The following is a 57,671-nucleotide window of genomic DNA, read 5'->3' as shown; positions in this document are numbered from 1 at the left end:
TCGCGGTCGCGCCGCCGGTCGAGGTCGCGGTCGCGCCGCCGGTCGAGGCCTTCCGCTCGCCCTTCGCCGCCTCCCGCAGGGCGCGGACGGCGTCCTCGATCACCCGCGTCGCGACCTTGTACCCCTCGCTCCGCGGCAGGCCGGCGATGCGCTGGCGCAGCTCCTCGACGGCGATGGGGCGGCCGATGCGCACCTCGAGCTCGGCGTTGCGCGGGACGCTCTTGCCCGGCGGCAGCGCCTCGAAGGTGCCGTCGAGGTGGAGCGGCAGCACGTCCACGTTGCACTGCAGCGCGAGGTAGCCCGCGGTCGGGAAGAACGGCCGCAGCGCGCCGTCGCGGGTGCGCGTCCCCTCGGGGAAGATGAGGAGGTGGTACCCGCGGCGGAGCGCCTCGGCCGCGGCCTTGAGGCTCGCCTTGAGCGAGCCCTCGCGCTCCATCGGGATGAGGTTCGTGAAGTTCTCGAAGTAGGCGCGCTTCACGCGGGTGTCGAAGAAGTAGTCCCGCGCGGCGAGCGCGGCGAGGCGCCGGCCCTCCTCGCCGAGCGCGATCTTGACGAGCCCCATGTCGAGGTGGCTCGCGTGGTTCGCGACGACGAGCACGTTGCGATCGTGCGGGATGTTCGCGGCGCCGACGACCTTCGCCTCGTAGAGCCCGTGGTAGAGGGCGCGCTGGCCGAGCCCGAGCAGGCGACGACCGAGCTTCGCCAGCGCCGCCGGCACCGCGATCTCCGCGTCGCCGGCGGGCGGCGGCGGGGCGGCGCGCTCCGGCTCCGGCGCGTGGCGGTGGACCGCCGCCGAGACGACGCGCGCGAGCTCGCCCGCGGTCTGGACGTCCTGCAGGTGCTCGGCGGCGGACGCGGGCACGCCCGCCTCCTCCAGCGCGGCGGTGAGCTCGGTGAGCATCAGGCTGTCGAAGCCGAGATCGGTCGCGAGGTGCGACTCGTGCGTCACCTCGGCCCGCGGGCGGCGCGAGACCTCGGCGAGGAGATCGAGGAGCCAGCCCTCGCCCGCGCCGCGGTCCTTCGCCGACTCCCGCGCGCGCCGCCCCTTCTGCGCGGCCGTCTCGAGCCGGAGCAGCTCCTCGCGCACGAGGCCGCGCTTCACCTTCCGCGTCGCCGTCTTCGGCAGCTCGCCGTCCACGACGTGCCAGACCTTCGCGCGCTTCGCGAACGGGAGGGACGCCGACACCGCGCGCACGTGGGCCTCGAGGCGGGCGCGCACCTCCTCGCGATCGTCCTCGCCGTACTCGGGCACGACGATGAGCGCGACCTTCTCGCCCGTGCCGTCGGGGAGCCCCACGACGCACAGCTCCTTCACGAGCTCCGGCTCGCGGTAGGCGTCCTCGACCTCGTCCGGGTAGACGTTCTTCCCGTTGGCGTCGATGATGACGTCCTTCTTGCGCCCGACGAGGGTGAGGTTGCCGTTCGCGTCGAGCTTGCCGAGGTCGCCGGTCCGCAGCCAGCCGCCCTCGAGCACCTGGCCGGTGAGCTCGGGATCGACGCCGGCGTGCTCGCCGCCGCGCCAGTAGCCGAGCATGACGTTCGGCCCGCGGGCGAGCACCTCGCCGACGCCGTCCGCGTCCGGCTCGGAGATCCTGAGCTCGACGCCGGGCAGCGCCGGACCGACGCTCCCCTTCGGCGCCTCCTCCTCGGGCTGCGACACCGCGAGGACCGGCGCCGCCTCCGTGAGCCCGTAGCCCTCGTACAGGTCGAAGCCGAGCTCGCGGAACGCCTTCTGGACCTCGGGATCGAGCGCGGAGCCGCCCGACACGAGCAGGCGCAGGCGGCCGCCGAAGCGGCGGTGCACCGGCCAGAAGAGGAGCTTGCCGAGGTTCACCCCGAGCTCGGAGTCGCGCAGCGCGGCGTTGCCCTTCATGAGCGCGCGGAACGCGGCCTCGACCACGCCGGGCTTCGCCGCGAGCTCCTGCGTGATGCGGCGGTGGAGGAGCGACCAGAGCGCCGGCACCCCGATCATCGCCGTCACGCGCCCGGCGGAGAGCGCCTCGGAGATGCGGTCCGAGGTGAGCTCGTCGAGGTACTCGATCTCCGCGCCGCGCGAGAGCGGCACGAGCAGCCCGCAGGTGAACTCGAAGGTGTGGTGCAGCGGGAGCACGGACAGCATGCCGTCGCCCGGGCCGAGCTCGAACGTGCCGACGAGCTTCGCGACGAGGCTCGCGAAGTTGCGGTGCGAGAGCATGACGCCCTTGGGCGTGCCGGTCGTCCCGCTCGTGAAGATGAGCGAGGCGAGGTCGTCCGGGCCGATCTTCACGGGCGGCGCGCCCGCGCCGGGGGGGCCGCCCGCGAGCGCCTCCCCGAGGAGCGCGGTGCGCGCGCCGGGCACCGCCGCGGCGGCGAGCGCCGCGAGGCCGGGGCTGCGCTCGGCGGCGTCGTCGGAGAGGAGCGCGAGGCGCGCTCCGGCGGTCCGCCAGAGGTTCGCGAGCTCGCGCTCGGTGAGCTGCGGATCCACCGGGACCGCCGCCGCGCCGGCGCGGAGGATCCCGAAGTAGGCGATCGCCCACTCGGGCCGGTTCTCGCTCGCGAGCAGCACGCGGTCGCCCTTCGCGACCCCGGCCGCGTGCAGGAACGCGGCGACCGCGCCGGCGCCCCGCCGCAGCTCGCCGTACGTGACCCGCGTCTTGGCGGCGCCCTGCATCCGCAGCGCGGCGCGGTCCTTCCAGCGCTCGCACCCGGCGTCGAGGAGCTCGAGCAGGTCGCGGTGGGCCTTGGGGGCGTGGACGCGCTTGCCGGACTCCTCCTCGAGGCCCGGGAACACCCACTCCTCCATGCCCTTCATGTGCACGTCGAGCCAGTAGCGCCGCCAGTCGAGCGCCTCCGGATCCCACGGCACGCGCGCGCGGTCCGCGTCGCCGAGCCGCGCGTACAGCGCGCGGATCGCGGCGCAGCGGAAGACGTAGCGGTTGTCCCAGACGAACGGCATGTAGAGGTCCCACATGGCCTTCGTCTTCTCGAGCCGGGCGCCGAGCTCGTCGAGGCTCTCGGCGGCCCCCTCGGCGAGCGCCGTGAGCCGCGGCGCGCCCCAGCGCGGCGACGCCTCCAGGAGGAGCCGCTTCGCCCCGCGGGCGAGCGCGGAGATCGCGGGCGCGCTCGCCGCCTCGTAGTGGGCGCGCGAGACGGAGTAGGGCTCGAGCCGGGAGAGGAGCCGGTTCCAGGTGCGGTTCCCCTCCTCGCGCTCGCGGAAGAAGCGGCGCCGGTAGAGCGCCGTGAGCTCGACCGCGCGCCGCGCCCAGAGGGGGTTCACGTCGCCCGAGGCGAGGTGGTAGACGCGGCCCTCCGGGAGCTCCCGGGCCCCGGACGCCCGCGAGGCGTCGCGGCGCTCCACGAGCTCGGCGGTCGCCGCGATCATCGCCGCCGCGACGAGATCGACCGGCACGACGTCCAGGATCGCCTTCTCCGCGGCGGGGAAGCTGCGGTGCCCCTTGAGCGCCATGAAGGCGAGCGGCGCGCTCGTCGTGAACCCCTCGTTCCAGCCGGGGAACGGGAAGCGGAGCGCGCTCTCGACGATCGACGGCCGGACGATCGACCAGACCACCCGCTCGCCCCGGGCGCCTCCGAGCGCGCTCGCGGCGATGACCTGCTCGCCGAGCGACTTCGTGTAGGTGTACGTGTTGGGCCAGCCCCAGTGGCGGGCGCGGGTCATGCCCGCCTCGACGAGCTGCCCGGACAGCCACAGCCGCCTCTCGCGGCCGACGGCGAGCCGCAGGGCCTTCTCGTCGCCCGCGCGCCCCTCGGCGCGGAGCCGCTCCAGCGCGCGATCGCGGAACTCGGACTGGAGCACGCGGTCGTCGGCGCGCGCGCGGAGCTCCTCGATGCGCCGCGTGGCGTCGGCGAGCTCGCCGTCCACGTCGAAGTCGGCGGCGGCGAGGGCGCCCGCCTTCGGCCGGCCCTCGACGCCCTCGCGGCGCGGGAAGTAGCCCGGGAGCTCCTCGTCCTCGTGGACGACGCCGTCGCGGTTCCCCGCGACGAAGCAGGTGGACACGTGCAGGAGCGCCGCGCCGGTGGTCCGGCAGAGCTCGACCGCGCTCCGCGGCCCGCGGACGTTCACGGCGAGCGCGAGCTCGAGCGAGGGGTCGAAGTCGACGAGGCCGGCGCTGTTCACGACCGCGTCGAGCCCCTCCAGGCGCGCGAGGTCCGCCTCGGAGAGGCCGAGGAGCGGATCGGTCACGTCGCCGGCGAGCGGCACGCACTTCTCGCGGAGGAAGGCCTCGAAGCCGGCCCCGTGGCGCGCGCGCAGCGTGTCGAACGGGCGGCTCGGGGCGACCTTGTCGAAGAAGCGGGCCTCGGCGGTGCCGCCGGTCCCGGGGCGGACGAGCACGAAGACCCGGCCGACGTCGGGGTACCGGTCGAGGAGCATCGAGAGCGCGACCTTGCCCACGAAGCCGGTCGCGCCGGTGACGAGGATCTTGCGCCCGGCGAGCGCGCGGCCGACGTCGAGGGGGTCGGCGGCGGTCGAGGCGGTGCGGCCGGCGCCCGGGCGCGGGCCCGGGTGCTGGTGCGCGGGGCGGGATCTGTCGCGGCGCTCGCTCATCCGAGGTTCTGCGTCATGACGATCGGCGGGTGGTGGAGGAGCGCGATGGACGCGCTGCGGCCGTGGATCGCGCGCGCCATGTCGATGGCCTCCGAGAGCGTCTCCGCGTGGTCCCAGCCCATCATGCGCGGCACGTGCGCGTTGTCCGCCCCCGCGGCGATCACCTTGCCGACGTGCTGGCGCCCGTTCTCGCCCCAGTACCACATGAAGAACGGGTGCGCCCCGTGGTACGCGTGGCCGGTCCGGTACATGTGGACGTAGGTCGGGTTCTCGGCGAGCTCGCGCTCGTAGCGCGCCTCGAGCACCTGCGCGTCGCGGGTCTCCGGCAGGAGCCGGTGGAAGAACTCGATGTAGCTCGGGTGGTGCTCGGGGTCGAACGAGTCCGAGCACGGGTGCGTGACGATGAGCGTGCCGCCCTTCTTCACGAGCGGCTTGCCCCGGTAGAAGTTGAAGAAGTACCCGCAGGCCATGACCTGGACGAGCAGCGGGTTCAGGATCGAGTTCACGTTGTACGGCGAGACGTACGGGATGCCGTAGATGAGCACGTCCGCCTGGAAGTCCACGTCCACGGCGTACTGCGCCCAGCTCTTCTCGAGGATCTTCGCGTGCGTGGGCTCGGTCAGGCCCGCGTGCACGGCGATCACGTCGTACGGCGCCGGCACGGCCTGGAAGATCTTGCGCTTCGCCACGGGCGGGAGCCGCTTCAGGGTCGCGCGCATACCCGCGAGCTTGAGCCGATCGAGCTCGGTGTAGTCCTCCTCCTTCTTCATGAGGAACTCGAGCGGCCCGTCGAACATCCGGTTGTTGATGGTCGTCTCGATGTGGAAGACCTGGAGGTGCTCGTCGACGTAGCGGCCGATCCGGTCCACGGAGCGGTGCATCTCGGAGCGCTCCGGGTCCATGTACGAGTGGCTCTTGCGGATGTGGTGCGGCGTGTGGTGCGCCTTCACGCCCTCGTAGTTCGTGAGCCCGGTCGAGACCGACTTGTGGCCGCCGTCCATGGGGACGAGGTTCAGGTTCACGTAGATGAGCAGGTCCGACTCCGCCGCGCGGCGGTTCACGATGACCTTCTCGCCGTGCGCGGTGGTGCCGAGGACGACGCAGCCGTCGGGGTCCTCGGCGTCGTGGTTGTAGTAGCGGTCGGGGTAGTAGGCGTCGAAGATCTGGTCGCCCACCATCCGCCGCATCTCCGCCTCGGTCATGCGGCGGTGGAGGGCGATCGCGATGACGAGGTGGACGTCGTCGACGCCGGACTCCGCGAGGAGCGGCAGGATCACCTCGAGCACCTGCTGGCGGACGTCGGGCGTCCGCATCGGGGGCAGGGGGAGCGAGATGTCATCGATGGCGATCGTCACCCGCATCCCGGGGCGCAGGAGCGCGTGCAGCGGATCGCAGCCCTCCGGCCGGTTGATCGCGCTCCGGATCGCCGCCTTCACGTTCGGCAGCCCCTCGAGCGGCGGCTTCGGGTAGATGACGCGGGTGCCGACGGGCAGGTCCTCGACGAGCAGGTCCTCGCCGGAGAAGAGGACGCGCGGGGGCGAGTCCTTGTCGATGGTGACGATCTGCTCGGTCGTCTCGTAGAACCGCGCGAGGCTCTTCGGGTCACGCATGCGTCACGCCTCCGTGGTCCTGAGGATGGGCCACTGGTAGGCCCGCGCGACGCGCGCGAGCCGCACGTCGGGGTTCACCGCGGCGGGGTGGCCCACGACGGCGAGCATCGGGTAGTCGGAGAAGGAGTCGGAGTACGCGAAGCTCTTCTCGAGCGCCAGCCCCTCGCGCACGCAGTAGTCGCGCATCGCGAGCGCCTTGTGCGCGCCCTCGATGATGGGCGGGATGACGCGGCCGGTGGCGACGCCCTGCACGAACCGCATCCGGTTCGCGATGAGGTCGTCGGCCCCGAGGTGCTCGGCGAGGCGCCGCACCGTGAAGTCGAGGGCGCCGGTCACGAGGACCACCCGGCAGCCGGCGCGGCGCGTCTCGTCGATGAGGCGCGGCGTGCCGGGGAAGATCGCCGGCCGGAGCACGTCCTCGAAGAGCTCCCCGGCGAGCGTCTCCAGGCGGTCCTCGCTCTGGCCGGAGTAGTACCGGTAGAAGACCTCGTTGAAGAGCTTCCGGTTCATCCGGTCCGCCGCCGCGAAGAGCGGCAGCGACAGCACCGTCCGGGCGGTCTGCCAGGCCGTGCCGAGGATGGAGCCCTGGTTCATCGCGTAGAACGCGAACGCGTGCACGATGTTCGTGCGCACGAGCGTCCCGTCCACGTCGAAGAAGGCGGCCCTCTCCGTTCCCGCCATAGGTGAGCCTCTGTAGACTGTCGTGGTGCGGCTTGGCAAGCGCGGCGAGGGGCCCCTCGGTGCGGTGCCGCGCCGTGATGCGTCAGAGCCACCCGCGGGCGCGGTACCAGGCGGCGGCGCGGGCGATCGAGTCGGAGAGCGGCGTCCTCGCCTCGAAGCCGAGCCGGGCGCGCGCCTTCCCAGGATCGCACACCCAGCCCGGCGCGAGGGCCTGCGCCGCGAGCTTGCGGTTCAGCGGGAGGCGGCGACCGGTCGTGCTCGTGACGAGCTCTGCGAGCGCCGCGGCGCCGCGCACCGCCGCGGGGGGCACCTTCACGGTCCGCGCGCGGACGCCGAGCGCGCGCGCGGCCTCGAGCTGGATCGAGAGCGCGTCGGTGGTGACCGGGGAGGCGAGGAAGAACGCCTCCCCGGCGGCCTCCGGCTTCTCGGCGAGCAGGATCATCCCGCGCGCGCAGTCGTCCACGTCGATCCAGGAGAGCGGCCGCTCCGGGCCGCGGAGACCGATCGCCAGCCCAGCACGCGCCAGCCGGAACAGGAAGAGGTTCTCGCGATCGCCCGGCCCCATGATCCGCGGCGGCCGGGCGACCGCCACCGGCAGGCGATCGGCGTAGGCGAAGGCGATCCGCTCCGCCTCCGCCTTCGACGCGCCGTAGGGCTCCACGGGCTCGAGCGGCTCGTCCTCGCCGCGGGGCGTCCGCGAGGGGCCCGCCGCGGCGATCGAGCCCGCGAGCACGAAGCGCGAGAGGCCCTGCGCCTCGGCGAGGCAGGCGTCGAGCGCCAGCCGGGTCGAGCCCGCGTTCACCCGCAGGAACTCGTCGGGAGCCGTCGCGCGGCGGACGCCCGCGAGGTGGAACACGACGTCGCAGCCGCGCACCGCGGCGCGCAGCGACGCCGGGCTCGTCGCGTCTCCGAAGAGGACGTCGACGCCGGGGAGGGCCTCGAGGGCGGGAGCCGTCGCGCGGACGAGGGCGCGCACGCGCTCGCCGCGCGCGGCGAGCCGGCGCACGAGCGCCGACCCGAGGAACCCGCCGGCACCGGTCACGAGCGCGCGCATCGCCGGCGGACGGAACCATGCGGCCGGGCGCCCGTCAATCCCTCCCGGCGCCGTGCGCCCCCGGTGCGTGCGTGCGTGCGCTGGGGTCCCTTGTCGCTCTCGGAGGGGCGTCCTTACAGTTTTTTACGAGGACGGGCCGGGGAGGCCCGGAAGGACGGGCCGGAGGGGCCCGGGGGAACGACAAAGGGGGGGAACGGATGAGGATTGCCAAGGCGCTGGTGGTGGCGGCGACGCTGCTCGGGTTCGGGGTGGCGCACGCCGACGAGGTGGTGCGAGTCGAGCGGCGGCACAGCACCGCGGGCATCGTCCTAAAGGACACGATCGCCGGCGGGCTCGTCGGCTCGGCCGTGTCGGGAGGCGTGATCCTCTACAACATGGGGATCCAGGGTGACGACAACTACGACTGGGGCCGCACGCTCGCGTGGGGCGCCGTGATCGGCCTCGGCGCCGGCCTGGTGTGGGGCATCGTCGACGCCGCGTCGGCCTCCGACACGACCTACGCGGCGCGGACACCGGTCCACGACGGCCAGTCGCTCACGCTGAACCGCGGCAGGGACCAGAGCAACAAGGTGACGATGGGACTCCTGTCCCGGCGCTTCTGAGGCGCCGCAGCGGGAGGGGCCTTGGGGCGGGGCCGGCGGGAGCCGGCCTCGCCCTTTTGTTATCCTCCGGGGATGACCGCGCTCCGCTCCGTCTGCCCGTTCGACTGCCCCGACGCCTGCGGGCTCCTCGTCCAGGTCGAGGATGGACGTGCAGTGAAGGTGCGCGGCGACCCGGAGCACCCGTACAGCCAGGGCACGCTGTGCCCGAAGATGAACGGCTACGAGCGGAGCGTGGGCTCGCCCGATCGGCTGCTCCACCCGCTCGTCCGCACCGGCGCGAAGGGGGAGGGCCGGTTCCGGCGCGCGAGCTGGGAGGAGGCGATCCAGCTCGTCGCCGCGCGCTGGAAGGACCTCGCCCGCGAGCACGGCAGCGAGGCGATCCTCCCCTACTCGTACGCGGGGACGATGGGTGTCGTGCAGCGGAACGCGGGGCACGCGTTCTTCCACCGGCTCGGCGCGTCGCGGCTCGACCGGACCATCTGCTCTCCCGCGAAGGGCGCCGGCTGGAGCCAGGTGATGGGCGCGACCGCCGGCCCGGATCCGGACGAGGTGCTCGACTCCGACCTCGTCGTCCTGTGGGGCATCCACGCGGTCGCGACGAACCTGCACTTCGTCCAGCGCGTGAAGGAGGCGCGGCGCCGGGGCGCGAGGGTGCTGCTCGTCGAGGTGTGGCCGAGCGAGACCGCGGCGGTGGCGGACCGGACGATCCTCGTCCGGCCCGGGTCCGACGGCGCGCTGGCGCTCGGGCTCGTCCACGTCCTCGCGCGCGAGGGCCTCGCGGACGAGGCGTTCCTCGCGGCCGAGGCGGTCGGGTGGCCGGAGCTGCGCGCGCGGGCGCTCGCCGAGTACCCGCCGGAGGCGGTGAGCCGGCTGACCGGCCTCGCGCCGGCTGAGATCGAGGAGCTCGCGCGGGCGCTGGCGCGCGCGCGGGCGCCGTTCCTCCGGGTGGGGAGCGGGCTCTCGCGGTACGCGAACGGCGCGATGACGGTCCGCTGCATCGTCTCGCTCGCGGCGGTGCTGGGCGCGTTCGGGAGGAAGGGCGGGGGCTGCTTCGCCGACGCGAGCTCGTCCCAGGCGCTCGACCTGTCGCCGGTGACGCGGGAGGACCTCCTGCCGAGGCCCACCCGCGTCGTGAACATGAACCAGCTCGGCGCGGCGCTCGCGGAGCTCCGCGATCCGCCGATCCGCTCGATGATGGTCTACGCGGCGAACCCGGCCGCGGTCGCCCCGGATCAGAACGCGGTGCTCGCCGGGCTCGCGCGCGAGGACCTGTTCCTCGTCGTGCACGAGCGGTTCATGACCGACACCGCGCGCTTCGCCGACGTCGTGCTCCCGGCCACGTACTCGCTCGAGCACGCCGACCTGTACCGCTCCTACGGCCAGTACTGCCTGCAGCGGGCGCAGCCGGTCGTGCCGCCGCCCGGAGAGGCGAAGGCGAACTGGGAGGTGTTCCGCCTCCTCGCCGCCGCGATGGGCTTCGAGGAGCCGGTGTTCCGGATGACGGAGGACGCCCTCATCGACGCGGTGCTGGAGCGGCTCTCCCCGTCCTGGCGCGCGGGGCTCGACCTCGAGCGGCTCGCCGCCGGGCGCGCGGTGATGCTCCGGCCGCCGGCCGGGCCGCGCTGGCGCACCCGCTCCGGGAAGATCGAGCTCCGGAACGACGCGCTCGCCGAGCCGTTGCCGCGGCACCTCCCGACCCACGAGGAGCGGGGCCTACCGCTCCGGCTCGTCACCGCGCCCGCGATCCACACGCTGAACTCGACGTTCATGGAGCGGCCCGAGCTTCGCGAGCGCAACGGCGGCATGAGCCTCAGGCTCTCGCCCGCCGAGGCGTCCGCGCGCGGCCTCGCGGACGGCGCCGCGGTGGTCGCCTGGAACGGCCTCGGCGAGGCGACCTTCGCGCTCCGCGTCACGCCCGGCCTGCCCGACGGGATCGCGGTCGCCGAGGGCGTGTGGTGGCTCGCGCACGCGCCGGGTGCGCGGAACGTGAACGCGCTCACCGCGCAGCGGCTCACCGACGCCGCGGGCGGCTCGACGTTCTACGACAACCGGGTGGACGTGCGCGGCGCCTAGGCCCGAGCGCTCGCCGGGCGTCCACGTTCCCGCCGGCGCAGGCCGCGGGGGCTTCCGCCTGGCCGGTGCCGCTGTCATCGGACGCTGACTCCCATCAAGGGCGGCAACTTGCCGCAGCATTTGCGTCAGCGGACCTGCTGGCGCAAGGGTAAGCCATCAACGCGAAATCATTGCGTCTTGCGGAGAATTGCTGGCCCTAACGGGTGCGCAACGAGCCTCTACTCGGCGGCCGGGAGGTCCTGTATTCTTGCGCGCGATCAACCCACAGGGGACGTGCACATGAACGAGTATCGCTACGACCACCGGACGGTCCAGGGGTTCATCCTCTCGGCCATCTTCTGGGGGGTCGTCGGCATCCTCATCGGGCTGCTCATCTCGGTGCAGATGTGGCTGCCCGCCGCGAACTTCCCGCCGTACCTCACCTTCGGCCGGCTGCGGCCCGTGCACACGAACGGCCTCGCGTTCGGGCTGGGCGTCGGCGCGATCTTCGGGCTGAGCTACTGGATCGTGATGCGGCTCTGCAAGCGGCCGCTCCTGTTCCCCCGGCTCGCGCGCGTCCAGCTCTGGCTCTTCAATGCCGGCATCGCGCTCGCGGCGCTCTCGCTCATGGCGGGGTACACGCAGTCGCTCGAGTACGCGGAGCTCGAGTGGCCGCTCGACGTCGCGATCGTCGTCCTGTGGGTGATGTTCGCCGTGAACGTCTTCGGGACGGTGCTGAAGCGGCGCGAGCAGCAGATGTACGTGTCGCTCTGGTACGTCATCGCGACGGTCATCGCCGTGGCCGTCCTCTACCTCGTGAACAACCTCGCCCTCCCGGTGAGCCTCACGAAGAGCTACCCGGTGTTCGCGGGCGTGAACTCCGCGAACGTGCAGTGGTGGTACGGGCACAACGCGGTCGGCTTCGTGTTCACGACGCCGATCCTGGCGATGTTCTACTACTTCCTCCCGAAGGCGACCGGGCTGCCGATCTGGAGCCACCGCCTGTCGATCGTGGCGTTCTGGTCGCTCGTGTTCGCGTACCTCTGGACCGGCGCGCACCACCTCGTCTACACGCCGCTGCCGGACTGGATCCAGACCCTCGCGATCGTGTTCACCCTGTTCCTCATCGCGCCGAGCTGGGGCTCGGTCGTGAACGGCTACTACACGGTGGGTCAGGACTGGTCGAAGATGCGGTCGAACTACCTGACCAAGTTCTTCATCCTCGGCATCACCTTCTACGGCCTGCAGACCGTGCAGGGCCCGACGCAGGCGCTCCGCGTCGTCTCGCAGCTCATCCACTTCACGGACTGGGTCCCCGGCCACGTGCACATGGGCACGATGGGCTGGGTGACGATGGTGATCACGGCGTCGGTCTACTACGTCATCCCGAAGATCTACGGGACCGAGATCCACTCGGTGAAGCTCGCGAACGTCCACTTCTGGCTGGTCCTCGTCGGCCAGCTCCTGTTCTCGATCACCATGTGGATCACCGGCATCCGTCAGGGCTGGATGTGGAAGGCGACCGACGCGCAGGGGAAGCTCGTCTACCGGAACTTCGTGGACACCGTGGCGGGCAACTACCCGTACTGGCACACGCGCACGCTCGCCGGGATCGTCTTCACCGTCGGCATGCTCTTCTTCGTCTACAACGTCCTCATGACCATCCGTAAAGGCAGGGCGCTCGAGCGGCAGGCCGCGCCCGCGACGCCGGCGGCCCACGTCACGGCGGCGTAGGAGCGGAGAAGACCATGGCCGGAAAGATCTACTCGAAGCCGCTCGCCTTCTCGATCGCCGCGACCCTCGCCGTGCTCGCGGGCTCGATCGTCATGATGGCCTACCCGATGCTGCGCTCGGACATGCACCCGAAGGTCGAGGGCCTCGTGCCGCTCGGCGCGCTCGAGCTCGCGGGGCGCGCCATCTACCAGCGCGAGGGCTGCGTGAACTGCCACACGCAGACCGTCCGCCCGCTCCAGAGCGAGGTGGTGCGCTACAAGGGCAACCGCGCCGCCGAGCCGTCGGGGCGCTACTCGCTCGCCGGCGAGTTCGCCTACGACCACCCGTTCCTGTGGGGCTCGAAGCGGACGGGCCCCGATCTCGCGTTCGAGGGGTGGCTGAAGAGCGCCGCCTGGCACGTGGCGCACTTCGAGAACCCGCAGTCGGTCGTGCCGAGGTCGAACATGCCGGCGTACGCGTTCCTGAAGGACGCCGCGGTGGACGGGGACGACCTCCGCGCGCACATGCGGACGCTCCGGCGCCTCGGCGTGCCGTACACCGACGCGGACCTCGAGGGCGCCGCGGCGGCGCTCCAGGGCAAGACCGAGATGGACGCGATCGTGGCGTACATGCTGTCGCTCGGGAAGGCGGTGGACCGGGGCGGAAAGGGTGGGCTCGAGCTCGACCTCGAGGAGAAGAACCCCGTCGCGACCGACGTCGCCGCGATCACGAAGGGGCGCCAGCTCTTCGACGCGCAGGGCTGCTCCGCCTGCCACGGCGACGAGGCGCAGGGGCAGGAGGGCGTCGCGCCGAGCCTCATCGACGACGCGTTCCTCGGCGCGAAGGGCGACCTGCCCGACGCGGCGTACTTCGGGATGATCAAGGGCGGCAGCGACGTGAAGCGGCAGCTCGGCCGGCCCGGGCTCGCGGACGGCGGCATGCAGCCGTTCGGGAGCGAGCTGTCCGACGAGGACATCTGGTCGATCGTCGCGTGGCTCCGGAACCAGAAGGCGCACGAGGCCTCCGAGGGGCACCACGACGACGCGGCGGAGCACGGGAACCGCTAGGGAGACGCCATGGCCGAACGGCAGCAGCTCGATCCGCAGTTCGACGACGATCTCTCCCAGCTCGAGGCGCCGAAGGAGACCGCGAACAAGCTCCCCGTCGGCTGGCTCGTCCTGTTCTGGGGCCTCGTCGTCTGGGGCGTCTGGTACGCGTGGTCGTTCACCCCGGGGCTCGGCGGCTGGTCCCAGGCGCAGGACCTCGAGGGCGGCGGGGCGTCGATGGGCCTGAACGTGCTCGCCACGCTCGCCTTCACCGTGATCCCCGCGACCGCGGCGGTCCTCCTCGTCGCCGCCCAGCGCCGGAAGGGGAAGAGGCAGGCATGAGCCCGGAGACCGCCTACTTCGTCTTCGGCCTCACGCTCTGCGCCGCGCTCGCGGGGATCGCGCTCTTCTACTACTCGCGCAAGCGCAAGCACACGGTGGAGCAGGCGAAGTACCGGATGCTGGAGGATGACGACGAGCGGTAGCTTCCAGCGGTGGCGCCGGCTCGCTCTCGCCGCCCAGGGGCTCCTCTGGCTCGGGCTGCCCTTCGTCTCCGTCGGGGGCGAGAGCGTGCTGCGCCTCGACGTGCCGGCCGGGCGGCTGCACGCCTTCGGGGCGTCGTTCGCGATCGACGAGGCGTTCGTGGTCCTCGCCGCGACGCTCCTCCTCACCGCCGCGTTCCTGCTCGTGACGCTCGTGCTGGGGCGGGTGTGGTGCGGCTGGTCCTGTCCGCAGACGCTCCTCGGGGAGCTCACCCGCCTCGTCGAGCCGGACCCCCGGCGGAAGCGCCCGCGCTGGCGGCGCCCGGCGGGCCTCGCGCTCGTCGCGCTCGCGTCCGCCCTCGTCGCGGCGAACCTGCTCTGGTACTTCGTGCCACCCGGGGAGTTCTTCCGCAGGCTCGGCGCGGGCACGCTCGGGCCGGTGCTCGGCGGCGCCTGGCTCGCGATGGGTGGCGTCCTGTTCGCGGACCTCGTCTTCCTGCGCCAGACGTTCTGCGCCACGGTCTGCCCGTACGCGAAGCTGCAGGGCGTCCTCTTCGACCGGCACACGCTCGTCGTGGCGTACGACCGGCGCCGCGCCGCGGACTGCGTCGACTGCGGCGCGTGCGTGCGCGTGTGCCCGACCGGCATCGACATCCGCGACGGGCTGCAGATGGAGTGCATCGCCTGCGCCGCGTGCGTGGACGCGTGCGCGCCCATCATGGCGAAGCTCCGCCGCCCGCCGGATCTCGTCGGCTACTTCCTCGGCGAGCCCGGCACCCCGCGCAGGCTCGCGCGCCCGGGCGTCCTCGCGCTCGCCGGCGCGACCGCCGCCGCGCTCGCGCTCCTCGTCGCGGTCGTCGCGGGACGAGGGCTCGTGGACATGAACGCGCTCGCCGAGGCGGCGTTCGCGCCGCGGCGCGCCGCCGACGGGCGGGTCGTGAACGCCTTCAGCGTCGCGCTCGAGAACCACGGCCGCGCGCCCGTCACCGTCGGCCTCGCGCTCCGCGCCGGCGCCGCCGAGGTGGCCGTCCGCCCGGACGTCGTGGAGCTCGGCCCGGGCGAGCGGCGGCAGGTCCGGCTCGTCGCGAGCGCGCGCGGGCTCGACCGCGCGGGGCGCGTGCCGGCCGAGCTCGTCGCCGAGGTGCGCCGCGGCGGCGCGGCGGTCGAGCGCGACCGCCAGTCGGTCTCCCTCGTCGTCCCGGAGGTCAGGTGATCCACGCAACGAAGCTCGCGTTCACGGGGGCGGTGGTCGCCGGGCTCGGCGCCGTCGTCGGGACGATCTGGATCGGCGCCCGCGTGAAGGAGGAGACGATCGTCGCCGACCCCTACGAGGAAGGGCTCCGCTACGACGCCGAGCGCCACGCGCGCGCGACGCTCGGCTGGGACGTGTCGCTCGCCGCGAAGCCGTCCTCGCCGGGCGAGGTGACGCTCCCGTTCGCCGTGGCCGACGGGCAGGGCAGGCCGGTCGCCGGGGCCGTCATCGCGGTGAGCGTGGCGCGGCTCGACACGAGCCGGGGGGTGGAGACCGTGGCGGCGCGGCCGGACGGGATCGGGCGGTATGCGGCGGAGGTCGACCTCCCCGCCGCCGGCCCGTGGCTCCTGCGGTTCGACGTGCGGCGCGGCGGCGACCGGGTGCGGATCGAGAAGGTCGTCCACGTCGGCGCGCCCACGGCGGACCCCCGGCGCGCCGCCGCAGGGGAGAGCGCGGCCCCCTGCGATCTGGGCCGGGGCCCCTGCACGCGCCCGCTCGACGGCGGCGGCGAGGTGACGCTCGAGCTCGGCCCGCGCCCGCTGCGCACCATGCGCACGCTCGCGGTCGCCGCCGAGGTGCGCGGCGCGCCGGGCGCCGCCGTGGAGGTCTCCTTCGCGATGAACGGGATGGAGATGGGGCGGAACGCGAGCGCGCTCGCGCCCGCGGGGGAGGGGCGCCACGCCGGGAAGGCGGTGCTCGTGCGCTGCCCGAGCGGGCGGAGGGACTGGACGGCGGAGGTCAGGGTGACCTCGCCGGAAGCGCCGGCGCGGACGGCGAGGTTCGAGCTCACGGTGGCCGAGTGACCGACGCCGTCGCGATGGCGTTCGTGACCGGCCTGCTCGGCGGGTTCGGCCACTGCATCGGGATGTGCGGGCCGCTCGTCGGCTCGTTCGCGCTCGCGAGCGGTGCGCTCGGACCGCGCCGCTCGCTGGCGGGGCAGCTCGCCTACCACGCGGGCCGGGTCACCACCTACGCGACGCTCGGCGCGGTGATGGGGCTCACGGGCTCGTTCGTGAACGTGGCGGGCAGGCTGGCCGGGCTGCAGGACGTCGTCGCCGTCGTCGCGGGCGTGCTCATGATCCTGGTCGGCCTCGGCGCGGCGGGCCTCTCGGGCGGGCTGAAGCGCCTGGAGGCGCGCGCGTCCGCCCGGGTCGTGCGGCTCGTGCGCGGGCTCCTCTCCGGCGGCGGCCCCGGGCGGCTCTACCCGACGGGCCTCGCGCTCGGGCTCCTCCCGTGCGGCCTCTCGTGGACCCTGTTCCTCGGCGCGGCGGGCACGGGCAGCCCGTCCGAGGGGCTCCTCCTCGCGCTCGCCTTCGGGCTCGGCACCGTCCCGGCCCTGCTCCTCGCCGGCGCCCTGGGGGCGCTCCTCGGCGCGCGCGCGCGGGGCGTCCTCTACCGGGCGGGCGGGCTCCTCGTCGCGGTGCTGGGCGGCGTGTTCGTCGCCCGCGGGCTCGGCCTGTGAAGCCGGTCTGCGACCACTGCCTGCTCGAGTTCCCCGAGCGCGAGGAAGTCCGCGTCGAGATCGCGGGGCGGGCGCACGTGTTCTGCTGCGGCGGCTGCCGCGGCGTCTTCGAGCTCGTGCACGCGGAGGGGCTCGGCGCCTACTACGACACGCGGCGGTGGGAGGGGCCGGGCGCGCCAGTGAGGCCGGACGGGCTCGAGGCGGACCTGCCCGCGTTCCGCGAGGCGGTCCGCCACGGCGAGGAGGGCGACGAGATCGAGGTCTACGTCGACGGCATCCGCTGCGCGTCGTGCGTGTGGCTGAACGAGCGGCTCCTCTCGCGGACGCCGGGCGTCACCTTCGCGCGCGTGAACTACGCGACCCACCGCGCGCGCGTGCGCTGGGATCCGGCGCGCGCCGGGCTCGAGACGGTGCTCGGCCGCATCCGCGCCGCGGGGTACCTCCCGAAGCCGTGGTCCGACACGGAGCAGGCGGCGGCGCAGCGGGCGGAGGCGAGGGATCTGCTCGTCCGGCTCGGCACCGCCGGGTTCCTCGCCTCGCAGCTCATGATCTACCAGGCGGCCCTCTACGCCGGGTACTTCCAGGGGATCGACGCGGGGACGCGCCGGCTCATGGAGTGGATCTCGCTCGGGCTCACGCTGCCGGTCTTCTTCTACGCGGGCGCGCCGTTCCTCCGCGCGACCGCGAGCGGGCTCCGCCACCTGCGCTTCAACATGGACTCGCTGGTCGTCTTCGGCTCCGGCGCGGCGCTCGTGTACTCCGTGTTCCAGATGCTCCGCGGAGGCGAGGTCTACTTCGACACCGCCGCGATGATCCCCACCCTCGTGCTCGTCGGCCGGTTCGTGGAGGCGAGCGCGAAGGGCCGGGCCTCCGAGGCGGTGGCGCGCCTCGCCCGGCTCGCGCCGCGCGAGGCGCGGCGCCTCGCGCGCGGCGCCGGCGGGTGGGAGGAGCCGCGGAGCGTCCCGGTCGCGGAGATCCGTCCGGGCGATCGCCTCGCGGTCGTGCCCGGCGAGCTGATCCCGCTCGACGGCACGGTCGTCGACGGCGCGTCGGAGGTGGACGAGTCGCTCGTCACGGGAGAGTCGCGGCCGGTCGCGAAGGCGCCCGGCGCGGCCGTGATCGGCGGGACGGTGAACGGGACGGGCGCCCTCGTCGTGGAGGTCACGCGCGTCGGGAAGGACACCGTCCTCGCCGGGATCGTCCGGGCCGTCGAGGAGGCGCAGGTCGCGAAGCCGCGCATCCAGGCGGTGGCGGACCGGGTCGTCGGCGTGTTCGTGCCGGCGATGCTCGTCCTCGCCGCGGGGACGCTCGTCTTCTGGCTGGCGCGCGGCGCGCCCGTGGACCGGGCGCTCATGACCGGCATCTCGGTGGTGGTGATCGCCTGCCCCTGCGCCCTCGGGCTCGCGACGCCGATCGCGGTCATCGTCTCCACCGGGCTCGCGACGCAGCGCGGGCTCCTCGTGAAGGGGGGAGACGTGGTCGAGCGCGCCGGGCGGGTGACGGACGTGCTGCTCGACAAGACGGGCACGGTCACGCGCGGCAGGCCGGTCTTGCGCGAGGTGGTCGTGGTGGACCCCGCGCTCGGGCGGGAGGCGGCGCTGGCGCTGGCGGCCGCGGTGGAGTCGCGCAGCGAGCACCACGTCGGCCGGGCGATCGTGGAGGCGGCAAGGGCGCTGCCCGAGGCCGCGGTCGAGGTGGAGGGGTTCCGGGCGGTGCCGGGGAGGGGAGTGGTGGCGCGGGTGCGGGAGATGGGCGGGTGGCCGACCCCGACCTCGACCCCGGCCGACGCCGCTTCCATCCTCATCGGCAACCGCGCCCTCCTCGCCGACCACGGCGTCTCCCTCGGCGCGGACGCCGACGCCCGCGCCCGGGGGCTCGAGGAGCGCGGCGAGACGGTGGCGTTCCTCGCGGTGCGGGGCGCGGTCGCCGCGCTCCTGTCGGTCGCCGACGTGGTGCGCGACGAGGCGCCCGAGGCGATCGCGCGCCTCCGGGCGCTGGGCGTCCGCGTCGCCCTCGTGAGCGGCGACACGCAGATCACGACCGGCGCCGTCGCGGCCGCGCTCGGGGTGGAGGCGATCGCCGAGGCGAGCCCGGTGGAGAAGCGCGCCGTGGTCGCCCGGCGCCAGGCGAAGGGCAGGCGCGTGCTCTTCGCGGGCGACGGCATCAACGACGCCCCCGCGCTCACGCAGGCCGACGTCGGAGCGGCGATGGGGCGCGGCACCGACGTGACGATGGAGAGCGCCGACGCGGTGCTCGTCCGCGACGACCTCCGGCTCGTCGCGGAGCTCGTCCGGCTCTCGCGCCGGACCCTGGCCGTCATCCGCCAGAACGTGTTCTGGGCCTTCTTCTACAACGCGATCGCGATCCCGCTCGCGATGGCGGGCCTGCTCCACCCGATCGTGGCGGCCGGGGCGATGGCGGCGAGCTCGCTCTTCGTCGTGCTGAACTCGGTGCGCCTGCGCGGCGCGCTGGGCTAGAGACCTTCCATGTCGATCGGCTTCCTCGTGGTCCTCTCGCTGGCGCTCGGGGTCGCCGCGTGGCTGTTCTTCATATGGACGGTGAGGAGCGGGCAGTACGACGATCCCGAGGGGCCGAAGTACCGGATGCTCGACGACGACGAGGGAGAGAGGCCGCCGCCGCACGAGCGCGGGGAGGCGCCGCGGCCGCCCCCCGGAGGCGGCGGCGGGTAGGGTCGCGCGGGCGAAACGCCCTCACGGGCGGCGTCGGGCGGCCGCGCCGAGCGCGCGGCCCGTCACGCCCTGCGGCTCGGCGGCGCGCGGCGCGAGCTCCGCGAGGACCGGCCGGTGGTCGGATCCGCCGCTGTCGTCGAGCGTCTCGGCCCGGATCGCGACGAGCGCCTCCGAGAAGAAGATGTGGTCGATGCGCACGAGCGGCACGGCGGGGACCGCGCCGAACGGGAGCCAGACGTGCGCCGGATACGTGAAGCCGAACCCGAACCCGCGATCGTCGTGGGCGCTGTGGAGCGCGCGCGTCACCATGCCGTAGAGCTGGGAGCGGTCGGGCGCGTTGAAGTCTCCTCCCAGGATCACGGGCCCCGTCTCCCGGAGCACGTCCTCCTGCAGGAGCGCCTCGATCTGCGAGTAACGGTCATGCCATCCGCCGCGGCGCAGCGGGTGGACGTTGTAGATGGCGATGGGACCCGCAGGGGATCGCAGCACCGCTCGTTGCGCCTTGCCCTTCGTCCTCATGCTGCCCGACGCCTCCACGGGGTACCGGCTCACGATCCCTTGCAGGAGCTGCGGGTCGTACGCGACGTGGACCTCCGCGCCGCCGCTCGCCTCCCGGAGCGCCTCGACGACCCCCGCGAAGATCTTCGGCCGGATCTCCTGAACGAGGAGGAGATCCGGGCGCTGTCGATCGATGGCGCGCGCGATCCGCTGCACGTCCAGGTTCCTCGACCAGGTGTTGTAGCTCATCACCCGGAGGGAGAAGCCGGAGGAAGCCGGAGGGGCGGGCTTCGATCGGAACAGCGGCGCATGGGCGGCGGTGATGATGGCGATCGAGGCGGCCGCCACGGCCGCGAGGGCCCGGTGGTGCGTGAGCCACGCGGCGGCGGCGCCGGGTACGAGGACGGCGAGCAGCCACGGCATCACGTAGCCGGTGTAGCGGGTGACGAGGAACGCGTCGCCGAACGCGGGGCGCAGGGCGAGCCCGGCGAGGATGGTCGAGCCGAGGAGCCACCCTGCCATGACGAGGACCGGACGCATCTCGGCGCGTGAGGCCATCATCCGTCAGGGCTGCGGGGTGTCCACGCCGGACGATGGCGAGCGCGCCGGGGGCGCAGGGGCCGCGTCGGGACCCGCCGGGCGCCCGGAGACGCGCGCGACCTTCGGGAACGCCGTCTCGAGCCAGAGGAACTTGTGGATCGTGACGCGCGGAAGCTCCCGGTAGCCGAGGAGGCGATGAACCCACAGCGCCGGCAGGTTGCCGGCGTCGTAGTAGCCGTACGCCCTGCGCACGCCCGCGGCGCGGAGGTGGTGGAGCGCGCGCGACATGAAGTAGGTGGCCATGCCGCCGCCGCGCTCGTCCGCGGCGAGGTGCATGTCGAACATGTAGACGTCGTCCTCGCCGAGGTCTATCCCGAACCACCGGAGGTGCGGGTGGATCCCGCGCGTCCGGGCCGTGCGCCGGCCCACGTACCAGTAGTCGGCGATCACCTTCCTGCCGCGCGTCATCACGAGGGTGCGGTAGCCGCGCTCGACGTAGCGCTTCACGCGCGCGCCGCGGCTTTCCTCCGGGTGGTCCAGCTCGAAGCGGTCCACGTTCTCCGGGCCGATCTCGAAGAGCTCGAGCCCGGGACCGGGCGGCGCAGCGACGGGCTTCAGGGCGGAGAGGTCCTTCTCGATCGGGACCGCCTCCTCGCTGCGATGGAGCGCGAACCGGCAGGCCGCGGCGAGGCCGTGGTCGCGCGCGTACTCGCGGAACTGGAGGTACCGGAACCGCCAGGCGCTGGTCATTTCCGTTCGTCTTCCGGCGGGACGCGCGCGAGGACCTCCGTGCGGTCGCGCTGTGAGGGGCCGAGCGAGGCGTGCCGTGCGACCGGGAGCGAGGGGGTCATGGTCGTTCCCGAGGAGCGGAGAGCGCCTCAGCGGTGGCGGGCCACGAAGGACGCGATCGCCTCCACCGAAGAGAAGTTCTCGGGGAGAATCTCGCTCTCCCGGACCCGGATCGCGAAGGTAGACTCCAGGAAGCCGATGAGGTGCATGATCCCCATCGAGTCGATGACACCTGCGGTGATGAGGTCGTCACGATCTCCGATCCGGAGGTGCTCGGAGGCCCTCATGAGCTCCCCCGTGATGAAGCCTCGGACCGCGTGACGCACCTCGCCTCCCGTCATCCGATTCTCCTCTTCATGCTCATTGCGTCGCCTCCGCGCCGGAGGCCGTGACTCCACCCTCGAGCCCGCCACGGGCGCGTGGAGTGGATGTTTGTTTCCGTCTCGCGTCCACGCCCGGCAAGCCCCCACTGCGGACGGTGCGCTTCGGGGCGCGGATGGCGCAGACGCGGACCCGCCGGGGCCCGGCGGGCGCGCGTCGTCGCTGCCAGGTCGCTGCGGCGTCCCCTCGCACCACCCCCGCATCGTCAAAGCTCGTCGGCGTCCTTCCGCCTGGCCGCCGCCCCGCACCGCGAGCGCCTTCTCGGCACGGGCTCCACGGATGAGGGAGCAGCGGGTCGTCAACTCACCGGTACCACGAGCGAATTCCTGAGTGCGCACGCACTCAGGGGTTCGTTTGTACCCGTACGATAAGTTTACGGCTATGACATTCAGATCAGGGCCTTTGCCAAAATCCTGAGCAATCTCCGCCATATTCGTACCTGCTACCCTTTCGCTCCTACACGGCTGCCGTGGTCTCTACGGCCCCAGGACCACGGAGCAAGCAGCCGTGGAAAGCCCTGCTGGGCCTGCAGCTGAGCCGCCAAGAGGGATGAAAGGGAACGCCCGAATGCACAAGTTCTTCGCCGGACACGCTGCCTTGCTGACACTCGCTGGACTGCTCGCTCTCGTCGCCTGCGGCGGCGGGGATACGTCGTCACAGCCAGTGACGGCGACCCCGTCGGAGGTGTCCTTCGGCGAGGTGGACGTGGCTGGCGACGCGGCGCAGACGGTCACGCTCACCAACACCTCCGCCGCTCCGCTCACGATCACCGACGTGACCCCCACCGGGAAGTGGGCCATCACCTCCGGTCGAGCGCTGCCGGTGACGCTCGCCCCGGGCGAGCAGACGAGCCTGTTCGTGGAGCTCGCCCCCGTGACGTCGGGTGACGTCGCCGGCGCGATCTCTGTGAGCAGCTCCGCCCAGACCGGCTCGACCACGCTCGTCCGGTTCAACGGAAGGGGCGTGAAGTACGCGAACCAGCTGGACGCGGCACCGGGTGCGCTCGTTTTCCCGGACGTGCCGGTCGGGGCGATCGCCCAGCAGGTCGTCACGGTGACCAACTCCTCGAGCCGCCCCGCCCAGGTCACGAGCATCTCGGTGCTCGGCCGGGACGTCACCGCCAGCGGGCTCACGCTGCCCGCCACCATCGCGGCGGGGGAGAGCGCCACCCTCACGGTCGCGTTCGCCCCGAGCATCGCGGGCGCGGTGGCTGGCAGCGTGTCCATCAACGGCACCCAGCCGCGTCCGCTCGCCGTCGTGGAGTTCAGCGGGAACGGGCTGTCCCCGGCCGTGTCGCTCGGCACGACGCCGACCGCCCTGGACTTCCGGGACGTGACGATCGGGAGCTACAGCGCGCAGAGCGTCACGCTCACGAACCCCTCCAGCGCGCCGGTGACCGTGTCCGAGGTCGCGACGACCGGGACGGGGTTCACGGCTTCCAGCGGAAGCCTGCCCACCACCCTCGCGCCCGGCGCCGCTGCGACGGTGACGGTGAGGTTCACGCCCACCGCCAGCGGGCCGTCGAGCGGCAGGCTCGTCGTGAAGAGCGCGACCCAGGCGGATCCGCTCGCCGCCGTCGACTTCGCGGGCACCGGCGTCCCCGCCGCGAGCATCACGAGCGTGACGGTACGTGATACCGCCGTGGCCGCGGGGCAGACGGTTCAGCTCGTCGCCGACGTGGTCGTGGTCGGGACCATCGATCGCTCGGTCCGGTGGGCCGTGGAGAGCGGCTCCCTCGGCACGGTGGACGCCCAGACCGGCGTCTACACCGCGCCCGCGACCGGCGGCACGTACCGGGTCTCGGCGACGAGCGTCGCCGACCCGACCCGGAAGGCCACCGGCTCCGTGACGGTGTCCGCGCCGGTGGTCGCCCCGACGCCCGCGCCGTCCGGCCCGACGACCCCCGCGGACCCGAGCCTGCGGACCGTGGCGCAGTGGGAGAGCCTGTTCCTGCAGAGCTGGGACAGCGAGAACGTGAACACGTACCTCCCGCTGAGCACCTCGGGGAACAGCTGGAAGTACTACAACCTCGCGTACGGCATCGACGGCCTGACCGCGATGTTCGAGGCGACGGGGAACACGAAGTACCTCGATCGCGCGCTCCTCTACATCCACAACGTCATCGCCAGCGCCGTCCCCTCCTCGTCCCTGCCGAACAGCCAGTTCAAGGACGGCTACCTGGGCTGGGGGGCGTGGGATCACCCGTACGACACGAGCCTGGTCGGCGGCGAGTACCCGCTCACGGAGAGCTACTGCTTCAGGTACGTGACGAAGCTGCTCCGGGTCATGCGCAACAACCCGGCGGTCTACGCGGATCCCGGCTACCGGAAGACCTACGACGACGTCCTCGCGTTCACGAAGAAGAACATCTTCGAGAAGTGGGCAACCCGCGGTTCGGAGAACCTGTACCGCAGCAGGACCCACATGGCGTCCCACTGGGCGTTCATCGCGGCGGATCTCTGGGTGCTCAGCTCGGATCCCGCCGAGCGCGCGACGTACCGGACCGTGGTGGACAACGTCAACCTCCACCTGCCCAACTACTCCTCGTCGCTGCGGCAGCAGATGAAGCCCGCCGCCGGAGACCCGGGCGCGTACTTCTGGAGCGACGTCTGGGGCTCCAGCGCCGCCCCCGGGCAGGACGTCAGCCACGGCAACAACGTCATCGCCTACATCGTGGAGGCGCACGACCTCGGCATCGAGTGGACCGACGCCGACGTTCACGCGCTGTCGAAGACGCTCCTCGACCACATCTGGATCTCCACCTCGACCGGCTACCAGTACGGGCAGTACGTGGATGGCAGCGGCGCGGGGAACGGCTGGTTCAACGACGGCTTCTGCAAGCTCGGCCGCTACGACGTCGCCGTCCAGAAGCGGCTCGAGTCGCATCCGGTCGGGCAGGGCATGCAGCTCTACGGGAACGCGGCGCTGAACGCGAAGATCCTCAACGGTCGGTAGCGGCTCGCGGGTCGTCCTCGATCCGCGATGAGGGCCTCCAGCGGCTCCGGTCGCTGGAGGCCCTCGCGCGTTCAGGTCTGGGCGGCGCTCTCGTGCGGCCGGCGGCCGGCTCGCGGCGTGCCGACCAGCTCCTTCATCGACTCGAGATACCGCGCCGCGAGCGCCTGGCGAGCGGCGTTCGCCTCGACCCAGGCTCGCCCGTTGCGCCCCATCTCCGCGCACGCCACGGGATCGTCGGCGAGCCGCCGGATCGCCTCGGCGATCGCCCGCCCGTCCTCCGGGGGAACGAAGACCCCGGCGCGCGCGTCCGTGCACACCATCGCGCGCGCCACGCCGTCGATGGCGAGGAGCGTCGGGCGAGCACAGGCCATGTAGTCGAAGACCTTGTTCGGGTAGACGGTGCGGAAGGTCGGGTTGTCCTGCAGCACCGCGGCGCCGACGTCGCAGGCGTTGACGAACTCGGGCATGCGCGCCTTCGGCTGCTCTCCGCAGAAGACGATGTTCGTCAGGCCCTTCTCGCGAGCCGCGCGCTCGTGCCTGGCGCGCTCGGTGCCGTCTCCGACGGTCGCGATGAGGATGTCGGGGCGGTCCCGCAGCCGCTCCGCCGCGTCGACGAGCTGGCCGAGGGCGTTGGCCCTGCCGTGGGCGCCGGCGTACATGACGACGAAGCGATCGCCCCAGCCCTGCTCGCGGCGCACCGCGTTCTCCCGGGGGCCCGGCCAGAACTGGTCGAGATCGGCGCCGTTCGGGACGCAGATGATCTTCTCGGCCGGGGCGAGGCCGCGGCGCAGGAGATCGTCGCGGAAGGCGGGGGTGAGCACGTTGATGCGGTCCGCCACCCGGCACGACCAGCGCTCGAGACGGTAGAGGAGGCGCGTCAAGACGGCCTTCTCGCGGAGCACGCCCGTCGTGACCGCGCTCTCGGGCCAGAGATCGCGGATCTCGAAGATGAGCCGCGCGCCGCGCGCCCTGGCTGCGAGCCAGCCCGGCACCGCCACCACGATCGGCGGCGAGGTGGCGATGACCACGTCGGGGCTTCCGGCGCGGAGCGCCGCCGTCGCGGCGGAGAACATGAAGGCGAAGAACCCCCACGCGCGCCCGAGATAGCCCTTGCCGTAGAGCTCCGGGACGTAGCAGCGCCAGACGTCGACCTTGCCGTCCCGCTCGCGGGTGTTCCAGCGCCCCTTGTACTGCTCGGGCACCTTGCCGGTGGAGTGCTGGATCGTCCCGGCCACGACCGTCACGTGGTGACCGGCCTCGGACCAGAGCCGCGAGAGCTCGTTGAAGCGCGACCCGCAGGCGCGCCCGGGCATGCCGTAGTACTGGTGGATGACGAGGATCCTCACGTTCCCCTCCCGTGCCTCACGCCGGCAGCCAGCCGGGGCGGCTCGCCCGGCCCGTCCGTCTCTCCGGCTCGTGTCCACGCGAGGCTCGCGATCACGCGGGCGATCCGTTCGCTCGCCTTCCCGTCCCAGAGGGCCGGGACGCGGCCCGGCCGGCTCCCTCCGTCGAGCGCGCGTGACGCCGCGGCGGCGATCGCCCCCGGGTCGGTGCCCACGAGCTCGTTCGTCCCCTCGGTGACGGTGATCGGGCGCTCGGTGTTCTCGCGGAGCGTGAGGCAGGGGATGCCCAGCGCCGTCGTCTCCTCCTGGAGACCGCCCGAGTCGGTGAGGACGAGCCTCGCCTGCGAGGTGAGCCCCAGGAAGTCGAGATAACCGAGCGGCTCGCAGAGGTGCAGTCCGCGCAGCGCCTCGACCCGCCCGCCGAGGCCGAACTCCTGGAGCCGGGCGCGCGTGCGCGGATGCACGGGGAACACGACGGGGAGCCGCCGCTGGACCTCCTCCAGGGCGTCGAAGATGCCCCGGAGCACCTCCGGATCGTCCACGTTCGAGGGCCGGTGGAGCGTCAGGACCGCGTAGTCGCCGGCCCGGACCCCCGCCCTCGAGAGCGCGCGCGTCTCGCGCGCCCTCGGCAGGTGCTCGAGCAACGAGTCGATCATCACGTTCCCGACGCGAAAGATCCGGGCCGGATCGACGCCCTCGTTCCGCAGGTTCTCGTCGCCGTCGGCCGAGGGCGTGAAGAGGACGTCGCAGAGGCGGTCGGTGACGATCCGGTTCACCTCCTCCGGCATCTCCAGGTCGAAGGACCGGAGCCCCGCCTCGACGTGCGCGCACGGGATGCGCAGCTTGGCGCAGTCGATCGCGCACGCCATCGTGGAGTTGACGTCGCCGGCGACCACGACGAGGTCGGGCCGCTCGTCCACGCACACGCGCTCGAACGCCACCATGACCCTCGCGGTCTGCTCCGCGTGCGAGCCCGAGCCCACTCCGAGGTGGAGGTCGGGCTCGGGGAGCCCCAGGTCGGAGAAGAACACGTCCGACATCGCCGCGTCGTAGTGCTGGCCGGTGTGGACGAGCCGCTGATCGGCGAACCCCGCGCCGGCGATCGCCCGCATCACGGGCGCGATCTTCATGAAGTTCGGCCGCGCCCCGACGACGTGCAGGATCTTTCTTCGTTCGCGCATGGTCCTCATCTCTACGCCGCGTCCGATCACGGACCGGCTCGGGAGGCGAGCTCCGCCCGGAGTGATGGCGGCCCGGCGGCGACCGGGGCCGCCGCCGGCGGCTGGACGCTGGACAGCAGGAGGAACGCGAACAGCGCCCGGCTGTCGAACAGGTCGCCGCTGAACTGCGCCGCGACGAGCATGAAGGCGAACCCCGCGAGCGCGGAGCCGTCCGGCCGGCGCTCCCCCCGGAGGGAGGCGACGGCGCCCGCCCCGAACGTCAGCGAGAGCAGCGCCACGCCGAGGATCCCGGCCTCGCAGAACGCCTCCAGGAACAGGTTGTGGGGGTACACCCCGAGCCGCCGCCCGGAGAACGCGGCGAGCCCGTCGCCGAACACCGGCTCCTTGAGCGCGAGCTGGTAGGCGGAGCGGTAGAGCCGGGTCCGTCCGGACGTGTACTGCTCCTGCAGCAGCAGCTGATTGACGCGGCGCTCGTAGGTCTCGAGCGCCGCCGCGCCGATGGGCGAGTAGGTGGCGGTGATCGCGAACACCACCGCGGCGAGCACGAAGCCGGGCACGAGGCGCCTCGCGTTCCGCAGCTCCGACACGAGGAACACGCCGACCCCGAGGACGAGCGCGATGAGCCCCCCGCGTGAGCCGCTCAGCATCACGAGCACGAGCGAGATCGCGGCGATCGGCATGAACAGCCAGGAGCGGCCGTGGCGCCTCCAGAAGAACAGCGCCGCCAGCGCGAGGTAGCCCATGAGCCGCGCGAAGGAGTTCGGCCCGCCGCCCATCACGGACAGGCGCTCCCCGACCGCGCCAGAGGTGACGAGACGCACCAGCGCGACCGTCGCCAGGAGCCCGGCCACCGCCAGCACGCCCGCCCACATCCAGCGCAGCACCCGCCCCGAGTCGTCGCTCCAGAGCGCCCGGGCGAGGCCGAAGGTGGCCGCCGCGACGAGCACGACCTCGTACAGCTTGACGGCGGCGAGCACGGGGTCCGGAGCCCACGCGGCCGTGGCCACCCAGTACGTGAAGAACACGAAGAGGGCCGGGACGGTCAGCCCTCCGCGGCCGCGCGCCCCCGCCGACGGCTGGGCCTTCGCCATGAGCGACACGCACACGAGCAGCAGCACCACCCAGAAGCGAACCTCGGTGTAGAACGGGTGCTCCGTGGCGGCGTCGCCGAGGCGGGAGAGCGTCCAGCGACCGACGAGCAGGTACACCGCGGTGAGCACGCCGCACGCGGCGGCAGCGAGCCTCGAGGTGCCAGGCGTGCCCGTCATGCCGCCGACCGGAGGTCCCGCAGCGCGACGCGGGTCGCCCAGGCGTTCCCCGCCACCTGGACGGCCGCCCCGCAGCACATCGCGACCGCCGCGCCCATGTTGCCGTGGCGCGGCACCAGCACGGCGCAGGCGAGCGCCGACACGATCGCGCTGGCGGCCAGGATGAGCGGCTGGATCCGGAGCGCGCGCAGCGCGGTCATGGCGTACTGGAGCAGCACGGCCGCGTAGCCCATGACGGCGGCGAGGATGAGGACGAGCAGCACGTACGCCTGCGTGGCGTACTCCGGGCGGTAGAGCGCCGCGAGCAGGGGCCGGCCCAGGAGCGCGACGACCGCGAGCGCGACGGCGCCGACGCCCGAGACGAGCCCGATCATCCGCAGGAGGAGGCGACGGAAGCGCCGCCCCTCGCCGCTCGCGTGGTACGACGCCAGCCGGGGGCTCGCGGACTCGCCGAGGGCCGTCATGAAGCGCGCCCCGATGATCATGAGGTACCCGGCCGCCGCGAAGAAGCCGAGCTCTCGCGCCCCGAGCAGCCGCTCGACGAAGAGGCGCGGGATGTTCGTCAGGAGCGACGACAGGAGCGCGGCGAACCCGAGCGGCAGCGCCATCCGGGAGAGCGTGCGCAACGCCGGCCACCGCCAGCGGGCGCGCAGCGGGCCGCCGTGCACGGCCCTCGCGAGCCGGTTGGCCTGGGGGATGTCGTAGAGCACCAGCACGGCGATCCAGGCGGCGGCCACGCCGACCACGGCCCACGTCAGGGACCGTCCGAAGCGGAGGCCGGCCGCGAGCCCGGCGAGCGACGACAGCCCCTTCACCATGTGGGAGCGGGAGATGAGGCTCATCCGCTCGTGGCGCTGCATGAACCCGAAGTACACGTCGCTCAGGGACTCCGCGCTCTTGGCCGCGGCGACGGTCACGATCGCGATCCCGGTGGCGCCGGGGTACACGACCACCGCCAGCGTCACGAGCAGCGCGACCGCAAGGGACAGCGAGAGCAGGCGGAGGGCGAGGTAGTCGCCGAAGCCGTAGGCCTCGCGCGCGTCGGTCGCCTGTACGCCGCGCAGGTTCAGGTTCGCGGCCATGATCACGGGGGCGGTCACCGCGAAGGCCAGCGCGAACTGGCCGACCATCTCGGGCGTCCCGAGCTTCGCGATCACGATCAGCATCGCCCACTGGCAGCCGCCGTAGACGCCGTTGCCGGCGAGGGTCCACAGCACGTTTCGCCGGAGGCTCATGCGGGCCCGGGGCACCGCCACGGCGGGCGCGGCCTGCTCCGGGGGGAGGGCGACGACGTGCGGTGCCGGCCGCCCGGACTCCGGCGCGTCCAGGCGCTCGACCGAGCGAGTGCCCGAGGTCATGCGCGTGTCCCCGGGGCTCGGGTCACGCTCGGTGCATGGGGAGCGCGTCCGCCGGGGGGCGTGCTGCCCGGCGTGCCGGAGACGAGCCGGGCGTGGATGGAGACGGGCGGCATGGGTCCTCGCGGCTGGCCCGAACTCGACGAGACCGCACCGCCGACGATCTGGGCGCGGCAGGCGAACGGCAATGAGCGCGAATGGGGCGGCGAGGAGGCGAGCTCGAGCGGGGCGACCGCTTCGGGCGGATCGCGCGCGGAAGCCCGGCCGCCGCGGAGCGCCGCGCGGCCCGCGGTCCGCGGTCCGCGGTCCGGTCCCATGATGGCCCGTGTAAGGGGAGGGCTCCGGCAATACCGTCAAGTGCCGCGCAAGGGAACGCCGGGTGGAACAGGGCTCGCGCCCTCGCCTCCAGCGGCCGGTTCACCACGGCAGGGAGCCCGTCCTGAACGTGAGCAGGGGCATCGCGCTGAAGGTGAAGCGGGCGCTCGACGTCTGCGGAGCCGGGGTGGGGCTCGTGCTCGCCTCGCCGGTCCTCGCGGTCGCCGGAGCCGCGATCCTCGTCACGCAGGGGCGCCCCATCCTGTTCCGTCAGACTCGGCCGGGGCTCGGCGGCGCGCCCTTCACGATCTACAAGCTCCGGACGATGCGCCCTCCGCGCGCGGACGAGGTCTGGTACCAGACGGACGCGCAGCGGGTGACCCGCCTCGGACGCTTCCTGCGCGCCACCAGCCTGGACGAGCTCCCCGAGCTCTGGAACGTCCTCCGAGGCGAGATGAGCCTCGTGGGGCCCAGGCCCCTGCTCGTCGAGTACCTGGACCAGTACACGCCGGACGAGCGGCGCCGGCACGACGTGCGCCCGGGGGTCACGGGGTGGGCGGCCGTCAACGGCCGCCATGCGCTCAAGTTCAAGGAGCGGCTCGCGCTCGACGTCTGGTACGTCGACCACTGGAGCCTCCGGCTCGACCTCCGGATCCTCGCGCTGACGGTGTATCAGGTGCTGCGCCGCTCGGACGTCCACGAGACGCAGGACATCGCCGAGATCGGGTTCCCGCTCCCAGGAACGGTCCGCACGAGCGGCGCTCCCGCGGGCGGCGAGCCCGCCGCCGCGCGCGCGCAGCCCGGGATGCAGGCGGGCGGGCGCAGCGCCCCGGGCGCGGAAGGTGGCCGCGGGTGAGGTTCCGGGTCCTCGACGCAGCAGACGCGGGCGACGTCGCCACCTGGCTCGCGATCTGGAGCGCCTGGCCGGCCAAGGAGGTCGTGACTCGCCCCGAATACGCGCAGCTGTTCGCGCGGCCCGGGGATCGCGCCGTGTGCGTGGTGGGGGAGGACGAGGGTGGCGCCATCCTGTTCCCGCTCATCCTCCGGCCGCTCGCCCTCGAGCCCTGGGCGCGCCGGGGGGAGCTGCGCCGGGACGCGATCACGCCCTATGGCTACGGGGGGCCCTTCGTGTGCGGCGGCGGAGTGCGGGATCAGGCCGCCTTCTGGGCCGCGTACGGGGAGTGGTGCCGCGACGAGCGGATCGTCACGACCTTCGCCCGCCTGTCGCTGTTCGCGGAGCAGCTCGCCCCCATGCCGGGTCGGGTCGAGGTGAGATCGCAGAACGTGGTCGTGCGCCTCGACGGCGGCAGCGAGGGCCTGTGGCGCAACTACGAGTCGAAGGTGCGCAAGTGGGTGCGGCTCGCGGAGGCCGCCGGCGTGACGGTCGAGGTCGACCGCGACGGCAGCGGGCTCGACGCGTTCTTCGAGGTGTACACGCACACCATGCAGCGGCGGCGCGCGGACGAGTTCTACTTCTTCCCTCGGTCGTTCTTCGAGTCGATCGTGACGCGGCTCGGCGGCCGCTTCGTCTTCTTCCACGCGCGCGCCGGGGGGAAGGTGGTCTCCTCGGACCTCGTGCTCTGCGCGGACGAGCACGTGTACTACTTCCTCGGCGGCACGCTCGAGGAGGCGTTCGCGCTCGGACCGAGCTACCTCGTCAAGCACCGGATCGCCGAGTGGTCGATGGGCGAGGGGAAGCGCCGGTACGTGCTCGGCGGCGGGCACGAGCCGGACGACGGGCTGTACCGGTACAAGCGGGCCTTCGACCGGCGCGGAGCGGTGCCTTTTCGCGTCGCCGCGCTCGTCCACGACGAGGTCGCCTGCCGCGAGCTCGCCGACGCTCGCGCGGCGCACGCCTCACGCGAGGGGAAGCCCTGGCGCCCGAGGACCGGCTTCTTCCCTGCGTACCGCGCCTGACGCGCACGGAGAGGCGAAGAGGGTTCGCGCCCACCGGCACGACTTCCGGGCGCTGGCGAGGTGGAAGGTGGTCGACATGCCAGCTTCGTCGTCGCTCGACAGAGTCCGCCTGGTCGTGTCCAGCCTGGGGTTCACCGTCCCGCTGGTGTACCTGCTGAAGCGCGTCGCCTATCAGGATCACTTCTATCATCTGAGAGCGCCGATGGGACGCCTTCGCTTCCCTCGGCTGCGCTCCGACATTCGCTGCGAGCTGGCGACCGAGGCGGACCTCGACGAGATCGTGAGAGGTCTCGGAGCGCTCGACCTGGCCTCCCGCAAGGAGGTCGTCGCCCGCGTCCTCTTCCATCGGGCCGGGTTCTCCAGCTGCTACATCGGGCGGAGCCCGCAGAACGAGCTCGTCTCGATGCAGTGGTTGCTCCGCCCGCAGGACAACGCGCTGCTGGAGCGGCAGCGCCGGCGCCTCTACTACCCGCTGCGGAGCGACGAGGCCATGGTCGAGAACATCTTCATCTTCCCCCGGTTCAGGGGGCTGTCGGTGTTCCCCACCGTGAACCACTTCGTGCTCGACCTCGCGAAGCGCGAGGGGTTCCGCGCCTGCAACGCCTACATCCGCAAGGACAACGTCCCGTCGCTCAACGCGTTCATGGGGCTGGGCTTCCAGATCCAGAAGCTGCTCACGGGCTACAACCTGGCGGGGCTCTCGTGGAGGAACCTGTGAGCGTGCCGGCTGTTCGAACGGTGGCTGCGCCCCCGCCCCTGCCCGCCGGGTCCCGTGCGCCGCCGCGAGCGGCTTCGCCGCTTCCGCGGCGTCCCTCACGCCGCTGAGACGTCCCCGCTCGTGAACGACGTCGGGCCGTTCGCCTGCCGCTTCCGCGCGACGAAGGAGGCGATCCGCTCGATGGACTCGAGGTTGTCGGGCGTCGTCTCGTCGTCGCGGACGCGGATGCCGAACTCCTCCTCGACGAAGGCGATGATCTCGAGCACCCCGGTGGAGTCCACCAATCCGCTCGTGACCAGGAGGGCGTCGTCGGCGAGCTCCGCCGGATCGCTCACGTAGAAGTTCTCGAGGATGAACGCCCTGATGCGTTGCTGGACCGTCACCTCACACCCCCGCTGCCATGCCCGATCCGGGCCGGCCGCACGCTCCGGACAACCTGTCGACGAACGTCCGGAACTCCACCCCCGGCGCCCGCGAAGGCACCTGCCGGATGAGTTGCTCATGGAGCAGCGCCGTCGAAAGCACGCCGACGAGGGCCATGTTGTCGAAATTGGAGAGCTGCCCGCCGGCCGCCGACGCCTGGCACTTGCGCCACAGGCGCGCGACCGCGCCGCGATCGAAGACGCCGGCGTTCCCGACTGCCCGCTCGCTCGTCAGGTCCTCGATCCAGCCCGGAGCGCCGGGGCCCACGAAGGCCTGCGCGTCGGGAGCGCGATAGGGCTGCTTGGATCGCTCGACGACTCCGTCCGGGACGAGGCCTCGCGCGACCCGCTTCAGGACGTGCTTCTCGTCGAGGCCGCGCAGCTTGAACGCGTCGGGCAGCCCGTTCGCCAGCTCCACCACGTGGGCGTCGAGGAACGGGAACCGGCCCTCGATCGAGTGGGCCATGAGCATCCGGTCGCCCTGCGACGAGAGCAGGTAGCCGGAGAGGAGGGTCCGCGCCTCCAGATACTGATCCTGGGCCAGGGAAGACCAGCCGGGGAACTCGGCGGGAACCGAGGCGAGCAGCCGCTCCACGACGTCCACGCGCCGCAGCCGATCTCGCAGCTCGGCGCTGAAGAGCCGCTGCAGGGCCGCCGCGCTCTGCCAGCGCGGCTGGTGCGCGAAGCCGGGTGTGTCCCACTGGGCTCGCCCGCGCCCGAAGAACTCGCGGGCGAGGGTTCGCTGCGAGACCGGTGAACGGACCAGGTAGGGGTAGAGCCGCTCGAGCAGGCGCGGGCGCAGCGCCGACTCGGGCTGGCGACCCCAGAAGCGCCGGATCTTTCCCTCCCGGAAGAGGTCGTACCCGGCGAACATCTCATCGGCGCCCTCGCCGGTCAGGACCACCTTGATGCCCGCCTCTCGCACCTGCCGCGAGAGCAGGAAGAGCGGCGCCGGACCGGTGCGGAGCAGCGGACGCTCCGCGTGCGCGACCACCGCGGGGAACGCCGCGCGGATGTCCTCGCGGCTGACGACGAGCTCGTGGTGCTCGCTCTCGAGGCGCTCCGCGACGGCGCGCTGGTAGGGCGTCTCGTCGAACTCGAGATCCTCGAACCGCACCGAGAACGTGCAGAACCTCCCGCCGCTCACGCGGCGTCCCAGCGCGGCCACGAGCGAGCTGTCGAGGCCGCCCGAGAGGTAGCTCCCCACCGGCACGTCGGCGCGCAGCATGCGCAGGCGCACGGCGTCCTCGAGCGCCGCGCGGACGCGCTCCGCGGCCTCGCCCGGCGAGCTCGCCGGCGCGGCCCCCTCGGCGTAGCGGGGCGTCCAGAACGCCCGGTCCACCGTGCCCCGCCGCGAGATCCTGCGCACGTGACCCGGCTCGAGCTCCGTGACCCCCTGGAACACGGACTGGGGGGGCACCACGGTCCAGAAGGTGAACGTCTCGGCGAGGCCCACGGGGTCGAACGCGCGCGTGAGCGCGGGAGCGCCGGCGAAGATCGCCTTCACCTCGCTCGCGAACCACAGCCGGCCGCCGTGCTCGCACAGGTACAGCGGGCGGACCCCGAGCCGATCGCGGGCGAGGATCAGCGTCTCCTCCGTCGAGTCCCAGAGCGCGATGGCGAACTGTCCGTTGAAGCGCTCGAAGGCCTGCTCGGCCCACGACTCGTACGCGTGGACGATGACCTCCGTGTCGCTCCGGGTCCGGAAGCGGTGCCCCAGCGCCTCGAGCTCCGCGCGCAGCTCGACGTAGTTGAAGATCTCTCCGTTGAACGTCACCCACAGCGATCCGTCCTCGTTGCAGAGCGGCTGCTGCCCGGTGAGGAGATCGATGACCGAGAGCCGCGCGTGGCCCAGGCCCGCGTGCGCGTCCCGATACAGGCCGAACTCGTCCGGCCCGCGATGGCGCAGGGCGGAGACCATGGCCGTGAGCTCGTCGAGCGACTGCGGAGGCAGGCCTTCGCGTAGCGCCACGAAGCCGGCGATCCCGCACATCCCTACGGCCCCCGGCGGTCGTCCGCGAGCAGCGGAGCCTGGTGCAGGTACCGGCTCGCCCGGCGCTTCGCCTCGATGTCGCGATAGACCCGCTCCACCTGCTCGGCGGTGAGCCCGGTGACGGCGCCGACCTCCGCGGGCGCCGTGCCGTGGTCGTGCGCCCAGAGGCACAGATCCATGTCGGCGTAAGGCAACGCGAAGTAGAACTCCTCCTGGGTCTGGGCGAGGGAGAAGGTGTCCGTGGTGGGCGGTCGGCTGCGGACCTCCGCCGGCACCCCGAGGTGCTCGGCGAGCGCGTAGACCTGGGTCTTGTACAGGTGCGCGATGGGCTTCAGGTCGGCGGCGCCGTCCCCCTGCTTCACGAAGAAGCCCTGGTCGTACTCCAGGCGATTCGGGGTGCCCACCACCGCGAAGTTCAGGCGATCCGCGTGGTAGTACTCCACCATCGCGCGCACCCGCTGCTTGAAGTTCGTGGCGGCCACGAGCTGCAGGTAGGCGGCGGGCGGCATCCGCGAGCTCCGCTGCATCCCGCGCGGGTCCGCGACCGTCAGCGTCGTGACGTTGAGGCGATCGCCCTCGAGCAGGGAAGGCAGCGTGAGCTTGCACTGCCATCCGGGCCCGTACTCGGGGTAGACGGCCCGGATCGCCTCGAGCTGCCGCTCGTAGCAGCCGAGCGCCTCCAGGGCGGGGCCGACGTCCTCGACGACGTGGCGGATCCCCAGGCGGTCCGCCACCATCGCGCCGAGCCTGAGGGCGTCGCCCGAGGAGTCGCGCTCCGGCATCAGCAGCCCGACCACGCGATCCGGGCCGAAGGCGCGCGTGCACAGCGTCGCCACCACGGAGCTGTCGACCCCGCCCGACAGGCCCACGACGGCGCCCCGCCGGCGCAGCGACCCGAGGACCTGCTCCCGCAGGGTCGTCTGGATCTGCTCGGCGACACCGGCAGGGTCGATCCGCAGCACGTCTCGCGAGAACATCGTGCGGTCGAGAATAATCACGACGGGTTCGGCGACATGTCCCGGGCATCGGGGGAATGCGATCGCAATCCTGGGGCGCGCGGCGCGATGTCCCCGAGCGCCTCGGGCGAGCACGGGACTCCTCGCGAGGCGTGCACGCGAGCCGTTCCGGTGCACACGTTGGGACGCGTACGTACGCGGCGCGCGACGCGCTCGCGTCCGCGACGGAGGCCCGGTGGAATCCTCGCTCCTGCACGAGTGGCTCTTCTCGCACGCCGAGCGCCAGCCCGACGCGCCGGCGATCGCCACCCCCGCGGTGCGCCTCACCTACGGCGACCTCGCTGCGCGCGTGCGGGCCCTCGCGGGTCACCTCGCGGCGAACGGCGTCGGGCCGCACGATCGGGTCGTCCTCGCGCTGCCCAACACCCCCGCCACGGTCGTCGCGGGGCTCGCGGTGAACATGCTCGGAGGGACGTGCGTCGAGGTGAACCGGGAGTTCGGCGCCGAGGTGCTCTCGGGCGTAGTGGCGCAGAGCCGTGCCCGGCACGCGGTCGTCTGGGGCCGCGACGCGCGCCTCTGGGGGCAGGTGCTCGCGCAGGGACGGCTCGAGCACCTCTGGGTGCTGCAGGGCGACGCGACCCGAACGGTTCCGGACGGGCTGCGCGGCGCGCCGGTGTCCCTCGTCCTCGAGGACGGCAGCGTCGAGCCCGCGCCGCCGCCGCCGCGGGCCGAGCCGCGCGCCGACTGGCCCGCGCTCATCCTCTACACCTCGGGCAGCACGGGGAGGCCACGCGGGGTCGTGCAGACGTTCCGGAACGTCGACGCGAACACCCGCTCGATCGTGCAGTACCTCCGGCTGTGCGCCGACGATCGCGCGCTGCTCGTCCTGCCGCTCTACTACTGCTACGGCCGCAGCGTGCTGCAGACGCACCTGTTCGCGGGCGGCTCGGTGTTCCTCGACAATCGCTTCGCCTTCCCGCGCGTGGTCCTGGAGTCCCTCGCGTCGGAGGGGTGCACGGGGTTCGCCGGCGTCCCGCTCACGTTCGAGATCGTCCGCAGGCAGGTGGACGTCTCGTCCATGGCGTTCCCGCGGCTGCGCTACCTCACGCAGGCCGGGGGCGCCATGGCGCCCGACACGATCGCCTGGGTGCGCGAGGCCTTTCGACCCGCGGAGCTGTTCGTCATGTACGGCCAGACGGAGGCGACGGCGCGGCTCGCCTACCTCCCGCCCGACCGCGCGGAGGAGAAGAAGGGCTCCATCGGCGTCCCCATCCCCGGCGTCGAGCTCCGCGTCGTGGACGACGCGGGCCGCGAGCTGCCGCCTGGAGCGGTGGGCCACCTCGTGGCGCGCGGCGACAACGTGACCCAGGGCTACCTCGACGAGCCCGCCGAGACCGCGGCCATCCTCCGCGACGGGTGGCTCTGGACGGGTGACCTCGCGCTGCGCGACGCCGACGGCTTCCTCTTCCACCAGGGGCGCTCGAAGGAGATCCTCAAGATCGGCGGTCACCGGGTGAGCCCCGTGGAGATCGAGCACGTCATCGCGACCCACCCCGCGGTCGCGGAGGCGGCCGTCATCGGCGTGAAGCAGGACCTGATGGGCGAGGTCGCCGCTGCGTTCGTCGTCGGTCGCCCCGGCAACACGCCCAGCGAGGCGGACCTGCGCCGGCACTGCCGCGAGCAGCTGCCGCCTTACAAGGTCCCCGCCACGTTCACGTGGGTGGAGGCGTTGCCTCGGAACGAGGCGGGCAAGCTCCTGCGGACGGAGCTCGCCGCGCGCCACGCCGCGGGCTGAGGGCGGGGTCGCGCGACGGGGGAGGGCGAGCGGATGACGCGGACGTACCTGTCGGTGCCGCACATGGGACGCAGCGAGGAGCGCTACGTGCGCGAGGCGTTCGCCTCGAACTGGCTCTCCACCGTCGGCCCGAACCTCGACGCCTTCGAGCGCGCGTTCGCGGAGCGCATCGGGCGGCCCGCGGTGGCGCTCGCGAGCGGCACCGCCGCCATGCACCTCGGCCTGCGGCTCCTCGGGGTCGCGCCCGGCGACGAGGTGCTCGTCTCGGACTTCACGTTCGTCGCGAGCGTGAACCCCATCCGCTACCTCGGCGCCACGCCCGTGTTCGTGGACAGCGATCCCGCGACCTGGATGATGAGCCCGGCGCTCCTCGCCGAGGCGCTCGAGGACCGCGCCCGCCGAGGGAGGCCGCCGCGGGCGGTCGTGGTGGTCCACCTCTACGGCCAGTGCGCCGACCTCGCGCCGATCCTGGAGGCGTGCCGCGCGCACGGCGTGCCGCTGCTCGAGGACGCCGCCGAGGCGCTCGGGGCGACGTACCACGGGGCGCCCGCGGGGTCGTTCGGCGACGTCGCCGCGTTCTCGTTCAACGGGAACAAGATCATCACCACGACGGGCGGCGGGATGCTCGTCGCCGCGCGACGGGACTGGGTCGACCGCGCGCGGTTCTGGTCCACGCAGGCGCGCGAGCCGGGCGCCGCGTACCACCACACGGAGGTGGGCCACAACTACCGGCTCTCGAACGTGCTGGCGGGGATCGGTCGAGGCCAGCTCGAGGTGCTCGACGAGCGGGTGGCCCAGCGCCGCGCCGTCGCGTTCCGCTACCGCGACGCCTTCGCGGATCTGCCCGGCATCGGGCTCATGCCGCAGGCGCCGTACGGCCTGCACACGAACTGGCTCTCCTGCTTCCTCGTCGCGCCGCGCGCGTTCGGCGCCTCCCGGGACGACCTGCTGCGTGCCCTCGAGGCGCGGGACATCGAGGCACGGCCGCTCTGGAAGCCGATGCACCTCCAGCCCCTCTACCGTACGTGCGAGCGGTACGGCGGCGAGGTCGCCGCCGCGCTGTTCGAGCACGGGCTGTGCCTGCCGAGCTCGAGCAGCCTCTCGCGCCAGGAGCAGGACCGGGTCGTCGAGGTCGTCCGCTCGGTCGCACGCCCCACCCTCGGTCAACACGAGACCCCCTGGGGCGCCTTCGCGTGAGGTGCGTCGTGCCCAGCTTCGCTCCGCCGCCGAGCGGCCTAGAGGAGGCTTCCATGCAACAGCTCCGGGAACGGATCCGATCGCGCACCGCGGTCGTGGGCGTGATCGGCCAGGGGTACGTCGGGCTGCCGCTCGCGCTCGTCTTCCGCGAGGCGGGCTTCCCGGTGATCGGGCTCGACGTCGACTCGGCCAAGGTCGCGGCGCTCACCCGCGGCGAGTGCTACATCCGCCACATCGGCCCGGAGCGCGTCCGCGCGGCCGTGGCGAGCGGCGGGTTCACCCCCACGACCGACTTCGGCCGGCTCGCCGACTGCGACGCCATCCTCATCTGCGTGCCCACCCCGCTCGGCCGCCACCGCGAGCCGGACAACTCGTTCATCCACGCGACGGCCCGGCAGATCGCGCCCAGGCTCCGGCGGGGACAGCTCGTCGTGCTCGAGTCGACCACCTACCCAGGCACCACCGACGAGGAGGTGCGTCCGATCCTGGAGGAGAGCGGCCTCCGCACCCCCGAGGACTTCCTGCTCGCCTTCTCGCCCGAGCGGGAGGACCCGGGCCGGAGCGACTTCACCACGAAGACCATCCCGAAGGTCGTCGGCGGCGTGAACCCCGCGTCCACGGAGATCGCGGCGGCGCTGTACGCGGGGGCGCTGGATCGGGTGGTCCCGGTGCGGGGCGCGCGCGTGGCGGAGTCCACGAAGCTCCTGGAGAACGTCTTCCGGTCGGTGAACATCGCGCTCGTGAACGAGCTGAAGGTCATCTTCGAGCACATGGGGATCGACGTGTGGGAGGTGATCCGGGCCGCGTCCACCAAGCCCTTCGGCTACATGCCCTTCCACCCGGGCCCGGGGCTGGGCGGCCACTGCATCCCCCTCGATCCGTTCTACCTCGCGTGGAAGGCGGCCGAGCACGGTGAGTGGGCGCGGTTCATCGAGCTCGCCGGGGAGATCAACTCGCGCATGCCGCGGTACGTGGTGGAGCGGATCGCGGAGGCCCTGAACGAGGACGGGAAGGCGCTCCGGGGCTCCGCCGTGCTCGTCCTCGGGCTCGCCTACAAGGCGAACATCGACGACGATCGCGAGTCCCCCTCGTACGAGATCCTGGAGCTGCTCCAGGAGCGCGGCGCGCGCGTGGCGTACTGCGATCCGCACTTCCCCACGGCGCGCAAGGTGCGGAAGCACGATCTCGGGCTCCGCTCGGTCCGGTGCGACGCGGCGACGTTCGCGAGCCACGACGCGGTCGTGGTCTCGACCGCGCACGACGTGTTCAAGGACCCCGCGCTCTACGAGGGGGTGCGCCTCGTCGTGGACACCCGGAACGCCGTCGCGCCGCTGTTCACGGGGCGCGAGGGCCCGCGCATCGTACGCGCGTGAGGACCGACGTCCACGCGCCGCCGGAAGGGCCCGGACGCCCTCGCCTCCACGGGCGGGCCGCGTGCGCGCTCCTCGATCGCGAGCCTTCCCGGGGATCCGAGCAGGCGGGCATCCACCGGGCGTGCATGTGGTTCGTGGGACGCGCCCGCGTGGGCTTGCGTTCACTCACCGCGCGCGCCATCGCGCGGGAAACGAACGCTTCACCGCCGCCGTCGCGAGAGCACCGGACGAGGTCGGCCCCATTCAGATTGCGCCGGCCGGGCGAACTCTCATGCCCGAGGGCCAAAGGACTCGACGTGTGAGCACAACGCGCATACCTGCAAGCGTGCACCATCGAAGGACGGGTACGGGTTGGGAGGGAGGAAGGATGGGCCAAGGGGGATCCGTCCAGCTGGACGGCGGGGAGGCTTCCCTGCGCAGGCTGCGCGCCGTCGTGGCGGGAGCGATGCGCGTGGCCGAGGCGGGCGCGCGAGCGTCCGCGGGGGCGCGCTACGCGGTCATGTTCGCCGTGGACGGCATCGCGGCGATGGTCGCGCTCAGGACCGCGATCTGGCTCCGCTTCGACGGCGAGATCCCCCTGCGGTACGAGCAGATGCTGCCGGTCGCGACGGCCGCGCTGATGGCGATCCGCGTCTCGTGCAACGGCTTCGCCCGGTTGCACCGCTGGTCCTTCCGGCTCGCGGGCCTCGCCGAGGCGCTCCGGATCGCCGCGGCCTGCGTCGCCGGCTCCGTGCTGTTCGTCGCCGCGACGAAGCTTCTGGAGCTCCCGCTGCCGCGGACCGTCTTCGCGCTCGAGCTCTTCCTCTCCGCGAGCGCCTTCGGCGCCACGCGCTTCCTGCCCCGGGCGGCGTTCCGGTGGGCGGGGATCTGGTCCCAGTCGCTCGCCGGCGCGCCGCGCGCGGTCATCGTCGGCGCCGGTCACGCCACCGAGCTGCTCGCGCGCGACCTGCTCCGCTCCCCGAACCCGGGCTACCAGCTCGTCGGGTTCGTCGAGGAGGACGGGCACATGGCGCGCTGCCGGATCGCCGGGATCCCGATCCTGGGCGGGATCCAGCACCTCCCGAAGATCATCCGGCAGCATCGGGTCGCGTCGGTGCTCCTCGCGGATCCGCGAACCCCCGCGGCGCGCGTACGCGAGATCATCGCGCTCTGCGCCACCTCGCGCGTCCGGTTCAAGATCGTCCCCGCGTCGTGGGCCGACCTCGAGGGGCGCCTCTCCGGGGCGAGGCTCGACGACATCTCGCCCGAGGACCTCCTCCCACGCGCCGCGGTCGCGTTCGACGAGTCGGAGGTCCGGCGGCTCGTGGAGGGCCGGCGAGCCCTCGTCACCGGCGCCGGCGGGAGCATCGGCGGCGAGCTGTGCCGCCAGCTCGCGCGGAACGGCGTCGACCAGCTCGTGATGGTCGACATGAACGAGAACGAGCTCTATCTCCGCCGGCTCGCGCTCGCCGAGGACTTCCCGGGCCTCGACCTCCACGCCGAGGTGGCCGACGTGCGCGAGGCGGAGCCGCTCCGCCGGCTCGGCCTGCGCTACCGGCCGCAGGACGTCTTCCACGCGGCGGCGCACAAGCACGTGCCCCTCATGGAGGACGCGCCCGCGGAGGCGGTGAAGAACAACGTGTTCGGCACGCTCAACGCGGTGCGGATGGCGGACGCGTGCGGCGCCGAGCGCTTCGTCCTCATCTCGACGGACAAGGCGGTGAACCCGACCTCGGTGATGGGCGCGACCAAGCGGGTGGCCGAGCTCGTGGTGCGCGACCTGGCCCGGCGCTCCCGCGTGCGCGTCACCGCCGTCCGGTTCGGGAACGTGCTCGGGTCGGCGGGCAGCGTCGTCCCCATCTTCAAGCGCCAGATCGCCCGCGGCGGTCCGGTGACGGTGACGCACCCGGACTGCACGCGCTACTTCATGACCATCCCGGAGGCGTGCGGCCTCGTGCTGCTCGCCGGGCTCGGCGGCCACGGAGACCTCTGCGTGCTCGACATGGGCGAGCCGATCCGGATCGCCGACCTCGCGGGCAGCATGATCACGCTGTCGGGCCACGTGCCGGGCGAGGACGTCGACATCGTCTACACCGGCCTCCGCCCGGGCGAGAAGCTGTGCGAGGAGGTCCTCACCGAGCAGGAGGAGCGCTCGCTCGTGGTGAGGAACCGCATCCGGGTGACGCACAGCCCGGCGCCGCCGCCCGACCTCCGCGAGCGGATGGACGAGCTGCAACGGCTCGCCGACCGCGGGGACGCCGCCGGCATCCTCGCCGCGCTGCGCACGATCGTCCCCACCTACCGCGGCCCGGCGCGGAACGGCCGCGACGGCACGAGCTCGCGCGCGACGACCGAGCGCGGCGGTCCACGCGGCCGCGTGGGCGGCCTGGACGGCAGGGACTCCGGGGTCGCATCGCCGCTGTGATGCGCAAGGAACCAGAGATGCCACACGATCGGGCGAACGACGACGCGGTCGTCGAGGTGAACTTCGGAGCGGGGACGATCGGCGACGTGGTGCAGCAGCAGCAGCTGCCGCCGCCGCTGCCGCGGGCGCGCGAGGAAGTGCCGTTGACGGACGTGTTCCGCGTCCTGCGGGAGCGCCACCGCGGCGTCGTGGGCGTCGCGCTCGCCGTGGTCGCGCTGGCCGTCGCCTACCTCATCCTCGCGACCCCGGTGTACCAGGCCGCGCTCGTGCTCCAGATGGAGGATCGCAAGCAGACGTTGACGGGCCTCGAGGACCTCTCGGGGTTCATCGGCGACGCCGCGTCGCCGGCCGAGACGGAGATCGAGATCATCCGCTCGCGGACCCTCATCGGCGCGGTCGTGGACGAGCTCGGGCTCGACGTGCAGGCGGAGCCGCGCCGCGCGCCCCTGGTGGGCGCCACGCTCGCGCGCCACTGGCGCGGCGGCGCTCCGGCGGCGCCGCGGCTCGGGCTCGCGCATTACGGCTGGGGCGGCGAGCGCGTCCGCGTGCAGGAGCTCGCGGTCGGAGAGGATCTCGTGGACGTCCCGCTCGTGCTCACCGCGCTCGAGGGGGGGCGCTACCGGCTCGCTGCCGAGGGGTCCGCGCTCGTCGAGGGGGCGGTGGGCGCCCGGGCGTCGGGAGGGGAGGGGGGCGCCGCCGTCGAGGTCGTGATCCGCGAGCTCGTGGCCCGGCCCGGCACGGAGTTCGTCCTCCTGAAGCGGGACCGGCCGGACGTGATCACCGAGCTGCGCGACGCGCTCACCGTGCGGGAGACGGCGAAGAAGACGAACGTCCTCGTGGCCGAGCTCGAGGGGAGGGACCCGCAGCAGGTCGCCGCGACGCTCAACGCCATCGGGGCGGCGTACCTGCGCCGCAACGTGGAGCGGAAGAACGCGGAGAACGGCCAGATGCTCGCCTTCCTGGAGTCGCAGCTTCCCCAGCTCAAGGGGAACGTCGACCAGGCCGAGGCGGCCCTCAACGCCTACCAGCAGCAGAAGCGCTCGATGGACATCTCCGCCGCGACCGAGGCGGTGCTCGGCCGCGCGGTGCGCATCGAGACGGCGCTGCAGGAGCTGCAGCTGCAGCTCATGGACCTGCGCCAGCGCTTCACCGACAGCCACCCCGCGGTCATCGCGGTCCAGCAGAAGATCGCGCGCATGCAGAAGGAGCACGTCTCCCTCGACGAGGAGATGCGCGCGCTGCCCGAGCTGGAGCTCGACGCGGCGCGCCTCGCGCGCGACGTCAAGGTCGCGTCGGAGCTCTACGTCCTCGTGCTCAACAAGGCGCAGGAGCTGAAGGTGGCCCGCTCGGGCGTGATCGGGAACGTCACGGTCCTCGATCCCGCCGAGACGGCGAAGGACCCGGCCCGGCCGAACAAGCCGCTCGTGCTCGTGGTCGCGCTGCTCGTCGGGCTGGGCCTCGGCGTCGGGGTCGCGCTCGCGCGCAACGCGTTCACGGAGGGCTCCGACGACCCGGACGAGATCGAGGCGCGCACGGGCCTGCCCGTGTTCGTGATGGTCCCTCACTCCGAGGTGGAGCTGCAGCTCGATCGGGAGGCGCGGCAGATCCCCGGCTCGTTCCGCGCGGCCCTCGCCCAGGCCGCCCCCGACGACCTCGCCGTCGAGGGGCTGCGCAGCCTGCGCACGGCGCTCCAGTTCGCGCTCGTGGAGGCCCGGAACAACATCATCGCCCTCGGCGCGCCGGCGCCCGCGGTCGGCAAGTCCTTCGTGTCCGTCAACCTCGCGCACCTCCTCGCTGCGGCCGGCCGGCGCGTCGTGCTCGTCGACGGGGACCTTCGCCGCGGCCGGCTCCATCGCTACTTCTCGCTGGAGCGGGCCCCCGGGCTCTCCGACGTGGTGAGCGGCGCGGTCGCCCTCGAGCAGGCGCTCCGGCGCACGTCCGTCGAGCGGCTCGACGTCCTCTCGACGGGGCGGATCCCGCCGAACCCCGCCGAGCTCCTGGTGAGCCACCGCTTCCAGCACCTGCTGGCCGAGCTCTCGAAGCGCTACGACCTCGTGCTGGTGGACACGCCGCCCGTGCTCGCCGTCACCGACCCCACGCTCGTGGCGCGCCACGCCGGGGTCAACCTGCTCGTCCTCCGGGCGGGGGCGCACTCGGTGCACGAGATCACGCTCGCGGTGAAGCAGCTCGGCCAGGGGGGCGTGCGGGTCCAGGGCGCAATCCTCAACCAGGTCGACACGAACCGCGGCCGCTACGGCCGCTCGGGCCGGTACCGCCGGTACGAGTACCGGTCGGAGACGACGCCGGGCAAGGCCTGACCCGGCCTCGGGGTCCCGTCCCTCCCGCCGCAGCTCGCCAGGGCGCGGCCGCGCCGGCCGGGTCCACGCGCGCGGATCCGCTCGAAAGTGGACCGGTGGGGTCCCGCAAACACCCGTTCTCGCGAGGTTTTCGGCAGGGTCGCCGGTGACGCCGGCCGACCCGACGTGCTATACGGCCCGAGCTTTCCCGACCTGCGCTCGCCGCCGGCTTTCTCGCCCTTTGGCGGGCGCCACGTTCCGTCGGGAGGAGGAGCGACCGTGATCGAGGCGTACCTGAAGCACGAGGCGGAGCGGAAGGCGCAGGGCATCCCGCCCAAGCCCCTCGACCCCGCGCAGACGCGCGAGCTCGTGAAGCTGCTCGAGAGCCCCCCCAAGGGCCAGGAGGCCTTCCTCCTCGGGCTCCTGCGCGACCGCGTCTCCCCGGGCGTCGACCCGGCCGCGGAGGTGAAGGCCGGCTTCCTCGCCGACGTGGCGAAGGGCGCGAAGAGCTCGCCGCTCATCTCCAAGAAGGAGGCGGTGCAGCTCCTCGGCACGATGATGGGCGGCTACAACGTGCCGCCGCTCGTCGCGGCGCTCGCCGACCCGGCGCTGGCCGACGAGGCCGCGAAGGCGCTCTCCCACACGACCTACGTCTACGACGCGTTCGACGAGATCGTCGCGCTCGCGAAGACGAACGCCGCCGCGAAGAAGGTGCTCGACGCGTGGGCCAAGGCGGAGTGGTTCACGAGCCGCCCGGGCGTCCCGGCCCAGGTGAAGGTGAAGGTCTTCAAGGTCGACGGCGAGATCAACACCGACGACTTCTCTCCCGCGGGCGACGCGTCCACGCGGCCCGACATCCCGCTCCACGCGCTCGCGATGGGCAAGACCCGCTTCAAGGGCGGCCTCCAGACCATCGCGGAGTTCCGCGCGCAGGGCTTCCAGGTCGCCTTCGTGGGCGACGTGGTCGGCACCGGCTCCTCCCGCAAGTCCGCCTGCAACAGCGTGCAGTGGGCCATCGGCGAGGACATCCCGTTCGTCCCGAACAAGAAGCGCGGCGGCGTCATCATCGGCGGCGTCATCGCCCCGATCTTCTTCGCCACGGCGCAGGACTCCGGCGCCCTCCCGATCCGCGCCGACGTGACGAAGCTGAAGACGGGCGACGTCGTCATCGTCGACACCGTGAAGGGCGAGCTCCGCAGCGAGGCGGGCGAGGTCCTCTCGACCTTCAAGCTCTCCCCGAACACGCTCGCCGACGAGTACCGCGCCGGCGGCCGCATCCCGCTCACCATCGGCCGCGCCGTCACCGAGAAGGCGCGCAAGGCCGCGGGCCTCCCGCCGACCGACCTCTTCGCGAAGGTCACGAACCCGACGCCGAAGCCGGGCCAGGGCTACTCCCTCGCGCAGAAGATGGTCGGCAAGGCGTGCGGGCTCCCGGGCGCGCTGCCCGGCGGCTACTACGAGCCGCGGATGACGACGGTCGGGTCGCAGGACACGACCGGCCCGATGACGGCGGACGAGCTGAAGGAGCTCGCCTGCCTCAAGTTCCAGGCGCCGATGTTCATGCAGTCGTTCTGCCACACGGCGGCCTACCCGAAGGCGGCCGACGTGAAGATGCACCGCACGCTCCCGCAGTTCGTGCAGGAGCGCGGCGGCGTGCCGCTCCGCCCGGGCGACGGGGTCATCCACTCGTGGCTGAACCGCCTGCTCCTGCCCGACACCGTGGGGACGGGCGGCGACTCGCACACGCGCTTCCCCCTCGGCATCTCGTTCCCGGCGGGCTCCGGCCTCGTCGCCTTCGCGGGCGCGCTCGGGTTCATGCCGCTCGACATGCCGGAGTCGGTGCTCGTCCGCTTCAAGGGCAAGCTCCAGCCCGGCATCACGCTGCGTGACGTCGTTAACGCCATCCCGTTCTGGGCCATCCAGCAGGGCCTCCTCACCGTCCCGAAGAAGAACAAGAAGAACGTCTTCAACGGCCGGATCCTCGAGATGGAGGGGCTGCCGGACCTCACCGTCGAGCAGGCGTTCGAGCTGACCGACGCCGCGGCGGAGCGGAGCGCGGCGGCGGCGGCGGTGAAGCTCTCCGAGAAGAGCGTCGCCCAGTACCTGCGCTCGAACGTGGCGCTCATGAAGAAGATGATCGCCGACGGCTACGGCGACGCGAAGACGCTCGCCGGCCGCATCGCGGCCGCCGAGGCGTGGCTCGCGAAGCCGGAGCTCCTCTCCGCCGACGCGAGCGCCGAGTACGCCGCGGTGATCGAGATCGACCTCGCCCAGATCACCGAGCCGATCCTCGCCTGCCCGAACGACCCGGACGACGTGAAGAAGCTCAGCGACGTCGCGAACACCAAGATCGACGACGTGTTCCTCGGCTCGTGCATGACGAACATCGGCCACTTCCGCGCGGCCGGCGAGCTCTGGAAGGGCCAGAAGTTCAACCCCGCGGTGCGCACCTGGATCTGCCCCCCCACGCGCATGGACCAGCAGCAGCTGAAGGACGAGGCGTACTACTCGACCTACAGCGCCGTCGGCGCCCGGATCGAGATCGCCGGCTGCTCGCTCTGCATGGGCAACCAGGCGCGCGTGCCGGACGCGGCGACGGTCTTCTCGACCTCGACCCGCAACTTCGACGACCGCATGGGCAACGGCGCCAAGGTGTTCCTCGGCTCCGCGGAGCTCGGCGCCGTCGCGGCGACCCTCGGGCGCCTGCCCACGCCGGCGGAGTACTTCGCGGCGTACCAGGAGAAGATCGCCCCGAAGGCGGGCCAGGTGTACCGGTACCTGCAGTTCGACGAGCTCGAGGGGTATCAGGGTCTCCGCGTCGTCGCGTAGCCTGCGGCACACGATACCGGGCCTGCGATCTTGAGCGGCGCGCCGTCCAGGACGGCGCGCCGTTCTCGTTTCTGCGACGCGCACCTGCGCGTCGAGGGTCAGGTCGCCGCGCCGGGCTGGTGCTGCTCCCAGGTCCTCTGGTCGATGGCGCGCTCGATCCAGGCGAGGTGCCGCTGCTCGTCGGCGTAGCCCCTGCGCACGAGCTCGAGGATTTCGTCCGGGAACGGCTTGGCGACGGCGCGGGCGTAGGTGGAGGTGGTGAGCTCCTCGTTCGGCTTCATCGCGCGGAGCGCCTGCTCCATCCCGAGCCGGGCCCGCAGGCCGGTGACGCTGCCGAGGAGGGCCCCCTTCATGTCGGGCTTCGCCCCGGGCGGGCGCACGTTCATGTCGAGCAGCGCCTTCGAGAGCTCGAGGATGTGGCGCTGGTGGTCGAGCCGGAAGCGCGCCAGCTCCGTCGCGATCCAGCCGTCGCCGATCGCCTCGATGGCGCGGTCGTAGGCGACGACGGCGTCGGCGTCGAGCTGCAAGAGGTTCGTCAGCTCCTCGGCGATCTCGTGCACGTTCATCTGCGGTCCTCCCGTCGAGAAGCTGGTGACGCGTCGCGGCGGGCGCATCGCGCCTCGGACGGGCGCCCCCGGCTACGGCAGGGCGGCGACGGGGGACGTCTGGAACCAGAGCGCGCGGGCGAGCGCCTCCTCGATCCAGGCGAGGTGGCGCTCCTCGTCCGCGTACGCCCCTTCCACGAGCGCGCGGACGTCCTCGGGCAACGGCACGGCGAGCACCTTGCGGTGCACCGCAGTCGTGAGCTGCTCGTTGTTGCGCATCGCCTCGAGCACCTCCTGCGGGTTCAGGCGCCGCCGCGGCGGGGTGAGCGCGCCGATGACGACCCCCTTCACGTCGGGCTCGACCTCCGGGGGGCGGGCACCCATCCCGAGCAGCGCCTCGTGCAGCGCGAGCGCGTGCCGCTGGTGCTCCACCTTGAACAGCGCGAGCTCCCCGCCGATCGCGCTGCTCGGCCCGCCCACCCAGGCGATGGCCGCATCGTAAGCGTGGAGTGCGTCGATCTCGAGCGCCAGCAGCCGCGCAAGCTCCCTGCTCACCTCCGACTGCTTCATCGGTTCCTCCTGCGGAAAAGGTTGTCATCGATGGATCCAGTCCACTACCCCCCGGCGGGGAGACGGAGGGACGCTCGGACGATCGCGAAGAGCAGGGCGGGTGCCCCGGCGAGGTCTTCGCTTGCGCGTGGGCGGAGCGCGTGCAGGCTTTCCCGCATGCCGAAGATCGCCGCCATCGAGATCGTCGAGGACTACACCGGGCGCGCCCGCTGCGACGAGGGCTTCCTCCGCCTGAAGCGCTACCGGGCCCAAAACCGCCGCGCCGACGGGACGACCTCGCCCGTCTACCCGATCGACGTCATCGACCGGCCGACGCTGGACGCGGTGGCCGTCGTGCTCTGGGCACGGACGCCGCGCGGGATCGAGATCCTCACGCGCCGCGGGCTGCGGCCCGCCGCGTACTTCCGTCGCGGCAAGCCGGCCGCGCTCCCCGAGCCCGAGTACCTGCTCGTGGAGGAGATCGTGGCGGGGGTGCTCGAGCCTGGAGAGCGAGGACTCGAGGCGCTGCGCCGCCGCGGCGCGGAGGAGGCGCGCGAGGAGGCCGGCGTCGAGATCGCCCCGGAGCGCCTCGAGCTGCTCGGCGGTCCGTTCTTCCCGCTGCCCGGGATCGTGTCCGAGAAGATCCACCTCCTCGCCGGCGAGGTGCCGCGGCCCGACGTGGACGGGATCCACGACGCGCCGCACGAGGGAGACGGCTCGCCGCTCGAGGAGGGAGCGCTGCTCGCCTGGCGCGAGCTCCACGCGGCGATCGCGGCGTGCGAGGCCGGGGAGATCGAGGACGGGAAGACCGAGCTCGCGCTGCGGCGGCTCGCGGCGCGCCTGGGCGCCTGAGCCGCGCCGCCGTCTCCGGAGCTCAGTCGTTCTTCGCCCCCTCCTGGATCCACGTGAGCAGCGTCTGGGCGTCCGCGTCCGAGAGCCGTTTGGCGTGGCCGCTTCCGCCGGTCCCGCGCACGTAGAGCGCGCTCTGCGTGGGATTCGCCGTGTCCACCTTCTGCAGCGCCGCCGCGTACGAGATCGCGGTGTCGTTCGAGCCCCACGCGCTCCCGTGGCAGCCGCCGCAGCTCGCGACGAGGAACGGGTGGACCTGCGTCGAGAACGAGACGGTCGGCGTGGTAGGCGTCGTCGGCGTGGTCGGTGTGGTCGGTGTGGTCGGTGTGGTCGGTGTGGTCGGTCCGTTCGCCCCTTGCTGGATCCACTCCAGGACGAGCTGCGCCTCCGCGTCGGAGAGCACCTTCGCGTGGCCGCTCCCGCCCGTCGGACGCACGTAGAGCGGGCTCTGGGCCGGACTCGCGGTGTTCACCTCGCCGACGGCCGCCTGGTACGACGCGTTCACGTCGCTGGAGCCCCAGGCGCTGCCGTGGCACGCCCCGCACTTCCCCTGCAAGAGCGGGTGGATCTGCTGCTCGAAGGACGCCTGCGCCCCTGGCGACGGGGTCAGGTCCCCCGCGTTGGAGCCGCCGCCGTCGGACACCTCGCGGGCGTCGCCACACGCCGCGACCGCGAGCGCCGCCAGCGCCGCCATCCACGACCCGCTCCGTCCCGTGCGCATGTTCCCCTCCGCGGCCCCAAACGCTCGTGACGGCGCGTACCGAACGCCATCCCCGGCCGGGCAGCTCGTGCCGAAAAAACACGAGAGCCCGGCCGGATGTCCGGCCGGGCCCTCGCCGCCCCCGCGGCTCGGGGGTCCTTCGCGCTACGGTTTGATGTCGTGGAACTTCACGATGTCGAACGGCGCCCCCTTGCCGTGGCAGGCGACGCAGGTCGTTCCGACGGTCGCCTCGCCGCCCGTGTGCGCGCACGGCTCGCTGTTCACGGTCGCGAGCGAGCTGCACGAGGGCAGCCCCGCCGTGGCCGTGAACTTCGCGTTGTCGTGGCAGGCGGTGCACACCGCGATGACGGCCGGGGTGGTCGTGTCGTCGGTCTGGTCCGCCACGACGTTCGCGACATAGGTGGTGTCGAGCGGCACCGTGCTCCCCGCCGGCGGGACCTGATACGTCTCGCCCGTGTGACAGAGGGTGCAGTTCTGCACCGTGTCGAGCTGCGGCACCTCCGCACCCGCCTCGAAGGTGATCGGGTTGCTACCGAACCCGCAGATCGTCAGGTCGTTCCCGCGGATGGACCCGCCGTGGATCTCGTGGATCATGCGCTTGAAGTCGATGGACTGCTCGGTCGTGGTGGCGGCGCACGCAGGGTTCGTCGCCGTCGCCGTGCGCCGGCCCTTGTCGGTCGCGCGCGGGTTGTGACAGACCGCGCAGACCTGGATGACGTCGTTCCGGTTCGCGCCGTGCGCCGAGAGCTGGCCGTGGCACGAGTCGCACTTCGCGATGTCCACCACCTGGCGCCGCGCCGCCGCCTGGCCGCCGCCGATCGCGTAGTCCTGGATGACGTTCTTGACCGGGAGCTCCTCCCCGTTCTCGATGGGACGGCCGTCGATGAAGACGGAGTAGGTGGTGACGCCGTCGGTGATCGCCGTGGGCGAGGTCACCTGGTACACGTTCGTCTGGCCGGAGACGGGCGTGGCCGCGGGCGTCAGGCCGGTCGCGCCGACCACCGGGATGTCCACCGGCTGCCCCGGCGACGTCGCGCCGCTGCCCACGTTCGTGTAGTCCGCGGCGCCCGGCTGGTGCCAGCCGATCTTCACGTTGAGCCGACTCAGCGTCTGCTTGTAGGCGGGGTCCGCTGCGAGGTCGACCGGCGTCCCGTTCTTCGTGACCCGCACCTGCACGACCGGCTTACGGTCCGCGCCGGTGGTCACGTTGACGATCTCGTACTTGTACGCCTCGGCCTTCTTGGCGAGCGGCACGTGCACGGTCGCGACGCCGATGCCGGCCGCGTCCGCCGTGTGGCACGTCGTGCACGCGGTCGCCCCGACCTGCGCGTGGTTGCACGGCGCCGTCTCGGTGGTCCCGAGCGCGCACGCGGCGGCGCCCGACCCGTCGAACTTGACGGTGTCGTGGCAGGAGGTGCACGCCGCCTGGTTGGCGTTGGTCTTGTAGCGGTCGGCGTCCGTGCCCTTGTGGCACACGGTGCAGTCGCGCACGTCGTGCATCCACGACTTGTCGAACTCGAACACGTTCTGGCGGAAGCCCACGATCGTGTACGGCTGGCCCGTCGCGCCCTGCGCCGAGGGCAGGTCGCCGCCCATGTGGATCTTGTGGACCATCACCTTGAAGTCGACGCTGTTGCCCGACTCGGGATCGGTGGACTGCGGGGAGTGGCAGGTCTGGCAGACGGTCGCGCCGAGCCGCTCGTCGTGCGCGGCGATCGCGGGAGCGTGGCACGCGTTGCACGCGTCGTTGCTCACGATCTGCAGACGCTTCGGGGTCCCGCCCGCCGGGATGAAGTTCCGGGTCGAGGTCGCCGACGACGTGCCCGGCTCACCAGCGGCCGTGTGCCGGGTGAGCCAGATCCCTGCCGTGTGCGTCTTCGTCCGGTCCACCTGCGCGCCGGCGGGGATGGCCGCGAGCGTGTACTTGTACACGCCGTCGCCCTGGTGCGTGAGGCGCTGATCGAGCGTGGCGTCCGTGGGTCCCGCGTCGAAGGTGGCCTGCGTCGCGGTCGCCTGCTTCGGCTGCTGCGCGGTGCCGCCCGGTGGCGTGAACGGCTGACCGGTCGCGTTCACGGTGTAATAGGAGGTGAACTCGGACGTCGTGGGGTCGTACTTCGAGAGCACGACGCGGATCGGGCTCACCCACGGAAACGTCGTGGACGGGGGCGAGCCGGAGGGGACGACGCCGTTCTTCACCTCCTGTGCGAGGTCGGTCACCGCGGTCCCGTCGGAGGTCACGCGGAACGTGAGCACCGGCGCGCCGCTCTCGGGCACCTCGACGTTCTGGATCTCGACCTTGAGCGCGCCGTTCTGGTTCGAGGACGTGTCGCCCGTGCCGCCGCCGCCTCCACCTCCACCTCCGCCCTTGTTGTTGTTGTTGTCGCCGCACGCCATCGCCGCGATCACCACCGCAGCGGCGATGCTCCACGCCGCGCCTCGCACACGCCACGTCATCGAGTCCTCCTTACGTGCACCGTGGGTCACGTGACGCGGAGAGAAGCGCTGGAGCGCCGGATGCGCGACGTGCCCCGCAGGCGAAAGTTGCCCCGCGTTCACGCCACGTTGCACCACCTTGGGGAGAGAAGGCAGACCCCGCGGCGGGGCGAGACGCATGCGGAGCTAATCGCCGGGCCGCGCTTCGGGCGGGCGAACGGGGCGCGTTGTCGCGCGCCCACCACGCGAGGTGAATGTAGGCGCAGAACGTGCGCACGCAACCCCGCTGCCGGCGCCTGCCCGGCTCCCGGCCCACCGAGCGCCGAGCCCCTTCGCGGCGCGCGTGCGCGATTGCGCGGGACGCGACGAACCGTGAATATCCGTTTCATGCCGACGACCCGATCCTCGCGCCGCCCCGCGGCGCGCCCCGCGCCGCGGGCGAGCCCGCGCACGCGCATCGAGAAGGACACCCTGGGCGAGGTGCCGGTCCCCGCCGGCGCGCTCTACGGCGCGCAGACGGCGCGCGCCGTGGAGAACTTCCCCATCTCCGGGCTCCACGCCCACCCCGCCTTCGTGGACGCGACGGTGCGCGTCAAGCTCGCCGCCGCTCGCGTCAACGCGAGGCTCGGCCTCCTCCCGCGGGCGAAGGCCCGGGCCATCGAGGCCGCGGCGCGCGAGGTCCTCGCGGGCCGGCACCGCGACCAGTTCGTGGTGGACGTGTACCAGGCCGGGGCGGGGACCTCCCACAACATGAACGTGAACGAGGTGCTGGCGAACCGCGCCACCGAGCTCCTCGGCGGGCGCCGCGGCGCGCCGCTCGTCTCCCCCAACGACGACGTGAACATGGCGCAGTCGACGAACGACGTCGTGCCGACCGCGATCCGGCTCGCCGCGCTCGAGCTCGCCCCCGCCGTGATCGAGGCGCTCGCCGGCCTGGCCGGCACCTTCGAGGAGAAGGCGCGGGCGTGGGACGGCGTCGTGAAGTCGGGCAGGACGCACCTCATGGACGCGACACCCATCCGGCTCGGCCAGGAGGTCTCCGGGTGGGCGGCCGCGCTCCGCGCCGCGGGCGGACGGGTCCGCGACGCGCTGCCGGAGCTGTCCGTCATCGGGCTCGGCGGTACGGCCGTGGGCACGGGGCTGAACGCACATCCGCGCTACGGGCGGCTCGTGGTCGGCGAGCTCGAGCGGCTGACCGGGATCCCGCTCACCCCCGCGCCGAACCTCTTCTACGCCATGCAGTCCCTCGCCCCTGCCGTGGCGCTCTCCGGCGCCCTCCGCGCGGCCGCGCTCGAGCTCCTCCGCATCGGCGGCGACGTCCGGCTCCTCGGCAGCGGCCCGAACACCGGCCTCGCCGAGCTGCGGCTCCCGCCGGTCCAGCCGGGCTCGTCGATCATGCCGGGCAAGGTGAACCCCTCGATGGCGGAGATGCTGGCGATGGTCTCGTACCAGGTCGTCGCCATGGACGCCGGCATCGCCTGGGCCGCGAGCGGGGGCCAGCTCGAGCTGAACGTCATGATGCCGCTCGTGGCCGCCGATCTCTGCCACGCGCTCCAGATCCTGGCGAACGCGGTGCGCGCCTTCGACGAGCGCTGCGCGCGGGGCCTCGAGGCGGACGAGGCCCGCTGCCGGCACTACGCCGAGCGGACCGTGAGCCTCGCGACGGCCCTCGCGCCGCGGCTCGGCTACGCCGCCTCCGCGGAGATCGTGAAGGAGTCGGTGCGGACCGGGCGGTCGATCGTCGAGGTCGCGGTGGAGCGCGGGGGCCTCCCCGCGCGGCAGGTGCGCCGGATCCTCGACGCGGCCAAGCTCACGCGGCCGGGGAGGGCCTGACCCGATCCGGGGTATCATCGCGCCGTGCCCCGGCTCGGCGAGATCCTCTTGCAGGACGGCGCGTGCGATCCCGAGGCGATCCGGGGCGCGCTCGAGAACCAGGTCATCTTCGGCGGGCGGCTCGGCACGAACCTGCTGGAGATGGGCGCTGTGACGGAGGAGGCGCTCGCGGCCGCCCTCGGCAGGCGTCACCGGCTGCCGGCGCTCTCGGGCGAGCTCCCGCTCGATCCCAAGGCGCTGGCGCTCCTGCGCGCCGACGTCGCCGACCGGCACGACGTCGTCCCGTACCTCGTCGCCGATCGCCGCCTCGCGATCCTCGCCTGCGATCCCTCCGATCTCGCGATGCTCGACGAGGTCGCCTTCGCGACGGGCAAGCAGGTCCACCCGATCGTCGCCCCCGAGGCGCGGATCTGGGCGCTGCTCAAGCAAGGCTACGGCATCGAGCGGCAGCTCCGCGGCATCGAGGTGGAGTTCGGGTCGCTCCGGCGGCGGCTCACGGCCGAGATGCCGCTCGAGGGCGCCGCGGCGCCCTTCGCCGAGGCGCCGGAGGACCTGCTCGGAGAGGGGCAGTTCGACGCGCTCTACGCGGGCACCGGCGCGTTCGCGCTCGCGCCGCCCTCGGCCGCCGCTGCCCCGGCCGTCCCCGCCGACGACGAGGAGATCATCGAGCTCGACGACCTCGTGCTGCCGGACGACGCCGTTGCGCCGCCCTTCGCGGCGGAGGTGCTCGCGTCGCTCGCGGGGGCGCCCGGGCACGCGCCGCCGGCCCGCTTCGTCGCGCCCGCGCCGCGGCGCGCGGAGCCCGAGCCCTCACCGCTCGGCTTCGACGAGGCGCTCCGCTCGCTCGAGGGCGTCACGGAGCGCGACGCCATCGCCCGGATCGTGCTGCGCCACGCGCGCTCCCGCTTCCGGCGGGCCGTGCTCCTCACCGTGAATCGAGGCGAGCTGCGAGGCTGGGCGGGGCTGGGCGAGGGGGTGGACGCGGAGCAGGTCCGCCGCCTGCGGCTCGCGCTCGGCGCCCCGGGCGTCGGCGACACCGTGGTCCGCACCCGGGCGCACTTCCTCGGGCCGCTCCCCAAGACCGAGGCGAACATCCGGCTCCTCAAGCGGCTCGGCGGCGGCGTGCCGGGGAACGCGTTCCTCGTCCCCATCCTGGCCCTCGGGCGGGTCGTGAACGTCTTCTATGCGGACAACGGGCGGGGCGGCCTCGTCGACGCGGGCGGCGTGGGGGAGCTCCTCATCCTCGCGACGCGCATCGCGAAGAGCTACGAGACGCTCGTCGCCCGCGTGCGGTAGAACGGGCCCCCCGGCCCCTCGCCGGCCTCCGGAACCCCATGGCTGCGACCCTCCACTACTTCATGCTCCCCGACGACGAGCGGGCGCTCTTCCGCCACCTCGAGCGACGCGACCTCACGGTCTACCCCGAGCTCGTGCCGCCCGGCTACACGGCGCCTCGCGTCGCGCCGGACCTCGTCGCGAACCTCGACCAGTCCGCCTACTACCTCGCCATGGAGCGGCTCGGGCCCGTGATCGTCCACCCGGTGAAGCGCGGGCGAGACAGGGGCATGCTGGCGATCGAGGAGGTCCCCTCGCCCGTGCTCCACTACGAGCGCTCGCTGCCCAACGCGGAGGGGGAGCTCGTCGCCGGGAGGGTCTGGGCGGAGCTCGACGTGACCGACGACGCGAACACCAAGCTCGGCAAGCCGCTCGCGCTGAAGGCGCTCTTCCAGGAGATCCACGACCTGTTCCGCAAGAACTGGCGGCGCAGCGATCCGAAGGGCTTCTGGGTCGGCCCCCACGCCGGCGCGGCCTTCAAGCGGGGCGAGCTGAAGCTGCGGGAGGCCGGCCACAAGGGCAAGCTGGTGGGGGTCTGGCGGTGAGCGCGGGCCGCTGGCCGGGGCCGATCTCGGCGGTTGACGCGGGCGGCCCGGACCGGTACACGTGCCGCTTGACTGTGCCCCTTCCGCCTCGCTATAAGGCCGCGCTCGCAGCGGTTCTCCTCACGCTGCCGGGCGTCGCGCTCGCGGAGCGAGTCGCCGGAGCGGTCCTCCCCGACGAGGCGGTGAAGGTCGGCGAGAACCGGTACCGGGTCGCGAAGAGCTACGACGACACGCTGAAGTTCTTCCGGTCGGTCTACTCGCCGGGGAAGTTCAGGAGACGGCCGATCGCGGACCAGCCCGCCGTGAAGGCCGTGCACATCGAGAACCCGGACTCGAAGCCGGGGCAGTGGGAAGGGCTGAACGTCTACGAGCTGAAGGGCGAGACCCGCGTCTTCGTGCTCGTGAAGGGGAAATAGGTTTCTGGGGGATCGTCTAACGGCAGGACGCCAGACTCTGGATCTGGCTATCTAGGTTCGAATCCTAGTCCCCCAGCCAGCATCAAAAAGAAGCACGGCGAGCGTTGACTGCCGAACCGCTCGCGGATACATAAGCGCCCGCTGTTGGCCCGTTAGTCTAGCGGTTAGGACATCGGCCTCTCACGCCGAGAGCATGGGTTCAAGTCCCGTACGGGTCACCATTTGCCCCGCCTCCCTTGTCCAGGAGGCGGGGTTTTTCTTTTGGTGCTGAGCGCCTGCCGGCGACGCAGAAGAAGAGCAGCCCCGCCCCTCGGGCAGAGGAGGCGGGGCTCGACTCTCGGGACCGCTCTAGAGCTGGTAGAAGCTGGCCGCGACGCCGGGCTGCCCCGCGATCCCCGGGCTCGCCCCGCCGGCGCCCCCCGAACTGATCGTGAAGTCGACGTTCTGGCGCGTGCTCGCGCTCGACGGGTCCTGGAAGATCCCGATCGACGGCCCGCCCGCGCCCCCGCCGCCGGCGCCTCCCGCTCCGCCGGTGCCCCCGACGCCGCCGTCGCCGCCGCGCCCGCCCGTGGCCGTGCCCGCGGTTCCCCCGAGGCCACCCGCGCCGCCGGCGCCGCCCGCTCCGCCTCGCGCGCCGGCGCCGCCGTTACCGCCCGTGCCGGTCTGGACGCGGACGTCCGTGATCGCGATCTCCGTCGAGCTCACGAGGAAGATCCCGAACGACCCGCCCCC

At 72.8% G+C, this 57,671-nt stretch carries 44 protein-coding genes, 2 tRNA genes and 1 pseudogene (1 of these 47 running past the window's edge); 28 read left to right on the top strand and 19 right to left on the bottom strand.

Translation table 11 applies throughout. The features are described from left to right. From MNZ29_RS06330 to MNZ29_RS06315, 4 genes are all read right to left on the bottom strand, one after another. On the bottom strand, positions 1-4,543 hold the 5' portion of the coding sequence (locus MNZ29_RS06330; protein ID WP_242336023.1) for an AMP-binding protein. It extends 158 nt beyond the left edge of the window; only the first 4,543 of its 4,701 coding nucleotides appear in the window; it begins with the start codon at positions 4,541-4,543; the stop codon falls past the left edge of the window. Continuing rightward, on the bottom strand, positions 4,540-6,153 hold the full coding sequence (locus MNZ29_RS06325; protein WP_242336020.1) for a lactate racemase domain-containing protein: 1,614 nt from the start codon (positions 6,151-6,153) through the stop codon (positions 4,540-4,542). The genes MNZ29_RS06330 and MNZ29_RS06325 overlap by 4 nt, the downstream gene beginning before the upstream one ends. Before the next feature lie 3 nt (positions 6,154-6,156). After that, positions 6,157-6,834: an HAD family phosphatase gene (locus MNZ29_RS06320; protein WP_242336017.1), complete on the bottom strand. Its 678-nt coding sequence runs from the start codon at positions 6,832-6,834 to the stop codon at positions 6,157-6,159. Positions 6,835-6,916: 82 nt separating this feature from the next. Beyond that, complete coding sequence (locus MNZ29_RS06315) at positions 6,917-7,888, bottom strand: NAD(P)-dependent oxidoreductase (RefSeq protein WP_242336014.1); 972 nt, start codon at positions 7,886-7,888, stop codon at positions 6,917-6,919. A gap of 197 nt (positions 7,889-8,085) precedes the next feature. On the opposite strand from MNZ29_RS06315, the gene MNZ29_RS06310 reads away from it, so the two are divergent. The 11 genes from MNZ29_RS06310 (at position 8,086) to ccoS (ending at position 19,187) form a co-directional block, all read left to right on the top strand. Continuing rightward, positions 8,086-8,490 (top strand): hypothetical protein, encoded by a 405-nt coding sequence (locus MNZ29_RS06310; RefSeq protein WP_242336013.1) that lies wholly within the window; start codon positions 8,086-8,088, stop codon positions 8,488-8,490. Positions 8,491-8,562: 72 nt separating this feature from the next. Further along, on the top strand, positions 8,563-10,563 hold the full coding sequence (locus MNZ29_RS06305; RefSeq protein ID WP_242336010.1) for a molybdopterin oxidoreductase family protein: 2,001 nt from the start codon (positions 8,563-8,565) through the stop codon (positions 10,561-10,563). Between the two features lie 279 nt (positions 10,564-10,842). After that, positions 10,843-12,276: a cbb3-type cytochrome c oxidase subunit I gene (locus tag MNZ29_RS06300; protein WP_242336007.1), complete on the top strand. Its 1,434-nt coding sequence runs from the start codon at positions 10,843-10,845 to the stop codon at positions 12,274-12,276. A 14-nt stretch (positions 12,277-12,290) separates the two neighbouring features. Beyond that, entirely contained in the window at positions 12,291-13,322 is a 1,032-nt protein-coding gene (locus MNZ29_RS06295; RefSeq protein ID WP_242336004.1) for a cbb3-type cytochrome c oxidase subunit II, read from the top strand. 9 nt (positions 13,323-13,331) lie between these two features. After that, positions 13,332-13,643, top strand: coding sequence for a cbb3-type cytochrome c oxidase N-terminal domain-containing protein (locus MNZ29_RS06290; protein ID WP_242353831.1), 312 nt, complete (start codon positions 13,332-13,334; stop codon positions 13,641-13,643). Continuing rightward, positions 13,640-13,786: an LPXTG cell wall anchor domain-containing protein gene (locus MNZ29_RS06285; protein WP_242335999.1), complete on the top strand. Its 147-nt coding sequence runs from the start codon at positions 13,640-13,642 to the stop codon at positions 13,784-13,786. The genes MNZ29_RS06290 and MNZ29_RS06285 overlap by 4 nt, the downstream gene beginning before the upstream one ends. Further along, on the top strand, positions 13,770-14,996 hold the full coding sequence (locus MNZ29_RS06280; protein WP_242353829.1) for a 4Fe-4S dicluster domain-containing protein: 1,227 nt from the start codon (positions 13,770-13,772) through the stop codon (positions 14,994-14,996). The genes MNZ29_RS06285 and MNZ29_RS06280 overlap by 17 nt, the downstream gene beginning before the upstream one ends. Next, a complete protein-coding gene (locus tag MNZ29_RS06275) occupies positions 14,993-15,838 on the top strand; it encodes a FixH family protein (protein ID WP_242353819.1) in 846 nt (281 codons plus the stop codon). The genes MNZ29_RS06280 and MNZ29_RS06275 overlap by 4 nt, the downstream gene beginning before the upstream one ends. Then, a complete protein-coding gene (locus tag MNZ29_RS06270) occupies positions 15,835-16,497 on the top strand; it encodes a sulfite exporter TauE/SafE family protein (RefSeq protein ID WP_242335990.1) in 663 nt (220 codons plus the stop codon). Before MNZ29_RS06275 ends, MNZ29_RS06270 begins: the two co-directional genes overlap by 4 nt. Then, positions 16,494-18,974, top strand: a complete 2,481-nt coding sequence (locus MNZ29_RS06265) for a heavy metal translocating P-type ATPase (protein ID WP_242353808.1) — start codon at positions 16,494-16,496, stop codon at positions 18,972-18,974. Before MNZ29_RS06270 ends, MNZ29_RS06265 begins: the two co-directional genes overlap by 4 nt. A 9-nt stretch (positions 18,975-18,983) precedes the next feature. After that, positions 18,984-19,187, top strand: a complete 204-nt coding sequence (gene ccoS, locus MNZ29_RS06260) for a cbb3-type cytochrome oxidase assembly protein CcoS (protein WP_242353806.1) — start codon at positions 18,984-18,986, stop codon at positions 19,185-19,187. A gap of 21 nt (positions 19,188-19,208) precedes the next feature. Here the strand turns inward: ccoS and MNZ29_RS06255 are convergent, their stop codons facing one another. The 3 genes from MNZ29_RS06255 to MNZ29_RS06245 form a co-directional block, all read right to left on the bottom strand. Continuing rightward, positions 19,209-20,243, bottom strand: a complete 1,035-nt coding sequence (locus MNZ29_RS06255; RefSeq protein WP_242353804.1) for an endonuclease/exonuclease/phosphatase family protein — start codon at positions 20,241-20,243, stop codon at positions 19,209-19,211. A gap of 6 nt (positions 20,244-20,249) precedes the next feature. Continuing rightward, positions 20,250-20,975: a GNAT family N-acetyltransferase gene (locus MNZ29_RS06250; protein ID WP_242353778.1), complete on the bottom strand. Its 726-nt coding sequence runs from the start codon at positions 20,973-20,975 to the stop codon at positions 20,250-20,252. A gap of 128 nt (positions 20,976-21,103) precedes the next feature. Further along, positions 21,104-21,355, bottom strand: a complete 252-nt coding sequence (locus MNZ29_RS06245) for an acyl carrier protein (RefSeq protein ID WP_242353776.1) — start codon at positions 21,353-21,355, stop codon at positions 21,104-21,106. Positions 21,356-22,058: 703 nt separating this feature from the next. On the opposite strand from MNZ29_RS06245, the gene MNZ29_RS06240 reads away from it, so the two are divergent. Then, entirely contained in the window at positions 22,059-24,350 is a 2,292-nt protein-coding gene (locus MNZ29_RS06240; RefSeq protein WP_242353774.1) for a choice-of-anchor D domain-containing protein, read from the top strand. A 71-nt stretch (positions 24,351-24,421) separates the two neighbouring features. On the opposite strand, the gene MNZ29_RS06235 is transcribed toward MNZ29_RS06240, so the two are convergent. From MNZ29_RS06235 to MNZ29_RS06220, 4 genes are read right to left on the bottom strand one after another with little or no spacing between them, the layout of a single operon-like run. Further along, the gene (locus MNZ29_RS06235; protein ID WP_242335969.1) at positions 24,422-25,696 is read right to left on the bottom strand and encodes a glycosyltransferase family 4 protein; all 1,275 of its coding nucleotides are present in this window, start codon (positions 25,694-25,696) and stop codon (positions 24,422-24,424) included. Continuing rightward, the gene (wecB, locus tag MNZ29_RS06230) at positions 25,693-26,874 is read right to left on the bottom strand and encodes a non-hydrolyzing UDP-N-acetylglucosamine 2-epimerase (RefSeq protein ID WP_242335966.1); all 1,182 of its coding nucleotides are present in this window, start codon (positions 26,872-26,874) and stop codon (positions 25,693-25,695) included. Before wecB ends, MNZ29_RS06235 begins: the two co-directional genes overlap by 4 nt. A 26-nt stretch (positions 26,875-26,900) precedes the next feature. Next, positions 26,901-28,142: an O-antigen ligase gene (locus MNZ29_RS06225; RefSeq protein ID WP_242353772.1), complete on the bottom strand. Its 1,242-nt coding sequence runs from the start codon at positions 28,140-28,142 to the stop codon at positions 26,901-26,903. Next, the gene (locus tag MNZ29_RS06220) at positions 28,139-29,500 is read right to left on the bottom strand and encodes a lipopolysaccharide biosynthesis protein (RefSeq protein WP_242353761.1); all 1,362 of its coding nucleotides are present in this window, start codon (positions 29,498-29,500) and stop codon (positions 28,139-28,141) included. Before MNZ29_RS06220 ends, MNZ29_RS06225 begins: the two co-directional genes overlap by 4 nt. A 442-nt stretch (positions 29,501-29,942) precedes the next feature. Between MNZ29_RS06220 and MNZ29_RS06215 the strand changes: the two genes are divergently transcribed. The 3 genes from MNZ29_RS06215 (at position 29,943) to MNZ29_RS06205 (ending at position 32,447) form a co-directional block, all read left to right on the top strand. Further along, a complete protein-coding gene (locus MNZ29_RS06215; protein WP_308197048.1) occupies positions 29,943-30,668 on the top strand; it encodes a sugar transferase in 726 nt (241 codons plus the stop codon). Next, positions 30,665-31,729, top strand: a complete 1,065-nt coding sequence (locus tag MNZ29_RS24870; RefSeq protein ID WP_242353759.1) for a GNAT family N-acetyltransferase — start codon at positions 30,665-30,667, stop codon at positions 31,727-31,729. The genes MNZ29_RS06215 and MNZ29_RS24870 overlap by 4 nt, the downstream gene beginning before the upstream one ends. Positions 31,730-31,805: 76 nt before the next feature. Beyond that, positions 31,806-32,447 (top strand): hypothetical protein, encoded by a 642-nt coding sequence (locus tag MNZ29_RS06205; RefSeq protein ID WP_242335954.1) that lies wholly within the window; start codon positions 31,806-31,808, stop codon positions 32,445-32,447. A 95-nt stretch (positions 32,448-32,542) separates the two neighbouring features. On the opposite strand, the gene MNZ29_RS06200 is transcribed toward MNZ29_RS06205, so the two are convergent. From MNZ29_RS06200 to nadE, 3 genes are read right to left on the bottom strand one after another with little or no spacing between them, the layout of a single operon-like run. Continuing rightward, positions 32,543-32,830 carry an acyl carrier protein gene (locus MNZ29_RS06200; protein ID WP_242335952.1) on the bottom strand — a complete coding sequence of 96 codons (288 nt, stop codon included), beginning with the start codon at positions 32,828-32,830 and terminating at the stop codon, positions 32,543-32,545. A gap of 1 nt (position 32,831) precedes the next feature. Next, positions 32,832-34,841: an asparagine synthase (glutamine-hydrolyzing) gene (asnB, locus tag MNZ29_RS06195; protein WP_242353754.1), complete on the bottom strand. Its 2,010-nt coding sequence runs from the start codon at positions 34,839-34,841 to the stop codon at positions 32,832-32,834. 23 nt (positions 34,842-34,864) lie between these two features. Then, on the bottom strand, positions 34,865-35,860 hold the full coding sequence (nadE, locus tag MNZ29_RS06190; protein WP_308197047.1) for an NAD(+) synthase: 996 nt from the start codon (positions 35,858-35,860) through the stop codon (positions 34,865-34,867). A gap of 193 nt (positions 35,861-36,053) precedes the next feature. Here nadE and MNZ29_RS06185 point away from each other — a divergent pair, with 193 nt between their 5' ends. The 6 genes from MNZ29_RS06185 (at position 36,054) to acnB (ending at position 47,713) form a co-directional block, all read left to right on the top strand. After that, complete coding sequence (locus tag MNZ29_RS06185; protein ID WP_242353744.1) at positions 36,054-37,613, top strand: class I adenylate-forming enzyme family protein; 1,560 nt, start codon at positions 36,054-36,056, stop codon at positions 37,611-37,613. Positions 37,614-37,646: 33 nt separating this feature from the next. Continuing rightward, positions 37,647-38,810, top strand: coding sequence for a DegT/DnrJ/EryC1/StrS aminotransferase family protein (locus tag MNZ29_RS06180; protein WP_242335940.1), 1,164 nt, complete (start codon positions 37,647-37,649; stop codon positions 38,808-38,810). Positions 38,811-38,863: 53 nt separating this feature from the next. Then, positions 38,864-40,183 carry a nucleotide sugar dehydrogenase gene (locus tag MNZ29_RS06175; RefSeq protein ID WP_242353719.1) on the top strand — a complete coding sequence of 440 codons (1,320 nt, stop codon included), beginning with the start codon at positions 38,864-38,866 and terminating at the stop codon, positions 40,181-40,183. Positions 40,184-40,550: 367 nt separating this feature from the next. After that, positions 40,551-42,587 (top strand): nucleoside-diphosphate sugar epimerase/dehydratase, encoded by a 2,037-nt coding sequence (locus MNZ29_RS06170; protein WP_242353717.1) that lies wholly within the window; start codon positions 40,551-40,553, stop codon positions 42,585-42,587. A gap of 17 nt (positions 42,588-42,604) precedes the next feature. Continuing rightward, the gene (locus MNZ29_RS06165) at positions 42,605-44,905 is read left to right on the top strand and encodes a polysaccharide biosynthesis tyrosine autokinase (protein WP_242353715.1); all 2,301 of its coding nucleotides are present in this window, start codon (positions 42,605-42,607) and stop codon (positions 44,903-44,905) included. A 258-nt stretch (positions 44,906-45,163) separates the two neighbouring features. Beyond that, a complete protein-coding gene (acnB, locus tag MNZ29_RS06160) occupies positions 45,164-47,713 on the top strand; it encodes a bifunctional aconitate hydratase 2/2-methylisocitrate dehydratase (protein WP_242335927.1) in 2,550 nt (849 codons plus the stop codon). A gap of 98 nt (positions 47,714-47,811) precedes the next feature. Here the strand turns inward: acnB and MNZ29_RS06155 are convergent, their stop codons facing one another. Continuing rightward, positions 47,812-48,279: a ferritin-like domain-containing protein gene (locus MNZ29_RS06155; protein ID WP_242335923.1), complete on the bottom strand. Its 468-nt coding sequence runs from the start codon at positions 48,277-48,279 to the stop codon at positions 47,812-47,814. A gap of 72 nt (positions 48,280-48,351) precedes the next feature. Further along, positions 48,352-48,828: a ferritin-like domain-containing protein gene (locus MNZ29_RS06150; protein ID WP_242335920.1), complete on the bottom strand. Its 477-nt coding sequence runs from the start codon at positions 48,826-48,828 to the stop codon at positions 48,352-48,354. Positions 48,829-48,984: 156 nt separating this feature from the next. Between MNZ29_RS06150 and MNZ29_RS06145 the strand changes: the two genes are divergently transcribed. Then, positions 48,985-49,659, top strand: coding sequence for an NUDIX hydrolase (locus MNZ29_RS06145; protein ID WP_242353712.1), 675 nt, complete (start codon positions 48,985-48,987; stop codon positions 49,657-49,659). Between the two features lie 22 nt (positions 49,660-49,681). Here MNZ29_RS06145 and MNZ29_RS06140 read toward each other — a convergent pair whose 3' ends face one another. Both MNZ29_RS06140 and MNZ29_RS06135 read right to left on the bottom strand, forming a co-directional pair. Further along, a complete protein-coding gene (locus MNZ29_RS06140; RefSeq protein ID WP_242353710.1) occupies positions 49,682-50,377 on the bottom strand; it encodes a hypothetical protein in 696 nt (231 codons plus the stop codon). A 144-nt stretch (positions 50,378-50,521) separates the two neighbouring features. Beyond that, positions 50,522-52,831, bottom strand: a complete 2,310-nt coding sequence (locus tag MNZ29_RS06135; protein ID WP_242353708.1) for an OmcA/MtrC family decaheme c-type cytochrome — start codon at positions 52,829-52,831, stop codon at positions 50,522-50,524. 366 nt (positions 52,832-53,197) lie between these two features. Here MNZ29_RS06135 and MNZ29_RS06130 point away from each other — a divergent pair, with 366 nt between their 5' ends. From MNZ29_RS06130 to MNZ29_RS06105, 6 genes are all read left to right on the top strand, one after another. Next, the gene (locus MNZ29_RS06130) at positions 53,198-54,643 is read left to right on the top strand and encodes an aspartate ammonia-lyase (protein WP_242335909.1); all 1,446 of its coding nucleotides are present in this window, start codon (positions 53,198-53,200) and stop codon (positions 54,641-54,643) included. 24 nt (positions 54,644-54,667) lie between these two features. Then, positions 54,668-55,939, top strand: coding sequence for a general secretion pathway protein GspE (locus tag MNZ29_RS06125; protein ID WP_242353689.1), 1,272 nt, complete (start codon positions 54,668-54,670; stop codon positions 55,937-55,939). A gap of 38 nt (positions 55,940-55,977) precedes the next feature. Further along, positions 55,978-56,523: a hypothetical protein gene (locus tag MNZ29_RS06120; protein ID WP_242353682.1), complete on the top strand. Its 546-nt coding sequence runs from the start codon at positions 55,978-55,980 to the stop codon at positions 56,521-56,523. A 74-nt stretch (positions 56,524-56,597) separates the two neighbouring features. Further along, entirely contained in the window at positions 56,598-56,939 is a 342-nt protein-coding gene (locus MNZ29_RS06115; protein ID WP_242336092.1) for a hypothetical protein, read from the top strand. A 5-nt stretch (positions 56,940-56,944) separates the two neighbouring features. Next, a tRNA-Gln gene (locus MNZ29_RS06110) sits at positions 56,945-57,018 on the top strand. Between the two features lie 67 nt (positions 57,019-57,085). Beyond that, positions 57,086-57,160: transfer RNA gene (locus MNZ29_RS06105), tRNA-Glu, on the top strand. Positions 57,161-57,287: 127 nt separating this feature from the next. On the opposite strand, the pseudogene MNZ29_RS06100 reads toward MNZ29_RS06105, so the two are convergent. Then, positions 57,288-57,671: pseudogene (locus MNZ29_RS06100) on the bottom strand (hypothetical protein); the annotation flags it as partial.

The sequence above is a fragment of the Anaeromyxobacter sp. SG64 genome, from assembly GCF_022690745.1.
In the GTDB taxonomy this organism is placed as follows: Bacteria; Myxococcota; Myxococcia; order Myxococcales; family Anaeromyxobacteraceae; genus Anaeromyxobacter; species Anaeromyxobacter soli.
This window is presented reverse-complemented; position numbering and strand designations above follow the sequence as displayed.

Excerpts from the sequence above, each read along its gene's own strand:
- MNZ29_RS06325 (WP_242336020.1), bottom strand. The coding sequence starts at position 6,153 with ATGCGTGACCCGAAGAGCCTCGCGCGGTTCTACGAGACGACCGAGCAG.
- MNZ29_RS06320 (WP_242336017.1), bottom strand. The coding sequence starts at position 6,834 with ATGGCGGGAACGGAGAGGGCCGCCTTCTTCGACGTGGACGGGACGCTC.
- MNZ29_RS06315 (WP_242336014.1), bottom strand. The coding sequence starts at position 7,888 with ATGCGCGCGCTCGTGACCGGTGCCGGCGGGTTCCTCGGGTCGGCGCTC.
- MNZ29_RS06310 (WP_242336013.1), top strand. The coding sequence starts at position 8,086 with ATGAGGATTGCCAAGGCGCTGGTGGTGGCGGCGACGCTGCTCGGGTTC.
- MNZ29_RS06305 (WP_242336010.1), top strand. The coding sequence starts at position 8,563 with ATGACCGCGCTCCGCTCCGTCTGCCCGTTCGACTGCCCCGACGCCTGC.
- MNZ29_RS06300 (WP_242336007.1), top strand. The coding sequence starts at position 10,843 with ATGAACGAGTATCGCTACGACCACCGGACGGTCCAGGGGTTCATCCTC.
- MNZ29_RS06295 (WP_242336004.1), top strand. The coding sequence starts at position 12,291 with ATGGCCGGAAAGATCTACTCGAAGCCGCTCGCCTTCTCGATCGCCGCG.
- MNZ29_RS06290 (WP_242353831.1), top strand. The coding sequence starts at position 13,332 with ATGGCCGAACGGCAGCAGCTCGATCCGCAGTTCGACGACGATCTCTCC.
- MNZ29_RS06285 (WP_242335999.1), top strand. The coding sequence starts at position 13,640 with ATGAGCCCGGAGACCGCCTACTTCGTCTTCGGCCTCACGCTCTGCGCC.
- MNZ29_RS06280 (WP_242353829.1), top strand. The coding sequence starts at position 13,770 with ATGACGACGAGCGGTAGCTTCCAGCGGTGGCGCCGGCTCGCTCTCGCC.
- ccoS (WP_242353806.1), top strand. The coding sequence starts at position 18,984 with ATGTCGATCGGCTTCCTCGTGGTCCTCTCGCTGGCGCTCGGGGTCGCC.
- MNZ29_RS06255 (WP_242353804.1), bottom strand. The coding sequence starts at position 20,243 with ATGGCCTCACGCGCCGAGATGCGTCCGGTCCTCGTCATGGCAGGGTGG.
- MNZ29_RS06250 (WP_242353778.1), bottom strand. The coding sequence starts at position 20,975 with ATGACCAGCGCCTGGCGGTTCCGGTACCTCCAGTTCCGCGAGTACGCG.
- MNZ29_RS06245 (WP_242353776.1), bottom strand. The coding sequence starts at position 21,355 with ATGACGGGAGGCGAGGTGCGTCACGCGGTCCGAGGCTTCATCACGGGG.
- wecB (WP_242335966.1), bottom strand. The coding sequence starts at position 26,874 with ATGCGCGAACGAAGAAAGATCCTGCACGTCGTCGGGGCGCGGCCGAAC.
- MNZ29_RS06225 (WP_242353772.1), bottom strand. The coding sequence starts at position 28,142 with ATGACGGGCACGCCTGGCACCTCGAGGCTCGCTGCCGCCGCGTGCGGC.
- MNZ29_RS06220 (WP_242353761.1), bottom strand. The coding sequence starts at position 29,500 with ATGACCTCGGGCACTCGCTCGGTCGAGCGCCTGGACGCGCCGGAGTCC.
- MNZ29_RS06205 (WP_242335954.1), top strand. The coding sequence starts at position 31,806 with ATGCCAGCTTCGTCGTCGCTCGACAGAGTCCGCCTGGTCGTGTCCAGC.
- MNZ29_RS06180 (WP_242335940.1), top strand. The coding sequence starts at position 37,647 with ATGACGCGGACGTACCTGTCGGTGCCGCACATGGGACGCAGCGAGGAG.
- MNZ29_RS06175 (WP_242353719.1), top strand. The coding sequence starts at position 38,864 with ATGCAACAGCTCCGGGAACGGATCCGATCGCGCACCGCGGTCGTGGGC.
- MNZ29_RS06170 (WP_242353717.1), top strand. The coding sequence starts at position 40,551 with ATGGGCCAAGGGGGATCCGTCCAGCTGGACGGCGGGGAGGCTTCCCTG.
- MNZ29_RS06165 (WP_242353715.1), top strand. The coding sequence starts at position 42,605 with ATGCCACACGATCGGGCGAACGACGACGCGGTCGTCGAGGTGAACTTC.
- MNZ29_RS06155 (WP_242335923.1), bottom strand. The coding sequence starts at position 48,279 with ATGAACGTGCACGAGATCGCCGAGGAGCTGACGAACCTCTTGCAGCTC.
- MNZ29_RS06150 (WP_242335920.1), bottom strand. The coding sequence starts at position 48,828 with ATGAAGCAGTCGGAGGTGAGCAGGGAGCTTGCGCGGCTGCTGGCGCTC.
- MNZ29_RS06145 (WP_242353712.1), top strand. The coding sequence starts at position 48,985 with ATGCCGAAGATCGCCGCCATCGAGATCGTCGAGGACTACACCGGGCGC.
- MNZ29_RS06140 (WP_242353710.1), bottom strand. The coding sequence starts at position 50,377 with ATGCGCACGGGACGGAGCGGGTCGTGGATGGCGGCGCTGGCGGCGCTC.
- MNZ29_RS06135 (WP_242353708.1), bottom strand. The coding sequence starts at position 52,831 with ATGACGTGGCGTGTGCGAGGCGCGGCGTGGAGCATCGCCGCTGCGGTG.
- MNZ29_RS06130 (WP_242335909.1), top strand. The coding sequence starts at position 53,198 with ATGCCGACGACCCGATCCTCGCGCCGCCCCGCGGCGCGCCCCGCGCCG.
- MNZ29_RS06120 (WP_242353682.1), top strand. The coding sequence starts at position 55,978 with ATGGCTGCGACCCTCCACTACTTCATGCTCCCCGACGACGAGCGGGCG.